Raw genomic sequence first — 56613 nt, 5'->3', positions numbered from 1 at the left:
TCGGACTGAGGCTGCGCTCCGGGGCCGGCGGGTGCTTCGCCCCCACCGGCCCCTGCGCTCCGCCTCAGTCCTCCGTGCGGTGGTGGAGCATGCGCGCCACCTCCGCGATCGTCCCCGACATCGACGGGTAGACGGTCACGGCCTCGGCGACCTGGTCGGTGGTCATCCGGTGGGTCACGGCGAGGGTCAGCGGGAACACCGACTCCGACGCGCGGGGCCCGACGAGCACCGCGCCGAGCACCTGGCCCGAGCCGGGGTGCGCGAAGATCTTGATGAACCCCTCCCGCACGCCCAGCATCTTGGCGCGGGGGTTGCGGGCGATCGGCAGCATGCTCACGGCGTACTGGATGCCCAGGGACTGCAGCCGCGACTCCGAGAGCCCGACGGTGGCGATCTCCGGCGCGGTGAAGATGTTCGCCGAGACGCCGCGCAGCGCGAGCGGCTTGACCGCGTCGCCGAGCGCGTGCGACATCGCGATCCGGCCCTGCGTCGCCGCGACCGACGCGAGCGGCAGCACACCGGTCACGTCACCGGCCGCGTAGATTCCGCGGGCGCTGGTGCGCGAGACCTTGTCGACCTGGATGTGCCCCGACGGCGAGAGCCGGACGCCGGCCTCCTCCAGCCCGAGCCCGGTCGTCGTGGGGATCGAGCCCACCGCGAACAGCACGTGCGAGCCCTCGACCTCGCGGCCGTCGGCCAGCGTCACGACGACGCCGTCCGCCGTCCGGCGGGCGCCCTCGGCGCGCGAGCGCGACAGCACGTGCATGCCGCGGGCCTTGAAGACGTCCTCGAGCAGCTCGGCGGCGTCGGCGTCCTCGCCCGGCAGCACGCGGTCGCGGCTCGAGACGAGCGTGACGTCCGCGCCGAGCGAGGTGTAGGCGCCGGCGAACTCGGCCCCGGTGACCCCCGAGCCGACGACGATGAGCTTCTCGGGCAGCGACGTCAGGTCGTACAGCTGGGTCCATGTGAGGATCCGCTCGCCGTCGGGGCGGGCCGTCGGCAGCTCGCGCGGCGTGGCGCCGGTCGCGACCAGGATCATGTCGGCCTCGAGGGCCTCGTCGGCCACGCCACCGGGGGTCGTGACGAGCACCCGCTGCGGACCGTCGAGGCGCCCCTCGCCGAGCAGGATGCGCACGCCCTCGCGCTCGAGGCGCGAGCGGATGTCCGCGCTCTGCGCCGCGGCGAGCGCCTTGACGCGGGTGTTCACCGCGGCGAGGTCGATGTAGTGCCGCGCCTCCGCGCCCGACGCAGCGAGGTTGTCGGCGCGGATGCCGAGCTCGGGCGCGCGGTCGGCGATGGTGAGCCACTCCGCGGTCGCAATCAGCGTCTTGGACGGCATGACGTCGGTGAGGACGGCCGCGCCGCCGAGCCCGGCACGCTCGACGACGGTCACGTCGGCGCCCAGGCGCCGCGCGACGAGCGCCGCCTCGTACCCGCCGGGCCCACCGCCGACGATGACGACGCGGCTGGCGGGATTCACGGACGCGTCGGGCGCAGGTGTGCTCACAGTGCCCATTGTGCCGTTCCTGTGAGTGCGTGCACGGGCGTTAGCCTCGAGTCATGAGCGACGTCACAGACCTGGACGACCCGACGACCGACCCGTTCGACGTGGCCCGCACCGCGGCGGCCTACCTCGCGGAGGCGACGGGCGTGCCGAAGCACGACGTCGCGCTCGTGCTGGGCTCCGGCTGGGGCGGCGCGGCGGACCTGCTCGGCGAGACGGTCGCCGAGATCCCGAGCACCGACGTCCCCGGGTTCTCGGCCGCGGCGGTCGTCGGGCACAGCGGCATCATCCGCTCCGTGCGCATCGAGGCGACCGGCAAGCACGCGCTCGTGCTCGGCTCGCGCACGCACCTGTACGAGGGCCGGGGCGTGCGCCGCGTCGTGCACGGGGTCCGCACCGCCGCGGCAGCCGGCGCGACGACCGTCGTGCTGACCAACGGCTGCGGCGGCCTGAACCCGGCGTGGGGCCCGGGCACCCCCGTCCTCATCCGCGACCACATCAACCTCACCGCCACCTCCCCGCTGGAGGGTGCGACGTTCGTCGACCTCACCGACCTGTACTCGAGCCGGCTGCGCGCGATCGCGCACGAGGTGGACCCGAGCCTGGGCGAGGGCGTCTACGTGCAGTTCCCCGGGCCGCACTACGAGACCCCCGCCGAGGTGCGCATGGCAGGCGTGCTCGGCGGCGACCTCGTCGGGATGTCGACGACCCTCGAGTCGATCGCCGCGCGGCACGCGGGCCTGGAGGTCCTGGGCGTCTCGCTCGTGACGAACTTCGGCGCCGGGATCAGCGAGACGCCGCTGGCCCACGCCGAGGTGCTCGAGGCCGGCGCGGCGGCCGGGCCGCGGATCAGCGCGCTGCTGGCGGAGGTCATCAAGCGCCTCTGACGACCCGGTCGTCGGGCGGCCGTCGGGCCACTACGTTGGTGGGCATGGACGACGACGCCGGGTCGAGGCAGATCACGTGGTCGGAGCTCGAGGGGCAGGTCAGGGCCTGGGTCGACGACGACCCGGACCACGACACCGCCGACGAGCTGCGTGCCCTCCTGGAGCGCGCGAACCGCGAGCCGGACGGGCTCGAGGAGGGCCACGACCCGGACCCGACGCAGTACCAGGTCCTCAGCCAGCGCCACGCCGCGCGCGAGGAGCTGGCCGACCGGTTCTCCGGCCTGCTGCAGTTCGGCACCGCGGGGCTGCGCGGCCGGCTCGGCGGCGGCCCGCACCGGATGAACCGCGCGGTCGTCATCCGCGCGGCGTCGGGCATCGCCGACTTCCTGCTCGGCGAGCTCGACGGCGTGACTCCCCCGCCCCGCGTGGTCGTCGGGTACGACGCGCGGCACAAGTCCCACGACTTCGCGCTGGACACCGCCGCGGTGCTCACCGCCGTGGGCATCGAGGTGCTGCTGCTGCCGTCGGCGCTGCCGACGCCCGTGCTCGCGTTCGCGGTCCGGCACCTCGCGGCCGACGCCGGGATCATGGTCACCGCGTCGCACAACCCCCCGCAGGACAACGGCTACAAGGTCTACCTGGGCGGGCGGGTCGTGTCCGACTCCGGGCAGGGTGCGCAGATCGTCGCCCCCGTGGACGCAGCGATCGCGCACGAGATCGCCCGGGTCCCGTCGGTCGCGTCCGTGCCCCGCGCGCAGGGCGGCTGGACGCTGCTCGACGGCAGCGTCGTCGACGCCTACGTCGCCACGGCCGTCGCGCCCGCCGACCCGTCGGCCCGCGCCGCCGCCGCGAGGCTGCGCATCGTCCTGACCCCGCTGCACGGGGTCGGCGGTGCCGTCGCGCAGCGGGTGCTCGCCGAGGCCGGTTTCACCGACGTGCTCGTCGTGCCCGAGCAGGCCGACCCCGACGGCGACTTCCCCAGCGTCGCGTTCCCGAACCCCGAGGAGCCGGGTGCGATCGACCTCGCGATCGGCCTCGCCGGCGACGAGGGAGCCGACCTGGTGCTCGCGCTCGACCCGGACGCCGACCGGTGCGCCGCCGCGGTCCAGGACCCGCGCGCACGGTCCTTCCGGGGCCCGGACACCGCCGCGGCCGAGGGCTGGCGGATGCTGCACGGGGACGAGACCGGCGCGCTGCTCGGCGCGACGGTCGCGGGCCGGCTCGCCGCCGACCCCGGCCCTCTCGACCCGACGGCGACGTTCGCGAACTCGATCGTCTCCTCGCGCCTGCTCGCGAGCATCGCCGACGCCGCGGGCGTGCGGCACGCGCAGACGCTCACCGGCTTCAAGTGGATCTCCCGCGTCGACGGGCTCGTCTTCGGCTACGAGGAGGCGCTCGGCTACTGCGTCGACCCGGTGCACGTGCGGGACAAGGACGGCATCACGGCCGCGCTGCTCGTCGCGGGCGAGGCGGCCCGGCTCAAGGCCGAGGGCCGCACGCTGGTCGACGAGCTCGACGACCTGGCCCGTACCCACGGCCTGCACCTGACCGACCAGGTCTCGGCCCGGTTCACCGACCTGGCCCAGATCCCGGCGACCGTGGACCGGCTCCGCTCGGCACCGCCCGCGACCCTCGCGGGCTCGCGCGTGGTGAGCGTCGTCGACCTCGCAGCCGGCACCGACGACGACCGCGGCGGCCTGCCGCCCACCGAGGGGCTGCGGCTCGAGACGCAGGACGGGACGCGCGTCATCGTGCGGCCCAGCGGGACCGAGCCCAAGGTGAAGTGCTACCTCGAGGTCGTGGTCCCGCTGGACACCGCCGCCGACGACCACGCGGTCGTCGCCGCGCGGCACACCGCGCGCGAGCGGCTGGACGCCGTCGCCGCGGACATGCGCGCGGCACTGGGGCTGTAGCAGTTCGTTCCTTCACGATCGCGGGCCCCGGTCACTGACCGGGGCCCCTCGTCGTCCGGGCTACCTCACGACCTTGAGCACGAGCCTCTTGCCCGTGTAGCCGGACTTCGCGACGGACACGCCCTTCTTCCCCGTCGAGGTTCCCTTGGCCACCGTGAACGAGGCCTGCCCCTTCGCGTTCGTGGTGTGCGCCTTGCCGCCGTAGACGACCCTCGCGCCCTTGAGCCGCAGGCCCGCGTCGGCGACCGTCACGGTCACCTTGCCGCCCTTGGCCTTGCGCACGGAGCTCTTGCTCAGCGCCGCGGACAGGCCTGGCTTCACCTGGGTCTGGTAGAGCCCGACGGTGTTCGCGGTGTCAGTGACGTTCGCCGTCACGACGATGTCCGCCGGACCGCGCGAGCCCTCGATCGACGTCTTCCAGATCGTGCCGCTGTGCACCGCCTTGGTCGCCACGACCGCACCGAACCGCTTCGCGTTCGTGCTGGTCCGCACCGCCTTCGCCGTCGCCCTGGCGCCCGAGTACGACGTCGCCCACGAGACCCACAGGCGCCCGCCCGGGGCCGGGCTGGCAGAGATGTCACGCGCGTTCGCCGCCTTCACCTGGGTGTACGTCGAGGCGGACGTCTTCGAGCCGACCTTCCACAGCCGGACCGCCGTGGTCGACGGGTAGCCGATCGCGTAGGCGAGGTAGATGCCGCCGCCGCTGCGCGGCACGAGGGCGAGGCTCTGGTCCGGCACGAGGATCGACGCCGTGCCGGGTGCCTTCACGGCAGTCGACGGTGTCGGCAGGATGCGCTGCGTCCACAGGCCCGTGCTCGCCGTCGAGCTGCCCAGCTGGTACCAGGCGGCCCACACCTCGCCGGTCCGGGCGTCGCGGGCGAGGGTGCCGTAGTAGGCGTTACCGCTGTGCCCGGCGGTCGCGCCGTCGGGCTTCGTCGAGGGGATCACCGCGTCCGCGCCCACGTGGAAGCGAAGCCTGTCGTCGGACGCGGCCGTGAACGCGGAGACCAGCGTTCCCCTGTCGTCGATCACGTCGAGGGCGTACCCGCCGGAGGCGGACCTGCTGAGGCCTCCCGGCGCCAGCGACCAGGCGGCGCCGTCGCCCGAGGTGGCGTAGGCGACCGCGCCGTCGTACTTCTCACCGACGTTCGTGGTCCGGATGCCCTGCAGCGCGACGACGACCTTGCCGTTGCTGCGCGTGAACGCGACCCGCTCGTCGAGGCTCGCCCAGCCCTTGACGACCGTCCGCACCGGGCCGCTGAGCTTGCCGCTCGTCGTGACCTGCCGCGTCAGGACGCTCGGCTTCGACGCACCGTCGGTCGCCCAGCCGACGAGGAGCCGCTTGCCCTGAGCCGCTGGCAGCCTGATCGTCGCCGGCTCCGTGATGATCGACAGCCCTCCCCCGGTCGAGAGCGTGGTCCACCCTCCCCCGGTCGCTGCCTGCGCCGGGGCCGCGAGGCCACCGATCGTCAGCGCGCCGACCACCGCGCCCGTCAGCAGTGCTCCCGCGTTCCGCTTCATCGCCGTCCCCCGTGCCCGTCGTCGAAGGCCCGTGATCGGGCCGTCAACGAACGTAGCGACGAGAGGGACAAACCGGACATCTCAATACCGGGTGATCTGTCAGCGCCCAGCGTTCCGCGGGTGGTTGCGCGCGGTGCGCTCGTTGCCGTGCCGGTACTGCCCGGTGACCCGGGCCATGAGCTGCTGGTCGTCGCCGCTCTCGACGTCGTCGAGGAAGTCGGCCGCCGGGCGTCCGCGCAGGACGGTGGCGCGGCGGCCGTGGTGGGTGATGACGACCTCGTCGCCCGTGACGGTGAAGGCGAAGCCGGAGGGCTGGGCAGCGGTCATGGTCGGGACGCGCCTAGTACCCGGCGTCCGCCTCGAGGCCCGCGAGCACGGCGGCCGTGCCCGACAGCCCGAGGCGGGTCGCGCCGGCCTCGACCATCTCGAGCGCGTCGCCCGCGGTGCGGACGCCGCCCGACGCCTTGATCCCGAGCCGCCCACCGACGGTGTCGGCCATGATCCGCACGGCGTGCACCGAGGCACCGCCCGTCGGGTGGAAGCCGGTCGACGTCTTGACGAAGTCGGCCCCCGCGGCCTCGGCGGCGCGGCAGACCTCGACGATCTCGTGGTCGCTCAGCGCGGCCGACTCGATGATGACCTTGAGCACCTTCGGGGCGGGGACGGCGGCGCGCACGGCGGCGATGTCGGCCTGGACGGCCTCGAAGCGACCCTCCTTGGCGGCGCCCACGTCGATCACCATGTCGACCTCGTCGGCGCCGTCGGCCACGGACTGCGCGGCCTCGGCGGCCTTGACCGACGAGTGGTGCTTGCCGGACGGGAAGCCGCAGACCGTCGCGACCTTCAGGCCGCGCGCGTCCACGGGCAGGAACGACGGCGAGATGCAGACCGAGTAGACGCCCAGGGCGACGCCCTCGGCGATCAGGGCCTCCACGTCGGCGCGGGTGGCCTCCGGCTTGAGCAGGGTGTGGTCGACGAGCTGCGCGAGCGCGGTCGAGTCGAGTGGTTCGTGGCTCATGCGCGGTGCCTTCCTCCCCGGGCCGCGGCGTACGCGGGCCGGATCACGGTGTCGATGAGCGCGGCGCGCTCGTCGTGGTGGGCGAACGAGTGCGACGCGGCGGTGACCGCGACGTCCTCGAGGTCGGCCAGCGTCCAGCCCGCCTCCTGCACGAGCAGCGTGAGCTCGCGGGACAGGGACGTGCCGGACTGCAGCCGGTTGTCGGTGTTGATGGTGACCGCCATGCCCAGCTCCCGCAGGCGGGTCGCGGGGTGTGCCGCGATGCTCGGCGCGCCGCCGGTCTGGACGTTGGACGACGGGCACAGCTCGAGCGGGATGCGCCGGTCGCGCACCCAGTGGGCCAGCAGGCCGAGCGCGTCGGCGTGCACGTCGTCGGCGAGCCGCACGCCGTGCCCGAGCCGGGTCGCGCCGGCCACCTGGACGGCCTCGGCGATCGAGTCGAGCCCCGCGGCCTCGCCCGCGTGCACCGTGGCGGGGAAGCTCGCGAGCCGCAGCGTGTCGAACGCGCTCGCGTGCTTCGAGGGCGGGAAGCCCTCCTCGGGCCCGGCGATGTCGAAGCCGACGACGCCCGCGTCCCGGTTGGCCAGGGCGAGGGCGGCGATCTCGTCGGCCCGGTCGAGGTGACGCATCGCGGACAGGATCGTGCCGACGCGGATCGTGCCCGCCTCGGCGACCCCGTCGGCGAACCCGGCCTGGACCGCGTCGACCACGTCCTGCAGGGACAGCCCACCGAGCAGGTGCTGCTCGGGCGCGTACCGCAGCTCGGCGTAGACCACGCCGTCGGCGGCCAGGTCCAGCACGGCCTCGCGGGCCACGCGGCGCAGCCCGTCCGTGCTCTGCATGACCGCGGTGGTGTGCACGAACGTCTCGAGGTACAGCTCGAGCGTGCCCGCGCTGGCCGCCTCGACGAACCACCGGCCGAGCTCGTCGGCGTCGGTCGTGGGCAGCTCGTGGCCGATCTCGGCGGCGAGCTCCACGATGGTCGCAGGCCGCAGCCCGCCGTCGAGGTGGTCGTGCAGCAGGACCTTGGGCAGCGACGGGATCAGGGCCACCAGGTCCGGTGTGCTCACGCGTCGCCGTCCTCGTCGTCGAGCAGCACTTCGCTGTCCTGGTCCAGCACGTCGGCCTCGTCGGCGGCGCCCTCCAGGTCCGGGCGGGCGAAGCCGGGCTCGTACTGCTCGGGGTCGGGCGGGTCGAGGTCGTCGACCAGCCGGGCGGGCTCGTCGGGCTGCGCGGGCGCGAGGCCCGCGTCCCGCCAGGCGTCGGATCCGGGGACGGTGCTCATGGCTCCTCCTTGGGTCAGGGCGTTCCCATCGTGCTCCGGGGCGGGGCGGGGCGCCAGGCGCCGGCGCCCGTCAGCCGATGCGGTCGATGACCAGCGGACGGTTCGCGACGACGGTTCCCGCGGGGCCGACGACGAGACCACCGGCGAGCGCCTCGCGCGCCCGGCCGAACCGCTCGGGGGTGTCGGTGTGCAGGGTCAGCAGCGGCTGGCCGGCGCGCACGACGTCACCGGGCCGCGCGTGGATCTCGACCCCCGCGCCGGCCTGCACCGGGTCCTCCTTGCGGGCGCGGCCCGCACCGAGGCGCCACGCGGCGATGCCGACGGCGTAGGCGTCGAGCGTGGTGAGCACGCCGTCGGCCTCGGCCAGCACCTGCTCGGTCTCCTTGGCCACCGGCAGCTCCGCGGACGGGTCCCCGCCCTGGGCCGCGATCATGCGGTTCCAGGCGTCCATCGCCCGTCCGTCGCTGAGCGCCGCAGCGACGTCCTCGTCTGGCCGTCCCGCCCCCGCGAGCATCTCGCGGGCCAGCGCGACCGTGAGCTCGACGACGTCCGCCGGTCCGCCTCCCGCCAGCACCTCGACCGACTCGCGGACCTCGAGCGCGTTGCCCGCGGTCAGGCCCAGCGGCACGTCCATGTCGGTGAGCAGCGCGACGGTGTTGACGCCGGCGTCCGTGCCCAGCTCGACCATCGTGCGGGCCAGCTCGGTCGCGCGGGCGAGGTCCTTCATGAAGGCGCCCGAGCCGACCTTGACGTCGAGCACCAGCGCGCCCGTGCCCTCGGCGATCTTCTTGCTCATGATCGAGCTGGCGATGAGCGGGATGGCCTCGACCGTTCCCGTCACGTCGCGCAGGGCGTACAGCTTGCGGTCGGCCGGCGCGAGGCCCGAGCCTGCCTGGCAGATGACTGCGCCCACGTCCTCGAGCTGCGCCATCATCTCGTCGTTGCTCAGCGCGGCCCGCCAGCCCGGGATCGACTCGAGCTTGTCGAGCGTGCCGCCGGTGTGGCCCAGCCCGCGGCCGGACAGCTGCGGCACGGCCACGCCGAACACGGCCACGAGCGGGGCGAGCGGCAGCGTGATCTTGTCGCCGACGCCGCCGGTCGAGTGCTTGTCGGCGGTCGGGCGGCTCAGGTGCGAGAAGGACATGCGCTCGCCCGACGCGATCATCGCCGCGGTCCAGCGCGCGATCTCCGCGCGGTCCATGCCGTTGAGCAGGATCGCCATGGTCAGGGCCGACATCTGCTCCTCGGCGACGCCGCCGTGGGTGTAGGCGTCGATGACCCAGTCGATCTGCGCGTCGGACAGGCGGTGCCCGTCGCGCTTGGCGACGATCACCTCGACAGCATCGAAGCTCATGCGCGTTCCTCCAGGTCGGCCGGCCCGAACGCGTCGGGCAGCACCTCGGTCATGGGTCGGATGCCGCTCACGGTCTCGACGAGCAGGCGGGGGCCGCCGTGCTCGAACAGCAGCTGGCGGCAGCGGCCGCAGGGCATGAGCACGTTGCCGTGCCCGTCGACGCACGTGAACGCCACGAGCCGCCCGCCGCCCTGCACCACGAGGGCGGAGACGAGCGAGCACTCGGCGCACAGCGTCACGCCGTAGGAGGCGTTCTCCACGTTGCAGCCGACGACGACGCTGCCGTCGTCGACCAGCGCGGCCGCGCCCACCGGGAAGTGGGAGTACGGCACGTACGCCTTGTGCATGACGTCCCGCGCGGCTTCCCGCAGGGCGTCCCAGTCGATGTCGGTCACGGCACTCACTTCACGTAGGGGATGCCCTCGGCGGCGGGCGGGCGCACGCGCCCGACGAGCCCGGCGACGGCGAAGATCGTCACGACGTACGGCGTCATGAGCATGATCTGGCTGGGGATGGGTGTGCCGATGATGCCGAGCACCACCTGCAGGTTGTCGGAGAACCCGAACAGCAGGGCGGCCGCGAGGGCACCCACCGGGTTCCACCGGCCCAGGATCATGGCCGCCAGCGCGATGAACCCCTTGCCGCCGGTCATCTCCTTGCCGAACGCCAGGCCTGCGGCGACGGTGAAGAACGCCCCACCGAGCCCGGCCACGGCGCCGCCGAGCAGCGTCGCGCGCACGCGGGTCCGGTTCACCTTGATGCCGACCGTGTCGGCGGCCTTGGGGTGCTCGCCGACCGCCCGCAGGCGCAGGCCCCAGCGGCTGCGGAAGACGAAGATCTGCAGCAGCACCACGACGACGTACATGACGTAGACGAGCACGGTCTGGCGGAACAGCACGGGACCGAGGACGGGGATCTGGCTGAGCAGCGGGATGTCGATCGTCGGCAGCTTGGGCGGCGAGTTGAACGTCGCCGCGTCGGCCTTGAGCACCGTGGAGAACAGGTAGCTCGTGACGCCGACGACGAGCACGTTGAGCACCACGCCGACGATGATCTGGTTCACCACGTAGCGGATCGAGAACAGCACGAGCAGCGCGCTGACGATCATCCCGGCGATCGGCGCCGCGACCAGCCCGACGTACGCCGAGCTGGTGATCGAGGCGACGACCGCGGCCAGGAACGCGCCGGCCAGCAGCTGCCCCTCGATCGCGACGTTGATGATGCCCGAGCGCTCGCACAGCAGGCCGGCGAGCGAGCCGAACACGAGCGGGATCGCGAGGAACAGCGAGCCCTGCAGCAGGCCGGTCAGCGGCAGCGGCGAGGACTTGCCCGCGTCGGCCCACGTGAGGAACGCGAGGACGACCACGACGCCGAAGACGACCGGCAGCCACGCGCCGACCTTGCGACGGTTGCGCGTCGCCTGCCAGGAGATCCCCGCGAGCACCAGGGCGATCACGGACAGCACGATCGCGGTCACCTTGGCGGGGACCGTGATCGGCGCGATCGTGAAGAAGTCCTTGCTGGTGGACAGCACGAACGTCGAGTCCTTGCCGCCCGCGGGCAGCAGCCCGAACAGGACCAGGCTGATGAGGCCGACGACGCCGTAGCCGATCGGCGCCTTCCAGCTGATCGGCGCGAGCGGCTTGGCCTTCTCGGGCGCGGGCGCCGGGGGCGCCACGGTCGTGGCGGTCATGCCGCCACCTCCTTGGTCGACGAGCGGGGCGTTCGGGTGCGGCGGGTGCCGGGGGCGGGCAGGCGGAACACCGCGCGGACCAGCGGCGGGGCCGCGATGAACAGGACCACGAGGGACTGGACGACGAGCACGATGTCGATCGGCGTGCCGGTGCGCGCCTGCATCGCGAACCCGCCGGCGCGCAGCGCGCCGAACAGGAGGCCGGCGAGGAACGTGCCGAACGGCTTGGACCGTCCGAGCAGGGCGACCGTGATCGCGTCGAACCCGAAGCTCGCGGCGACGTCCGCCGTGAGCACCTTGTCCGTGCCCAGCACCTGGGCCGAGCCGGCCAGGCCGGCGAGCGCACCGGCGGTGACCATGACCCAGATGTAGGCCGAGTTCACCGAGATGCCGGCCGTGCGTGCCGCGTGCGGGTTGGAGCCCACCGCGCGCCACTTGAAGCCGACCGTCGACCGACCCATCAGCCACCAGACGAACACGGCGGCGAGGATCGCGACGATGAAGCCCGCGTGCAGCCGGAACTGGTCGCCGAGCAGCAGCGGGTACTGCGCGGACTCGGGGATCGGCGGCGAGATCGGGTTGGAGCTGCCGGGGTTCTGGAACGGCTTGGTCGTCAGCAGGTAAGCGACCAGGTAGACCGCGATGGAGTTGAGCATGATCGTGACGATCACCTCGTGCGCTCCGGTGCGGGCCTTGAGCACGCCCGCGATCCCGGCCCACAGGCCGCCGCCGATGGCCGCGCCGAGCATGCACAGCAGCAGGTGCAGCCCCGGCGGCAGGTCGAACGTGAAGCCGATGAACCCGCCGAACACCGCGCCGAGGATGATCTGGCCCTGGGCACCGATGTTGAACAGCCCCGCACGGAAGCCGATGCCGAGACCGAGGCCCGCGAGGATGAGTGGCGTCGACACGGTCAGGGTCTCGGTCAGCGGCTTGATCTTCTGCGCGAAGGTGTCGGCGGTCGAGTCGAACACCGCACCCTGGAACAGGGCGACGTACGCGCTGGAGACCGCGTGCCACGCCGCCGAGAAGAAGTCGGCGGGCTTGGCGAACAGGTACACCGCGGCGTCCTGCACCTCCTGGTCCGCGGCGGCGATGAGCACGCCGCTGATGACCAGCGCCAGCACGATCGCCAGGGTCGTGACGACCCAGCTGCTGGCCAGGATCTCGCGCATCACGGTCTGGCCGCGGTTCTCCTCGGAGCCGGGGACCGTCGCCACGGGCTCGGCTCCGGTGTCCGCCGGCGGCGGGACCGCGGCGTCGGGCATGGGGGGCGTCGTGGAGCTCACTCGCCGGCCTCCTCGTCGGGCTGGGGGGTGGGAGTGCTCGCGACGGGGGGCGGTGGCGGGGGCGCCGTCTCCTGCTCCGCCTCGAGGTCGGCCTCGCCGAGCAGCGTGTGGTGGGTCGCGGCCTGCGCCTGGGCGTCCTCGAGCGGGACGCCGGCCATCATGAGGCCGAGCACGTCGCGGTCGGTGTCGCCCGGCACGATGCCGACGATGCGCCCGCGGTACATGACCAGGATCCGGTCGGCCAGCGCCAGGACCTCGTCGAGCTCGGTCGAGACGATGATCACCGGGGTCCCGTTGTCGCGCTCCTGCACGATCCGCGAGTGCACGAACTCGATCGACCCGACGTCCAGGCCGCGCGTGGGCTGGGACGCGATGAGCAGGCGCAGGGGCCGGCTCATCTCCCGCGCGAGCACGACCTTCTGCTGGTTGCCGCCCGAGAGCGTGCCGGCCGGCGCGTGCACCGACGGCGTGCGGACGTCGAACTCGACGGTGCGCTGCTCGGCGTTGGCCAGCACCTTCGCGGGGTTCATCGAGACGCCGCGCGCGAAGGGCGGCTGGTCGTGCAGGTCGAGCACCAGGTTCTCCGCGACGGAGAACTCGGCGACGATCCCGTCGATCGTGCGGTCCTCGGGGACGAATCCGACCCCGGCCCGCAGCACGTCGGAGACCGAGCGGCCCACGAGCTCGTGGCCGTCGAGCGTGAAGGAGCCGGCCACCGGCGCCTGCAGGCCGAGCATGACCTCGGTCAGCTCCGTCTGCCCGTTGCCCTGGACACCGGCGATCGCGAGGATCTCGCCGCGCGCGACCTCGAACGAGACCGCGTCGAGCTGCCGGACCCCGGCGGCGTCGATGACGCTGAGATCACTGATCTTCACGGTCGCGTCGCCGGGCTCCGCGGGAGCCTTGGTCACGCCGAGCGACACCGAGCGGCCGACCATGAGCGAGGCCAGCTCGGTCTCCGCGGCGCTCGGCTCGGCGGTGCCGACGACCTTGCCGCGGCGGATGACCGTGATGCGGTCCGCGACGGCGCGGACCTCACGCAGCTTGTGCGTGATGAAGACGATGGACGTGCCCGACTCCTTGAGCTGGCGCATGATCGCGATGAGCTCGTCGGTCTCCTGCGGCGTGAGCACCGCGGTGGGCTCGTCGAGGATGAGGACCTCGGCGTGGCGGGACAGCGCCTTGATGATCTCGACGCGCTGCTGGGCGCCGACCGGGAGGTCCTCGATGAGCGCGTCCGGGTTGACGTCGAACCCGAAGCGGTCGGAGATCTCCTTGACGCGGCGGCGGGCCTCCGCCAGGTCGAGCAGGCCGCCACCCTTGACGGGCTCGTGCCCGAGCGCGACGTTCTCCGCGACGGTGAAGACCGGGACGAGCATGAAGTGCTGGTGCACCATGCCGATGCCCGCGGCCATCGCGTCGCCGGGGCCGACGAACACGCGCGGCTCGTCGTCGACGAGGATCTGTCCCTCGTCGGGGTCGTACAGGCCGTAGAGCACGTTCATCAACGTGCTCTTCCCGGCCCCGTTCTCGCCCAGCAGGGCATGGATCTCGCCGGGTTCGACCACCAGGTCGATGTGGTCGTTCGCCACGAGGGCGCCGAACCGCTTGGTGATGCCGCGCAGCTCGAGCTTCACGAGATCACGCTCCTTCGCGTCGTTGTCAGCACCCTAGCCGCGCAGGTCGCGGCGCGGCGGTGCGAGGTGCGCCCGACGGCCGCGCCGCGGTCTGGGCATGACGGTGGCCCGGGCCGTGAGGCCCGGGCCACCGTCGGTGGATCAGTTCTGACTCGGCGACTCGACCTTCAGGTCACCGGTGATGATCTGCGTCTTGAGCTCCTCGACCTTCGCCTTCACGTCGGCCGGGACCTCGGAGTCGAGGTCGTGGAACGGCGCGATGTCGATGCCCTTGTTCTCGAGCGTGCCGACGTACGGCTCGGACGTGAAGGAGTCCTTCGAGGCCTGGTCGACCGTGTCGAAGACCGACTGGCCGATCTGCTTGATGACGGACGTCAGGATGATGGACTTGTAGTCCGGCGCGGTGTCGTACCAGTCGGCGTCGACGCCGACGATCATGACGTCGCCCGCGTCCTTGGCGGCCGCGGCCGCACCCAGGCCGACGGGGCCGGCGACGGGCATGATCACGTCAGCGCCCTGGTCGATGAAGCCCTTGGCGATGTTCTGGCCCTTGGACTGGTCCTCGAAGTCGCCCGTGAACGAGCCCTTCTGCTTGTCCTTGTCCCAGCCGAGGAGCTTGACCTTCTTGGAGAAGTCCTCGTTGTACTTCTTGACGCCGTCCGAGAAGCCGTCCATGAAGATCGAGACGGACGGCAGCTGGATGCCACCGAAGGTCGCGACCGTGCCGGTCTTGCTCGTGCCCGCGGCGACGTAGCCCGCGAGGAAGGCTGCCTCCTGCGTGTTGAAGAGCAGCGGCTTGCCGTTCTCCAGCGTGACGGGCTTGAAGTCCTTGTCGGAGAACGCGGAGTCGACGAGCGCGAACTCGACGTCCGGGTTGGCCTCGGCGGCCGTCTGGATCGGGTCCTCGAGGAGGAAGCCGACACCGATGATCAGGTTGCACTTGTCGGAGAGCAGCTGCGCGATGTTCGGCGTGAAGTCCGTCGCGGCGGTCGACTCGACCTTGTTCGTCGCGACACCGAGCTCGGCGCCCGCGCGCTCGAGGCCCTCGGCACCCGACTGGTTGAACGACTTGTCCTCGAAGCCACCGGAGTCCGAGACCATGCAGGCCTTGAAGTCGACGGGGGCGGCGCTCGACGCGCCGGCGCCGGGCGTCATGGACGACGAGGGCGATGCCGCGTCGTCGTCGGGGGCACTGCCACAAGCCGCGAGCGCGAGGGCGAGCGCCCCGCTGAGCGCGGCCACGCGGATGATCTTGTTCACGCGACACTCCTGGATTCTCGTCAGCAGACCGGTCCCCGATGATCGTCGGCGTCGCGGTCGGCCTGAGCCGGGTCACGAGCGCGCGCGGACCACCTGTCCGGTGTTGATGGTCGGACTCTAACCAGCACCAGGTCACGCGCATGTTACCGAGGGGTATCGCCGCTGGTTCCGTTACTGACCTGAGACATGTGCCCAGGTGGCGGACGGAATCTCTCGCCTGCTGAGACGGATCTCAGGCCCCGGCCAGCACCGCCGTGCGGGCGAGCAGGAGCGCGCCGGCCTCGATCGCCCGCTCGTCGACCTGCAGGTCACCCTGGTGGATGTCGTAGGTGGTGCCGCCGGGCGTCCGCGTGCCGAGCCGGGCCATCGCGCCGGGCACCTTGGTCAGGTACCAGGCGAAGTCCTCGCCGCCGAGCGACTGCTCGGTGAGCAGCACGGACTCGGCACCCAGCACGTCGCGCGCCGCAGCCTCGAGCAGGCCGGTCGAGCGCTCGTCGTTCTCCACCGGAGGCACGCCGCGGTGGTGCACGATCTCGACCTCGACCTCCAGCGGCGCGAGGACCTGCTCCACCGCGGAGTGGAACACCTCGGACGCCTTCTGCCAGGCGCGCACGTCCAGGCAGCGCAGCGTGCCCTTGACCGTGCCGGTCGACGGGATCGCGTTGTGGGCGACCCCGGCCTGCACCGCGCCCCACGTGAGGTTGACCCCGGAGCGCGGGTCGAGCCGGCGGCCGAGGATCGCGGGCACCTGGGTGATCACCTGGCCGAGCGCGAACACCACGTCGCCCGTCAGGTGCGGGCGCGAGGTGTGCCCGCCCGGGCCCGTGACGGTGACCTGGACCTCGTCGCTCGCCGACGTGATCGGGCCGATGCGCGTGCCGACCTGGCCGACGTCGACCTTCGGGTCGCAGTGCACGCCGAAGATCCGCGCGACGCCGTCGAGGCCGCCCTGGGCGATCACGTCGAGCGATCCGCCGGGCTGGACCTCCTCGGCGGGCTGGAAGATCAGGCGGACGCCCGTCGCCAGCTCGCCCGCCGCGGCGAGCTCGGCCAGCGCGAGGCCGGCACCGAGGACGACCGTCGTGTGCACGTCGTGGCCGCACGCGTGCGCGATCCCCCGGTTCGTCGAGGACCACGGCAACCCGCACGTGTCGTTGAGGGGCAACGCGTCGATGTCCGCGCGCAGGCCGATCCGGCGCGTGCCGACCGGGCCGATGTCGCACAGCACGCCCGAGCCGGGCAGCAGCCGCGGCTCGAGGCCCGCCAGGCGCAGGCGGTCGGCGACGACGCGGGACGTGCGCTCCTCGGTGCGGGCCAGCTCCGGGTGGGCGTGGATGTCGCGGCGGATCTCGACCAGCTCGTCGCGCAGGGACGCGAGCAGGGCGGTCAGCCGCGCGGCGCCCGCCGTCGTCGGCGCGGGGCGCAGCTCGTCGAGCGCGGGGTGCGACGCACCGGGCATGGGCTCGGCGGGCAGGGCGGGGTCGGACGGCTGCGGGGACACAGGCTGGGCGGACACGTCTTCGAGGCTATCGCCGCCGCGGCGCGGAGACCCGCGCCGCCCACCATCCGACCCCTGGCCCGACTGACGAGCCCGAGGTAGCCGCACTTGTGACAGGAGTGCACGCGTGGGACGCCGATCAGCCCCAGGAGGCGACTCTGGTCACAAGTGCGGCTAGGTCGGGCCAGCTCGGCGGGCCCGGCGGGCGGGCGCGGCGGGTGGGCGGCCAGGTGCCGGCGCGCTCAGAGCAGGTCGTCGCGGCCGGCCGCGCGCCAGGCGTCGACCGCCGACTTCACGTCCTGCGCGTGCGCGCGGGTCGTGACGAGCACCGCGTCCGGGGTGTCGACCACCACGGCGTCCGGGATGCCGACCACGCTGACGGTCCGCCCGGAGCCGGGCACGACGAACGAGCCGTCGGCCCCGATCCGCAGCACGTCGGCCTCCGCCCCGAGCGTCACGCCGTCCGGGCCGGACGGCAGCAGCGGGGCGAGCGAGGCGAAGTCGCCGACGTCGTCCCAGTCGAAGTCGCCCGGCACGACGGCCACGCCACCGGCGGCGGCGACGGGCTCGGCGATCGCGTGGTCGATCGCGATCTTCGTCAGCCCTGGCCAGACAGCCTCGAGCACCTCCGCACGGGAGGGACCGTCCCACGCGGCCGCGATCGTCTGCAGACCGGCCGCGAGCGCGGGGAGCTGCGTCGCGAGGTGGTCCAGGAGGACGCGGGCCCGCACGATGAACATGCCGGCGTTCCACCGGTACTCCCCCGTGGCCAGGTAGCCGGCAGCGGTCGCGGCGTCGGGCTTCTCCGTGAACCCGACGACGTGCAGCGCCGACGGTGCTCCGTCGACGCCGAGCGGCCCGTCCGAGCGGATGTAGCCGAACGCGGTCGACGGGCCGGTCGCGTGGATGCCGATCGTCACGACGAAGCCTGCCCGTGCGGCCGCGACCCCCTCGCGGACAGCCGTCTCGAACGCCTCGGTTCCCTCGATCACGTGGTCGGCGGCGAACGAGCCGAGCACGACGTCGTCGCCGTGCCGCTCCAGGAGAACGGCAGCGGCGAGGCCGATGGCCGCCATCGAGTCGCGCGGGGAGGGCTCGGCCAGCAGCCGCCCGAGACCGTCGTCGAGCCCGGGCACCTGCTCCGCGACGTCCGTCGCGTGCCGCACGCCGGTGACCACGAGAACCCCGTCCGGGCCGGCGAGCGGGACCAGCCGGTCGACCGTCCCCTGCAGGAGGGTGCGGCCCGAGCCGGTCAGGTCGAGCAGGAACTTCGGGTGCCCGGCGCGCGACAGCGGCCACAGGCGGGTGCCGGCTCCGCCCGCGGGGACGACGGCGTGGAACCCGGGGATCGGCGAGGACATGCGGGCCAGGCTAGCGACCCCGGCGCGAGCGCCACCGGGACTCCGCGGGCGAATGCCTGCGACCCGCCGCGCGAGGGCCCCGACGGGCGGTACCAGGAGGTTCCATCTCGGAGTGTGGACTTCCTCACAGCGCGGGACCAAAGGCCCATGCGGAGCGGGCGGGCGGAGAAGGTGTCGATACAGTGAGCGGGACAGACACGTGCACCGACGAGGCCGTCGGGGCGTGTGGCTCTACCCCTCACTCGCCAGGAGGCCCCCCAAGTGCCCGCAGCGCCCCCCGCGCCGCCGCGCAAAGCGTCGGTCGGAACCCTCTATCGAGGCCGCGAAGGCATGTGGTCGTGGGTCGCGCACCGCGTGACCGGCGTCGCGATCTTCTTCTTCCTCCTCGTGCACGTGCTCGACACCTCGCTCGTGCGCATCTCCCCGGAGTCGTACAACGACGTGATCGGGACCTACAAGAACCCGATCATGGGGCTCGGTGAGGCCGGCCTCGTCGCCGCCATCGTGTTCCACGCGTTCAACGGCATCCGGATCATCCTGGTCGACTTCTGGGCCAAGGGCCCGAAGTACCAGCGCGTGATGCTGTGGGTCGTGCTCGGCCTGTTCGTCGTGACGATGGCGGGCTTCCTGCCCCGCCACCTGATGCACGTCTTCGGAGGCGAGTGATGACCACCATCGCCGACCCCAAGGCCCCGCGCCCTCCGCGCGCCAAGCCGAGCCGCCTGAGCACGCGCGGCAACACCGAGCTGTACGGCTGGGTGTTCATGCGCGCGTCCGGCGTGATCCTGCTGGTGCTGATCTTCGGCCACCTCTTCGTCAACCTCGTCACGGGCGAGGGCGTGAAGGCGATCGACTTCGCGTTCGTCGCCGGCAAGTGGTCCTCGCCGTTCTGGCAGGTCTGGGACCTGCTGATGCTCTGGCTCGCGATGATCCACGGCACCAACGGCGTGCGCACGATCGTCAACGACTACGCGGAGCGTCCCGGCACGCGCCTGGTGCTCAAGGGCCTGCTCTACCTCGCCTTCGTGATCACCGTCGTGCTCGGCACCCTCGTGATCTTCACGTTCGACCCGTGCCCCTCGGGCTCCGCGGCCGACCTGCTGCCGTCGTTCTGCACGGCTTCCTAAGGACTAAGGACAACGATGCAGATCCACCAGTACGACGTCGTCATCGTCGGCGCGGGCGGCGCCGGGATGCGCGCGGCTCTCGAGTCGTCGACCCGCGTCCGCACGGCCGTCATCTCCAAGCTGTACCCCACCCGGTCCCACACCGGCGCGGCTCAGGGCGGCATGTGCGCCGCCCTGGCCAACGTCGAGGAGGACAACTGGGAGTGGCACACCTTCGACACCGTCAAGGGCGGTGACTACCTGGTCGACCAGGACGCCGCCGAGGTCATGGCCAAGGAGGCCATCGACGCGGTGCTGGACCTGGAGAAGATGGGCCTGCCGTTCAACCGCACGCCCGAGGGCCGCATCGACCAGCGCCGGTTCGGCGGTCACACGCGCAACCACGGCGAGGCCGCCGTGCGCCGGTCCTGCTACGCCGCGGACCGCACCGGCCACATGATCCTGCAGACGCTCTACCAGCAGTGCGTGAAGAACGAGGTGGAGTTCTACAACGAGTTCTACGTCCTCGACCTGCTCGTCGACCACGACCTCGCCGCGGGCCACGTGCCCGAGGGCGAGGAGGTCACGGTCAGCGGCGTCGTCGCGTACGAGCTCGCGACCGGCGAGATCCACGTGTTCCGCGCCAAGTCCGTGGTCCTGGCCACCGGCGGCGCGGGCAAGATCTTCAAGACGACGTCCAACGCGCACACCCTCACGGGTGACGGCATGGCGCTGGCGTACCGCCGCGGCATCCCGCTGGAGGACATGGAGTTCTTCCAGTTCCACCCGACCGGCCTGGCCGGCCTGGGCATCCTGCTGTCCGAGGCCGCCCGCGGCGAGGGCGCGATCCTGCGCAACTCGGAGGGCGAGCGCTTCATGGAGCGCTACGCCCCGACGATCAAGGACCTGGCCCCGCGCGACATCGTCGCCCGGTCGATGGCCAACGAGGTCCGCGAGGGCCGCGGCGCGGGACCCAACAAGGACTACGTCCTGCTGGACCTCACGCACCTCGAGCCGGCGCACATCGACGCCAAGCTCCCGGACATCACCGAGTTCGCGCGCACGTACCTGGGCGTCGAGCCGTACACCGAGCCGGTGCCCGTCTACCCGACCGCGCACTACGCGATGGGCGGTGTCCCGACGAACATCGAGGCGCAGGTCCTGCGCAACGAGACCGACATCATCCGCGGCCTGTTCGCGGCCGGTGAGGTGGCGTGCGTGAGCGTGCACGGCTCCAACCGCCTGGGCACCAACTCGCTGCTCGACATCAACGTGTTCGGCAAGCGCGCCGGCATCTCGGCAGCCGCCTACGCGGTCGGCGCCGAGTTCATCGAGCTCCCGGAGGACCCCTCCGCGAGCGTCGAGGCCGGCCTCGAGGTCATCCGGACCCGTCCGGACGGCGAGCGCGTGGCGGACATCCGCAAGGCGCTGCAGGAGTCGATGGACCTCAACGCGCAGGTGTTCCGCACCAAGGAGTCGCTGACGCAGGCGCTCGACGACATCAAGGAGCTGCGCACGCGGTACCTGTCGGTCTCGGTGCAGGACAAGAGCCGCACGTTCAACACCGACCTCCTCGAGGCCGTCGAGCTCGGCTTCCTCATCGACATCGCCGAGACCGTCGTCGTCGGCGCCCTCAACCGCGAGGAGTCGCGCGGCGGGCACTTCCGGGAGGACTTCCCCACCCGGGACGACGAGGGCTTCATGAAGCACACGATGGCGTACCGCCGCCCCCTGCACGTCGAGGGCGCGGACGACGCGAGCGTCGACGGCGACCACGACGGCCGCTTCGCCTACACCGAGGTCTTCGACGACTACCAGCTGGTGCTGGGGTCGAAGCCCGTCACGATGACCCGCTACCAGCCGATGGAGCGTAAGTACTGATGACTGCCGTTCTCGACGCCCCCGCAGAGGTCGGCGCCATCCCGTCCTTCACCGTGACGCTGCGCGTGATGCGCTACCTCCCGGCCGATGAAGGAACGACCCCCGTCGCGCACTGGGACGAGTTCCAGGTCCTGTGCCACGGCACCGACCGGGTGCTCGACGCCCTGCACAAGGTCAAGTGGGAGCAGGACGGCTCGCTGACGTTCCGCCGCTCGTGCGCGCACGGCGTGTGCGGCTCCGACGCGATGCGGATCAACGGCCGCAACCGCCTGGCGTGCAAGACGCTGCTCAAGGACCTCGACCCGTCCAAGCCGATCACCGTCGAGCCCATCAAGGGCCTGCCGGTGATCAAGGACCTCGTGGTCGACATGGAGCCGTTCTTCGCCAGCTACCGCGAGATCATGCCGTTCCTCATCACGACGGGGAACGAGCCGACCAAGGAGCGCCTGCAGTCCGCCGAGCAGCGCGAGCGGTTCGACGACACCACCAAGTGCATCCTGTGCGCCGCGTGCACCTCGTCGTGCCCCGTGTTCTGGACCGACGGTCAGTACTTCGGCCCCGCCGCGATCGTCAACGCGCACCGGTTCATCTTCGACAGCCGCGACGAGGGTGGCGCGCAGCGCCTCGAGATCCTCAACGACAAGGAGGGCGTGTGGCGCTGCCGCACGACCTTCAACTGCACCGAGGCCTGCCCGCGCGGCATCGAGGTCACCAAGGCGATCCAGGAGGTCAAGCGCGCGATGATCACCCGCGCGTTCTGAGCTTCTCGACGAGGGCCCCGGGGATACCTCCGGGGCCTTTGTCGTACCCGGCACCTAGGGTGCGTGGCATGGCCGAGCGCGCGGTGCTGCCCCTGATCCTGTCCGGGTACGACGACGCCTGGGAGCGCCTCGACGCGCGCCTCGCGGGCCTGTCCGACGACGAGTACCTGTGGGAGCCGGTCGCCGGCGCCTGGTCCGTCCGTGCGGCCGACGAGGGATGGCGGGCGGACTGGCAGGACCCGGAGCCCGACCCCGCGCCGGTCACGACGATCGCGTGGCGGATGTGGCACCTCGGCAGCGACTGCCTCGCGGACTACCTGCGGGCCTCGGACGTGCCGCGTCCCGTCGCGGTGACCGGGCGCGACTGGCACGGCACGGCCGCCCCGGCGCTAGCCGACCTGCGCGCGGCGGCCGCGGCGTTCCGCGCGACGATGGCCGCCCTCGGCGAGGACGGGATCTGGGCGCCGATGGGCCCCGCGTGGGGGCCGTTCGGCGAGGAGCCGTGGGCGGCGCTCGTGGTGCACGCGACCGACGAGCTCGCCCACCACGGCGCCGAGATCGCCCTGCTGCGCGACCTGTACCCGTGGCGCGCGTGAACGACGCGCCCGACGAGGTGGCGCTGCCCGGCGGGAACGTCGGGGGCGCCGTGCTCGTCGGCGACACCGTGCGCCGGCCCACCGGGCCATGGACACCGGCGGTGCACGAGCTGCTCGACTTCCTCGCGGCCGCGGAGCTGGCGAAGATCCCCCGCGCGCTCGGCATCGACGAGCGGGGACGGGAGATCCTCACGTACCTCCCCGGCGAGGTCGTGCCGATCGGTGAGCGAGCCCTGACCGACGCCCAGCTCGCCTCGGCCGCGGCATGGCTGCGCGAGTACCACCGTGCCGTCGCCGGCTTCCCGCGCAGCAGCCGCCGCTGGCGGTTCGTCGAGCGCGCACTCGCTCCCGGCGAGATCGTCTGCCACCACGACACCGCGATGTACAACATGGCGTTCGACGGCGACGAGCTGGCGGGCGTCTTCGACTGGGACGTCGCGGGCCCGGGCATCCCGCTCGACGACGTCGCGATCCTGGCGTGGAACTCCCCGCTGCTGTTCCCCGACGGGGATCCGGCGGAGGCGGGCCGCGGGCTGCGCGTCATCGCCGACGGCTACGGCGGGCTCGACCCGGTCGCGATCCTCGACCACGTGTCCGCGCGCATGACTGCCGCCTCCGATCGCATCGAAGCCGGCCAGCGCGCGGGCGACGCGGGGATGCTGCGGCTGGGCGAGATCGGCGAGCCGGCGAACACGCGTGCCCGGTTGGCGGTCCTCGCCACCCGCCGCGACGCGATCGCCGCCGCGCTGACCTGACCGATCAGTCCTTCGGCGGCGCGGGCGGGTCGGCGACCCACGCGGCCGCGAGCAGCACGATGCGCGAGATGAGGTTGACCCAGATGAGCAGGGTGACGATCACGGCGGCACTCGTGAACAGCGGGTTCTTGCCCACGCTGCCCGCGACCACGGACGTCCCCAGGAACCGCACGATGCCGATGCCGACGCCCGCGATGAGGGCGCCCCACAGCAGGTCTCGCCTCGGCGGGTGCTCACCGGCCAGCACGCGGACGATGAGCACGAACGTCCCCGCGTCGATGACCAGCGCCACGAGCATGCCCGCCACCTGCAGGATGACGCCGGTGCCGTCCGTCCACCCCACCGCCTCCAGCACCCACTTCGTGACCGATCCGACGCCGGTCGTGATCAGCGCCGACAGCAGGACCGCGAACGCGAGCCCGGCCAGCCCGCCGAGCTGCGCGAGCTTCTGGCCGACCGCGCTGCCGCCGCCCTCCTCCGCGAACATGGCCCGCACGCCCGTGCGGAGCGCGGCCGTCGCCGACAGCGCGGACAGCAGCAGGACGACGACGGCGATGACGCCCGCGAACGTCAGGCTGCCGGACAGCTGCAGGGTGTCCGGGTCGATGCCACCGGCGTCCGGGTCCCCGGACGTGTTGATCAGGCCCGGCAGCGAGTCGTTCACCGCGTCGAGAACCTTGTCCCGCAGCTCCTCGTTGTTGCCGAGCACGGCCATGAAGATCGTGTACCCGATGGTCAGCCCGGCGAACACGGCGAACAGCGCCGCGTAGGCGATCCCTCCGGTCAGCACCCCGCCACCACGCGCACCGAAGCGTGCGTTGGCGCGCGCGGGCCTCGTCGCCTGCCACCACGCGAGCAGCGCCTTGACGCGCCCCATGAACGATGTCGCCGGCGGGCCGGACGAGTCGTCCACGGGCGCCTGCTGGTGCGCCCGGCCGGCGCCGACGGGTTCGCTCATGAGCCGACCCTAGGCGTGGCGCAGCGCCTCGGCATCCGCTCCGACGCCGGTCAGCGCGTGCGAGCGCACGACCCGCCACACCCCGTCGTCGGCGTGCTCGTAGCAGTCGAAGGAGTCGACGCGGAACGACGCGTCGAACGCGGTCAGCTCGTCGATCGCGTCGTCGAGCGCGGCGTCCTCGAGCTCGTGGGCGACGGTCACGTGCGGGTGGTAGTGGAACCGGAGCTCCTGCTCGAGCGGACCCGTCCGCGCGTCGAGCTCGAGCAGCTCGCACGCGGAGATGCCGTCGGCGACCTGCACGAACGCGACCTGCGAGACGGGCCGGAACGTGCCGGTGCCGCGCAGGCGGACCGTGAACGGCGCGTGCCGGGCGGCCACCGCGTCCAGGTGCGCCGCCACGGCCGGCTGGTCCGCGGGCGAGACCGCGGTGGGGCCGATGATCGTGATGTGCGGGGGGATGAACGCCGCCATCGGGTCGCCGAACCGCGCCCGCGCGGACTGCAGGGCCGAGCCGTGCGGCTCGGGGACCGTGATCGCGATCCCGAGGAGCGACTGGTCGCCGGATCGCTCCGGCAGCCTCATGCGCCGACCCGCACGCGGGGTCGGCGCGCCAGGAGGCCCGTCCGCTCGTACAGCCGGTCGAGGGTGACCGCGGCGATGTCGCGCGCCTTGTCGGCACCGACCGCGAGGATCTCGTCGAGCGTGCCGGGGTCCTCGAGGTACCCGCGCACGCGCTCCTGGTACGGCGTCACCCAGTCGACGACGACGCCCGCCAGCTCGACCTTGAGGTCACCGTAGCCGCGGCCCTCGAACGAGGCCTCGAGCTCCGGGATCGAGCGGCCGGTCAGCGCCGAGTAGATGGTCAGCAGGTTGGAGATGCCCGCCTTGTTGACCGGGTCGAAGCGGATCTCACGCTCGGTGTCGGTCACCGCGGACCGGATCCGCTTGGCGATGACCTTCGGGTCGTCGAGCAGCTCGATGAGCCCGTTCGGCGAGGCCGCCGACTTGCTCATCTTGGCCGTCGGGTCCTGCAGGTCGTAGATCTTGGCCGTCGACTTCACGATGTGCGGCTCGGGGACGACGACCGTGCCGGCGCCGAAGCGGGTGTTCAGCCGCTGCGCGAGGTCACGCGTGAGCTCGAGGTGCTGACGCTGGTCCTCGCCCACGGGAACCAGGTTGGTGTCGTAGAGCAGGATGTCCGCCGCCATGAGCACCGGGTACGTGAACAGCCCGACAGTGGTGCCCTCCGACCCCTGCTTGCCGGACTTGTCCTTGAACTGGGTCATGCGACCCGCCTCGCCGAACCCCGTGTGGCAGGACAGCAGCCAGGCCAGCTCGGCGTGCTCGGGGACGTGCGACTGCACGAACAGCAGGCTGCGCTCGGGGTCGACCCCGGCGGCGAGGTACTGCGCCGCGGTCCGGCGGGTGCGGTCCCGCAGCACGGCCGGGTCGGGCGAGACGGTCAGCGCATGGAGGTCGACGACGCAGTAGATCGCCTCGTTGCCCTCCTGCAGCGCCACCCACTGCGTCAGCGCGCCGAGGTAGTTGCCGAGCTGGAGGGAGTCCGACGTGGGCTGCATCCCGGAGAAGATGCGCGACGAGGAGGGGCTCAAAGCCATTCGACCATTCTGTCAGGGAGGAGAGGTACGGAACGATTCAGGTGCCCGACGAGCCTCAGGTGGCCTCGTCGTCGAACGGCGCCGCACCGCTGACGGGAGCGGCGACCGCGGCGACCCGCCCGGCGGCCGGGACCTGGCGCGCGTCCGGCTCGAGCAGCGCGTCGCGCACGATCCGCCGTGGGTCGTAGCGACGCGGGTCCAGCGTGGTCCAGTCGAGGTCGATGGCGTCGTCGCCCATCTCGGTGTCGATCCGGCCCTTGGCGTCCTTCATCCAGATGCGTGCCTTGCGCACCAGCGCACCCAGCTGCTCGGCGTAGCCGGGCAGTCGCTGGGGGCCGATGACGATGGCCGCGACGAGCAGGAGTACGAGGAACTCCCCGCCGTTGATGTCGAACAACACCGGCTCAGGCTACCCCTCGCAGGGTCAGTCGCCGGCCTCTTCGAGGGTCACCCGGACGGTGCGCTGGGCGTCGCCGGTGCGCACCGAGAGCTCGATGACGTCGCCGGGCTCGTGCGCGCGGATCGCGACGATGAGCTCGTCCGGATCCGTGACCGGCCGGCCGTCGATCGCCAGGATGACGTCGCCCGCGCGGATGCCTGCGCGATCCGCGGGACCGTCCGCCGTCACCGGGCCGGTGCCGTTCTGGCCCTCGGTCGCGACCTTGACGCCCTCGCCCACGTAGGACTGGTCCAGCAGGACGCCGACGATCGGGTAGGTGGCGTGCCCGGTCTCGATGAGCTGCTCGGCCGTGCGCCGCGCCTGATTCGACGGGATCGCGAACCCGAGCCCGATGCTGCCCGCCACGCTGCCCGTGCCGCCCGGGGGCTGCGCGATCGCGGAGTTGATGCCGATCACCTCGCCCGCGGCGTCGACCAGCGGTCCCCCGGAGTTGCCCGGGTTGATGGCGGCGTCGGTCTGGATCGCGTTGATGAAGGCCGTGTCGCTCGCGTCGCCCGCGGACACCGGCCGGTTGAGCGCGCTGATGATGCCCGTGGTGACGGTGCCGGCCAGGCCGAGCGGCGCACCGATCGCGACGACCGGGTCGCCGACGGCCACGTCGGAGGAGTCGCCGAGGACGAGGGGCTCGAGGCCCTTCTCGTCGACCTTGATGACCGCAAGGTCGTAGTCGGAGGTGGCGCCGACGACGCGCGCGGCGCGCTCGTGCCCGTCCGAGAAGGTGACCGTGAGGGCGTCGTCGCCGGCCGCCCCCGCGACGACGTGGTTGTTCGTCAGCAGGTAGCCGTCCTCGCGCAGCACGAATCCCGAGCCGGTGGACGTGCCGTCGGTCCCGATCGCCTGGATCGAGACGACGCTCGGCAGGACCGTCCTGGCGATGCCCGCGACCGAGTCGGGGGCACGCGCCGGCGTCGTGGCGCCCGCGTCGTCGGTGTGCGCCGGCAGGTCCGCGGAGTCGAGGTGGTCGTCGTGCGTGAGGTTCGCGCCCAGGACGCCGCCGAGCAGGCCCGCGAGCATCGCGAGGACGAGCATCGGCACGACCCAGACGACCGACAGCGCCGGCCGTCGCTTGCGGACGCGGACGACCTTCATCGGTGTGCCGGCGGGCGGCGCCCCGGGCGGCCACGACTGCTGGGTCGCGTCCGCCGGCGGCCCGAACGGGGTGCCGTCGTAGCCGCGCACGGGCTGCGCGGTGTGCGGGCTCTGGGCGGGTGGCGCGACTGCCTGCTGGCCGGCGAGCGACCACGGACCCGGCTGCGACGGCTGGGCCTGGGCCTGCGGGGGCTGCTGGGTGGCCGGCCACTGCGGGTGCGTCGCGCCATGGTGTGCCGCCGGCTGCTGCTCGGCGGCGGCCGGCGGGACGGGCGCCGCCTGCGGCGAGGGAGACGGCTGCGGCAGGGGCTGGGTGTCCGCGGGGTCGGGCGCCGCGGGGCTCGCCGGGATCGGCCGGGAGCCGCTGGGCGACGCGAACAGGGGCGGCGTCGGCTCCGGCTGGGTGCCGGGCCGCTCGTCGGGCGTCGTCATGGCTGGTCGAACACTCCTGTCACGGTGGACCATCCGCGCGAGATGCGCGCCGGCACGCCGTCGTCGAACGCCCCGCCCGGGAAGCCTGCCACGAGTTCGGTCGCGCCGTCGGACTGCTGCGCCGCGACGACCTGCACGACGGTGCCGCCCGACTGCCACACCACGTGCCACGGCTCGCGTGAGAGCACGGCGACCGCACGCCCCTCGAGGGTGACCTGCTCGGCACCCACGAGGCGCTCGGAGTCGAGCCGGCCCGGCTGCTCGGTCACGACGACCGGCCCGTTCGGGCTCGCGACGTCGACCTCGAGCGCGCCGCCGTCCGTGTACCGCACGTCGGTGACGTCCCAGCCCGCGGGCAGCTCGGCGGGGAACGGCCACCCGTTGCGCGCGAGCCAGCTCTCGGGCTCGTCGGCCGCGTCCGCCTCGCTCGCCGCGTCACGGGCGCCGTCGGAAACCGGCTGAGCCGTGGCGTGCCCGAGGAGCTCCAGGTCGGCGCTCAGCTGTCCCTCGGGGGCCATCGCGGGCCGCTCGCCGAGGACGAAGAGCATCACCGCGACGGCACCCATTCCGGCGACCGAGCCGACGACCAGGCGGGAGGTCACGCGCCGCATGGGCACCTCGCCGCACAGCGCCGCCCCCGTCCGGGAGTCCCAGGCGCGCCGCGCGCGCCCTCGGTGCAGGCCGTACGACGCGACGTCGTGGCTCGTGCGGCGCGGCGGGGGCGCGAACGGGTCGGCCGACCGCGGCGCGACGGGCGGGGGCTGCATGGGCCCGAGCGAGAGCAGGCGCGCCGCGAAGTCGGCGTCGGGCGAGACGTCGCCGCACGCCGAGGCGAGCGCGGTGCGTGCGGCGCGCGCGGCGGAGAGCTCCGCCGCGCACTCCGGGCAGGTGGCTACGTGGGCGAGCGCACGCTCGGTCGCCGCGGGCGCGAGCTGCCCGTCGACCAGGGCGCTGATGCGCGACCCGAGGTGGCTCACGCCCAGACCTCGTCGGCGGCCTGCTCGGAGGTGGCGGCCGTGGCCGCCTTGGAAGCGGGCGCTGCTGGGGCCGCTGGAGCACGGTGCTCGAGCGACACGCGCAGCCGCGCGCGTGCGCGGTGGATGCGCGATCGGACCGTGCCCAGCTTGATGCCGAGCGTCACCGCGATCTCCTCGTAGGACAGGCCCTCGATGTCGCACAGCACGACGGCCGCGCGGTACTCCGGCGGGAGCTCGTCGAGCGCGTGCTGGATGTCGTGGTCCAGGTTGCCGTGCTCGAACGCGCGCTCGGGGGCGGCGAGCTGGTCCACGGACGGGTAGCGGTCCGCCTCCTCGCCCATCGCGTCCATCCGGATGCGCTGGCGGCGGCGTGCCTGGTCCAGGAACAGGTTGGTGGTGATGCGGTGCATCCAGCCCTCGAACGTGCCGGGCTGGAACGTGTGCAGCGAGCGGAAGACGCGGACGAAGGTCTCCTGCGTCAGGTCCTCGGCGTCGTGGCGGTTGCCGGTGAGCCGGTAGGCGAGCCGGTAGACGCGGGCAGAGTGCTCTCGCACGATCTGCTCCCACGACGGCGGCTGCCAGGCGGGCTGCGCGGTGGACGGCACGGAACTCCTCGGGTGGTACGGGACCGACCACCAGTGTCCCAGGTGCTGACCTGATGCGTCGCATCCGGTGCAACGCCGCGCACGCGCGAGAAGTTCCGCGTCCGTCGGACGGGCACCCGCCGGGACTACGCTTGGCGCGCCCAGGTGGGCAGATCGACACGAGCACGGGAGGTCGCCATCTCGAGCGACAAGGCCAGCAGCTGGGTCTACTGCGAGGAGTTCGTCCCCGAGGACGACGTCCTGCTGCGCGCCCGCGAGCGCGCCGGCCAGCTGGGCTGCACCCCCGTCACCGCCGGGACGGGCGCCGCGCTGTCGGTGCTCGCCGCGACCGCCGGTGCACGCGCGGTGGTCGAGGTCGGCACGGGCGCCGGCGTCTCGTCGCTCTACCTCCTGCGCGGCATGCCCGAGGACGGCGTCCTGACGACGATCGACCTCGAGGTCGAGCACCAGCGCGCCGCCAAGGACGCCTTCACGGAGGCCGGCCTGCGCCCCGCGCGCACCCGGACCATCTCCGGCCGCGCGCTCGACGTCCTGCCCCGCCTGACCGACGGCGTGTACGACCTCGTCTTCGTCGACGCCGACAAGGAGAGCGCGGCCGCCTACGTCGAGCAGGCCGTGCGCCTGCTCCGCCCCGGCGGCGTGCTGGCCGTGTCCGGCGCCCTGTGGCACGACCGGGTCGCCGACCCCGCCCGGCGCGACGAGACGACGACCGCCGTCCGCGAGCTCGGCCGCACGGTCCGGGCCGACGAGCGCCTCCTGCCCGCCCTGCTGCCCACGGGCGACGGGCTGCTGGTCGCCGTCAAGCGCTGAGGTCAGTCCGGCTCGGTGGCCATCGTCGCCAGCGCGGACCGTTCCCGGATCTCGCGCACGGCGGCCTCGTCGTCCCCGAGCCGCGCGACGACCTCGTCGAGGAACTCGCCGGCACGATGGGGCGCCCGGTCGAGCACCGTCGACATCACCTGCCACGACGCCAGTGCGTCCCCGTCGGGCTTGCCCCGCGCACGCCGCCGGGACAGCTCGGCGACCCCGTCGAGCAGGTCGTCACCCGGACCCTGCGGGTCGGTCAGGCGGCTGGCCGCCATCGCGTCCAGCGCCGCCTCCTCGTCGTCCCAGCCGGCCTGGTGCGCGAGCACCAACGCATGCAGCCCCGGGTCGCCGAGCGCGGCGGCGGCGCGCATCTCGCTCGCGTAGACCACGCCACTGGCCCTGCTGAGCGCGTCACGCACCCGGCCGACAGCGCGGGGGTCTCGCCGCAGCGCCAGGCCCAGGAGCGCCTCCGAGCGCGCCTCGCGGCTGGCGTCGTCCAGTCGTTCCGCAAGGGCGTCGCGCAACTCAGGCGTGTCGACCTCCGCCCACTGCGTCCCGAGCGCGAAGCAGGCCCAGTCGCGGACGGCGATGTCCGGGTCCTCCGTGAGCGCGATCGCGGTCCTGAGCATCCTCGGTGTGGGTGGCTCGCCACGCGAGAGGCGGGGCAGGTTCTGGGCGAGGTGCAGCCGCACCTCCGCGTCGTCGCTCGTCACCAGGTCGAGGATCGCGTCGACGTCGCCCGGCGCGGCATGGTCGAGCGCGTCCTCGAACGCGAGGTTGTCCCAGTCGGGAGCGAGGAACAGGCTGACGAGGTCCACCCCGCCAGTATCCGGGACACCGCAGCTTTTTTGTCCGGACCCCCACCCCGTGGTTGAAGGGTTCGTCGCAGCGAACGCGTCGCTGGCGTGCACGAGTGCTGCGACGAACTCTGCAACCACGCACGCGGGGCGCGAGCGCCCACCACGCACGCGGTGACCGAGCGCCGCCCTCCACGCGCGGGGCAGGAGCCGCGCCTCAGCGCAGGTCGGCCAGGTAGCGCAGGAGCAACCGCGCACCGAAGCCGGTGGCACCCTCGGTGACCTCGTGCTTGTCGGAGGTGGAGCGCGCCGGGCCGGCGATGTCGAGGTGTGCCCACGCGCGCTGCCCGACGAAGTGCCGCAGGAACAGCGCCGCCGTGATCGAGCCGCCCCCGATGTGCTTGTCGCGCGGCACGTGCCGCAGGTCCGCGACGTCGGAGCGGACGGCCTCCTCGTACTCGTCGACCAGCGGCATCCGCCAGGCGAGCTCGCCGGAGGCCTCGCCGGCCGCCGCGAGCGCGCCGACGAGCCGCTCGTCCGTGCCGTAGAGCGCGGCGTGCTTCTTGCCGAGGCCGACGCTCGCGGCCCCCGTGAGGGTGGCGACGTCGATCAGCACGTCCGGGGCGAGCTCGGCGTCCGCCCACGCGAGCGCGTCGGCGAGCACGATGCGTCCCTCGGCGTCGGTGTTCGCGATCTCGACGGTCGCGCCACCGAACAGCCGCAGGACGTCACCCGGCCGGTAGGACGCGGCCCCGAAGTGGTTCTCCGCCAGCGGCATCACGGCCGTGACCCTGTGCGGGACACCAGCCTCGGCGGCGCCGAGCACAGCGGCGAGAGCGACCGCCGCGCCGGTCATGTCGGTCTTCATCGGCACCATCGCCTCGCGCGGCTTGATGCTCAGGCCGCCCGTGTCGAAGGTGATGCCCTTGCCGACGAGCACGACGTGCTTGCCCGGGCTCGCGCCGACGGGTGCGTACGTCACCGTGACGAGCCGAGGCGTCGAGGCGGAGCCGGCGCCCACGGCCAGGATGCCGCCGAAGCCCTGAGCCGTCAGCTCACGCGGGCCGCGGACCTGGACGGCGAGGTCTGCGCGTCCGGCGAGGCGCTTGGCCTGCTCCGTGAACCACGCCGGCGTCTTGGTGCTCGACGGCGTCGTCGCCAGGTCGCGCACGAGCCAGGTGGCGTGCGCCGACGTGCGGGCAGCGGCGACCGCGGCGCTCGCACGCGTGCCGTCGCGGCCCAGCAGGACCAGCTCGGCGGCGTCCTTGGGCTTGGTGCTCGCCGCGGTCGGCGGTGCGTACGCCGCCAGCAGGTAGCCCTCGACGAACGCGCGGGCGGCCTCGGCCGACTGCGAGGCGGACTGACGGGGCTGCACGCCAGCCGTCGTCAGGACGCGCGTGAGGCCACGGGTCGCGCGCGCCAGTGCGGCGCCCGCGCGGCGCAGGTCGGTGGGGGTGTGCTGCCCGACTCCCAGCAGCACGATGCGCGCCGGCAGCGCCGCCCACGGCAGCGAGACCGCCGAGCCGACGGCGCGCGGCAGCTGCAGGACGTAGGACTCCCCCGCAGCACCCGTCAGGCCGATCCGGTCGGCGATCTCGGCCAGGTCGATCCCGTAGCGGACGGCAGCCTGCGCGGCGCCCTCGCCGGGCTGCGCCCCGTGGTCGCCCTCGACCCCGGGCAGCAGTGGGATGGCGACGGCGTCGAGCGTGCCGTCGGTCAGCTCCGTGCTGTCGTCGAGCGTGCCGCCCGAGAGCGTCACGTCCGGCGGGGTCCGGCCGATGGGCGTCCGGGGAGCTCTCCCCGGACGTGCCCCGCCGTCCGCGCGTGCCATCCGACTCGTCAGGAGACGACGGAGGTGAGTGCCTCGCCCAGCTCGGCGGCCTCGGTCGCGTTGAGCTCGACCACCAGCCGTCCACCGCCCTCGAGCGGGACGCGCATCACGATCCCACGCCCCTCCTTGGTCACCTCGAGCGGTCCGTCACCGGTCCTCGGCTTCATCGCGGCCATGCGGGGCATCTCCTTCGCCTCGTGCGTCCAGAGCGGGCCGTCTGGAGCGCGTTCTCACGCGCACCACCTGCGGCCCTGCTGCCGGTTGTCCGTCGACCATCCTAGTTCACAGGACGGACACGACACTTCGCGTCCCGCGCACGATCACGGCGGCCACCCGGTCGGCCCAGCCAGGCGCCACATGTCCCACACCCAGACGACCTGCAGGTAGAGCATCGCGACCACCACGAGCCCGAACCACACGCGGCGCGCCCGCGCGGGCCGCGTGACGACGCCGGCGGTGACCGCGGCGAGCGGGAACGCGAGGAGCAGGAAGCGCGCCAGGCTGCTGCTCGGCTCGACGGCGCCGGCGATGTAGAGCAGGTACGCGGCCGGCCACACGTGCAGCTCGTTGCCGAGCCGCCACGCGGCGGGGACGACGAGGACGGCCGCGATCAGCGCGAAGGAGCCGAGCAGCACCCACGGCGCCAGGTCGCCGAACCAGAACCGCGAGACGTAGCCCCACGACTCGAACGGCACGACCTCGCGCACGCCACGCCAGGTGGACTGCGTCTGGAGGTAGGCGTCGGGCTCCCCGGTGACCCAGCCGCAGATCAGGGGCCACGCGACCCCGGAGACCCCGGCCGCGACGGCGAGCGCACCGAGCGCGCCGACGTCCCGCCCGGTGAGCCGGTCGGTACCGGCCCGGCTCGCGCGCCAGCGCACCAGCGCGTGCACCACGATCACGACCGCCATCGGCAGCGCGACGGCCCGCGTGAAGCCGAGCGCGAGGACCACGACGGCCATCTCCAAGTAGTGCCGGCGCACCAGCAGGAGCAACGCGGTCGCGATGAGCAGGAGCGCGAGCGACTCGGTGTAGCCGATCTGCAGCACGACGGCCGTCGGGAACACGCTCACCAGCGCGACCGTCGCGAGCGGCAGCCCCGGCCGGGCCGCGACGGCCCGCGGCGCGCCGACGACGACGAGCCGGTGGATGACGACCATCGCGACCGCTCCGAGCAGCAGCGCGAGCACCGGCGCGACGACGAAGAACTCCTGGCCCGTGAACGTCATCAGCAGCCGGACGAGCATCGGGAAGAGCGGGAAGAACGCCCAGACGTTCTGCTGGACCAGGCCGTCCTCGCCGCGCGGCAGCGTGGAGGGGTACCCGTTCTCGGCGACCTGGCGGTACCAGTCGGCGTCCCAGAACTTCCCGACGAACTCCAGGTAGGAAGGCTGGGCACCGCTCCAGTAGTTCGCCTCCTGGTGCTGGACGGTCGCGATCAGGACGACGGCGCTGAACAGGCGTGCGACGGCGTAGACCGCGAGCGCCTGCGCCCACCACGGCCAGGCGCGGGGGTCCCAGGCGGGCAGGACGCGCGCGGGCGCGTCGTCGGCCGGTGTCGTCCCGGTGGCCGTCGCGTCCGCCGCGTGGGATTCCTCGGGCTCGACGGGTGTCGTCGGGCTCGTCGGCTGCTCGCTCATGCCAGCCCCCGCACCGCGCGCGCCGGCGACCGATCGCCACGGATCGCCGCCACCATGTCGAGCGTGCGTCGCGTCGAGCGCACGTCGTGCACGCGGAACACGCGCGCGCCGAGCCACGCCGCGACCGACGTCGCGGCGAGGGTGCCCTCGAGCCGGTCGTCGGGCGGGAGGTCGAGCGTCTCGCCCACGAAGTCCTTGCGTGACAGCGCCATGAGGACAGGATGGCCGAGAGCGACGAGTGCCTGCGTGCGCCGCACGAGGTGCAGGGAGTGCCAGGTGTTCTTGCCGAAGTCGTGGGTCGGGTCGACGAGCACGCTCGCGGGGTCGATGCCGAGCGCGACGGCCCGCGCGGCGCCCGCCGAGACGGTCGCCACCACGTCGTCGACGACCCCGTCCAACGGGTCCGCGCCGTCGCTCGGGTACGTCACGCGGAACGGGTCGGTGCGCGGCTCCGCGCCACCCGTGTGCGAGCAGACGATGCCCAGGCCGCGCTCGGCCGCGACCTCGACCAGCCCGGGGTCGTGGCCCGCCCACGTGTCGTTGATGAGGTCGGCCCCCTCGTCGGCCGCCGCCCGGGCGACCTCCGAGCGCCAGGTGTCCACGCTGACCAGCAGCCCCGGGTGCCGCGCACGCACGCGGGCCACGAGCGGGACCACGCGGGCGATCTCCTCCTCGACCGTCACGACGGGGCCCCGTCCGGCTCGCACGCCGCCGAGGTCGACGATGTCCGCGCCCTCGTCGGCCGCGCGCGCGACGGCCTCGTCGGCCGCGGCGTCGTCCGCGTACCGCGCCGCGGCGTAGAACGAGTCCGGGGTGCGGTTGACCACGGCCATGACCACCGGGTGGTCGGGCCCGAAGGTCAGGTCACGCAGGCGCAGGGGCGCGCCCGGCGCGGGGACTGCCGGGGTCACGACTCCTGCTGAGCGGCCTGCTGGGCGGCGGCGGTCTCGCGCACGGCGCGCAGCTCGGCCGCGCGGAGCTCGGCGCCCCGCTCGACGACGATCGCGACGGCCTCCTCGGCGGTGTCGACGACCTGGAGCAGGTCGACGTCAGCCTCCGAGACCAGCCCGCGCTCCAGGACCGCCCCGCGGACCCAGTCGAGCAGCCCGCGCCAGTAGTCGCTCCCGATGAGCACGATGGGGAACTGGATGACCTTGTGGGTCTGCACCAGGGTCAGCGCCTCGAAGAGCTCGTCGAAGGTGCCGAACCCGCCGGGCATGACGACGAAGCCCTCGGAGTACTTGACGAACATCGTCTTGCGGGCGAAGAAGTAGCGGAAGTTCACGCCGAGGTCGACGTAGTCGTTCATCCCCTGCTCGAACGGGAGCTCGATGCCGAGCCCGACCGAGACCCCGCCGGCCTCCTTGGCGCCGCGGTTCGCGGCCTCCATGATCCCGGGGCCACCGCCGGTGATGACCGCGTAGCCGGCCTCGACCAGCCCGCGCGCGACCTCGACGGCCGCCGCGTAGTCCGGGTGGTCAGGCTTGGTGCGGGCCGAGCCGAACACGCTCACCGCCCGCCCGACCTCGGCGAGCGCGCCGAATCCCTCGACGAACTCGGACTGGATGCGCATGACCCGCCACGGGTCGCCGTGCAGCCAGTCCGCGCCGTCGTCGCCGCTCAGCAGGCGCTGGTCGGAGGTGGTGGCCGGGATCTGCCCGCCGCGCAGCAGGACCGGGCCCTTGCGATAGCCGTGCCCGGGGGCCGGCTGACCGTCGTCGCTCATGGCCCCGACTCTAGGTGCCTTCGCGGCAGTCAGGCGGTCAGCCAGGCGTGCTGCGCCCGGTAGGCCAGGTGGATCTGGTCCACCGGACACCTCTCGTCCACCTTGTGGGCGAGCAGCGGGTCGCCGGGGCCGAAGTTCACCGCGGGCACGCCGAGCGCGGAGAAGCGGGCGACGTCCGTCCAGCCGAACTTCGGTGCGGGCGCTCCCCCGGTGACGCCCAGCACCGCGGCGGCGAACTCCTGCGCCGCCGGGTCGTCGAGGCCCGGGCGCGCACCGGGCGCCGCGTCGGTGATGACCACGTCGTAGCCGTCGAACAGCTCGCGGACGTGGTCCGCGGCCTGCTCCGGCGACGCCGACGGGGCGAAGCGGTAGTTGACCGTCACGACGCACGCGTCGGGGATCACGTTGGTGGCGGTCCCGCCCGAGACGAGGACCGCGTTGAGGCTCTCGCGGTAGTCCAGCCCGTCGACCGGGACGGTCCGGGGCTCGTAGGCCTCGAGGCGGCGCAGCACCTCGCCCGCGGCGTGGATCGCGTTGACGCCCATCCAGGCGCGTGCCGAGTGGGCCGCGACGCCCGTCAGCCGGACCTCGGCGCGCAGGGTGCCGTTGCAGCCGCCCTCCAGCCCGCCGTTCGTCGGCTCGCCCAGCACCGCGAAGTTTGCGGCCAGCCAGTCCGGGTGGTTCGCGACGAGCCGGCCGAGGCCGTTGAGGTCCGCGGCGACCTCCTCGTGGTCGTAGAACACCCACGTGACGTCCCTCGTCGGGGCGTCGAGCGCGGCCGCGAGCGCGAGCTGCACCGCGACACCCGCCTTCATGTCCACGGTTCCTCGGCCCCACAGGACGCCGTCGACGAGCCTCGTCGGCAGGTTGTCGGCGATCGGGACCGTGTCGAGGTGACCCGCGATCACGACGCGCGAGGGCAGCCCGAGCGACGTCCGCGCGACGACCGCGTCACCGTCGCGCAGCACCTCGAGGTGCGCGTGCTCCCGCAGCGCCGCCTCGACGGCATCGGCGATCGCACCCTCGTCCCCGCTCTCGGAGCGGATGTCGCACAGCGCCCGCGTCAGCTCGATCAGGTCCCCGCCCAGCTCCAGTCGACTCACGCCCCGACCCTAGCGGCCCGCTCCGCACGCCCTCCGCCCCCGCGCGCCCGAGCGTCGCCCGCCGAGAACGACCCTCGGGCGCGAGATCGACCCCCCGGGACGGTCGATCTCGCACCTGCGGGTCGTTCTCGGCCCGTCGTCGCGCCCGCGGCGGGCGGAAGTGTCCGGTACCCGGGGTGGGACGGTGCCGGACGCGATCGTCCCGGGGCGGGGCTGTCGCCTAGGGTTGCGCCCATGACTTCACGTCCCGCCTGGGGGTTCGGCCTGTCGACGGTCACCCTCGACGGCGTCACCCTGGATACCTGGTACCCGGCCCCCGCACTCGGCACCCCGGACGACGACGCCGTCGCCCCCGCCGAGCTCGCCGCGGCCGAGCGGACCGACGGCGCGCGGGGCGTCCGCGTGGTCGTCGTGCGCACGGTCATCGACCTCGACGCGCCGCCGACCGAGACCGCCGACGCCTACCTGCGCCTGCACCTGCTCTCCCACCGCCTCGTCGCGCCGCACGGGCAGAACCTCGACGGCCTGTTTGCGGTGCTGCCGAACGTGGTGTGGACCGACCGCGGCCCGTGTGCCGTCGAGGGCTTCGAGGGCACGCGCCTGCGGCTGCGCACCGCGACCGGCGTCGCGCCGACCGTGCACGGCATCGACAAGTTCCCCCGCATGGTCGACTACGTGCTCCCCACCGGCGTGCGGATCGCCGACGCCGACCGGGTGCGCCTGGGCGCGCACCTCGCGGCGGGCACGACCGTCATGCACGAGGGCTTTGTCAACTACAACGCCGGCACGCTCGGCACGTCGATGGTCGAGGGCCGCATCTCCGCGGGCGTCGTCGTCGGCGACGGGTCCGACATCGGCGGCGGCGCCTCGATCATGGGCACGCTGTCCGGCGGCGGGCGGCTCGTGGTCTCGGTCGGCGCGCGCTCGCTGCTCGGTGCGAACGCCGGCCTCGGCATCCCGCTCGGCGACGACTGCGTCATCGAGGCCGGGCTCTACGTCACCGCCGGCACCAAGGTGACGCTGATCGGGTTCGGGGACGACGAGGGTCGGGTCGTCAAGGCACGCGAGCTCGCCGGCGCCGACGGCGTGCTGTTCCGCCGCAACTCCCTGACGGGCGGGGTCGAGGCCGTGGCCCGCACGGGCGCGGGCGTCGAGCTCAACAGCGCTCTGCACGCCAACTGAGCGTGGCCCGACGCCCCCGGCGCCGGCGCCGGAGCGCGCTGCGCGCGTTCGTCGCCGTCGCGATCGTCCTCGTGCTGCTGCTCGGCACGGTCGTGGGCGTCGTGGCCGTGCTCAACAGCCAGAGCCCGCCGCGCCCGCAGACCGAGGTCTGCTTCGCCGGCGAGGGCTCGGACCAGGTCGCACTGTCCCCGACCCAGGCGAAGAACGCTGCCCTGATCAGCGCGGTCACGATCCGCCGCGGCCTGCCCGCGCGCGCCGCGACGATCGGCCTCGCGACCGCGATGCAGGAGTCGCGGCTGGTCAACATCGACTACGGGGACCGCGACTCGATCGGCCTGTTCCAGCAGCGCCCGTCGCAGGGCTGGGGCACGGTCGAGGAGATCATGGACCCGGTGTACTCGACGGGGAAGTTCTTCGACCACCTCGTGAAGGTCGACGGCTACGAGGACCTGCCGATCACCGAGGCGGCGCAGGCCGTGCAGCGCTCGGGCTTCCCCGACGCGTACGCCCAGCACGAGCCCCGCGCCCGCGCCTTCGCCTCGGCGCTGACCGGCTACTCCGAGGCCTCGCTGCGCTGCGAGCTGCACGACGCCGAGCCCGGCACCGGTGACCCCGATGCGGTCGTCGCGCGCGTGAAGCGCGACTTCGGCAAGGTCCCGACGAAGGTCGCCGCACCCGCCGACGGGGCGACGACGGTCACCATCGATGCCGGCGCGCTGGGCGACGACGACGCCCGGATGGCCTGGGCCGTCGCGCAGTGGGCCGTCGCGACCGCCGCCGAGCTCGGCACGACGTCGGTCGAGGTCGCCGACCAGCGCTGGGACCGCGACTCGACCGACTGGTCGCCGGGGACGACCGACCTCCCAGTCGGAACGGTCAGGCTCGCATTGGTGGGCGACTAGTTCCGCTGGCTCGAGAAGTCCGCCGCGTAGGACCCCAGAGGAATGAACAGCAGCGTCGGGAACCACCACATCCCGTCCGCAGTCACCCCGAGCGCACCCACCGCCAGGAGTACAGCGAACTTCACGCGCCAACTGCCGACGTACCCGAGCCGCCGCGGCGCTTGCGGGGCGAGCCAGACTCCCCAGATCCCGATGATCGCAGCCGGTAGCAACACCGCCAGCACCCACGACGTCTGCGTCGTCCCACCCAGCACCCAGCCGACGAACGTCGCAGACGCCAGCACGAGCGCGTCAGCGAAGTGGCCGCCGAAGCGGGCTACCAGACCGATGTCCTCGACCCCGGTCGGCGCGGGGTCAGCGTCCATCAGCGGGCGTCGATGCCCACGTAGTCGCGCTCGGTCGCGCCCGTGTAGATCTGCCGCGGGCGGCCGATCTTCGTCTGCGGGTCGAGCATCATCTCGCGCCACTGGGCGATCCAGCCGGGCATCCGGCCGAGCGCGAACAGCGGCGTGAACATCGACGGGTCGAAGCCCATGGCCTTGTAGATCAGGCCGGTGTAGAAGTCGACGTTCGGGTAGAGCTTGCGTGAGACGAAGTAGTCGTCGGACAGCGCGATCTCCTCGAGGCCCATCGCGAGGTCGAGCAGCTCGTCGTCCTTGCCGAGAGCCTGCAGCACGGCGTGCGCGCTCTCCTTGACGATGGCTGCGCGCGGGTCGTAGTTCTTGTAGACCCGGTGCCCGAAGCCCATGAGCCGGACGCCGTCCTCCTTGTTCTTGACCCGCGTCATGAACTCGGTGGCGTCACCACCGTTGGCCTGGATCTCGCTGAGCATCTTGAGCACGGCCTCGTTGGCGCCGCCGTGCAGCGGGCCGGAGAGCGCGTTGATGCCGGCCGCGACCGACGCGTAGAGGTTGGCGTGCGACGAGCCGACGATGCGGACGGTCGACGTCGAGCAGTTCTGCTCGTGGTCGGCGTGCAGGATCAGGAGCTGGTCGAGCGCCTTGACCACCACCGGGTCGGGCTCGTACTGCTGGTAGGGCACCGCGAAGGTCATGCGCAGGAAGTCCTCGACGTACCCGCGGCTGTAGTCCGGGTAGAGCAGCGGCTCGCCCTTGGACGTGCGGTGCACGTAGGACGTGATCGTCCGCGTCTTCGCCAGGATCAGGACCGTGGCGAGCTCAACCGTCTCGGGGTCGAACGGGTCCAGCGACTCGGGGTAGAACGTGGACAACGCGTTGATGGCCGACGACATGATGGCCATCGGGTGCCCGCCGCGCGGGAACGTGCCCATGAAGGTACGGAAGTCCTCGTGGACCAGCGTGTGCCGGTTGACGCGCTCCTCGAAGGCGGCCAGCTCGTCGGCCGTCGGCAGCTCGCCGTTGATGAGCAGGTAGGCGACCTCGAGGAACGTGGCCTTGCCGGCCAGCTGCTCGATCGGGTAGCCGCGGTAGCGCAGGATGCCCTGGTCGCCGTCGATGTACGTGACCTGGGACTCGCACGAGGCGGTGTTCATGAAGCCCGGGTCCACGGTGACGAGGCCTGTGTCGCGCAGCAGGGTGGACACGACGACGCCGTCGTTGCCCTCCGTGGCCGGCACCACCGGCAGGTCTCGCGAGGTTCCGTCGACGACCAGCTCGACCGTGGTGCTGACTGTCGTATCGGTTCCGGTCATGCGTTACCTCCCAGGTGACCCGGGCGGGTCTGGTGCGCTGCGCCCGGGGTCGAATCGCGTAGCCGCGACCGATCGGGTCGCGTGTGCCGACCCACCGTTGGACGTCGTCGGCCGACGCCTGACGCTACCTGCGCGTGCGGCCGGATGCCCAATCTCCGGCAGGACGCCCCGGACGTGATCCGCGTCACATCAGGCGCCGCACAGGCGTGCCGCGGCCTCGGCGATGCGCTCGTCGGTGGCCGTCAGCGCGATCCGCACGTGGTCGCGGTCGCCGTAGAACGCGCCCGGTGCGGCCAGGATGCCGAGGCTCGCCAGGTCGCCGACCGTCGTCCACGAGTCCTGCCCACCGGCCTCCGGTCGCGTCCACAGGTACAGCCCCGCGGCCGACGAGTCCACGACGTAGCCGGCGCTCTCGAGGGCGGCGCGCAGGACGGTCCGACGACGGCGGTACCGCTCGCGCTGCTCCGCGACGTGCTCGTCGTCGTCGAGCGCCACGGCCATCGCGGCCTGGACCGGCGCGGGCACGATCATCCCGGCGTGCTTGCGGACCTCGAGCAGGCGCGCCACGAGGGCCGGGTCGCCCGCGACGAACGCCGCGCGGTAGCCCGCGAGGTTGGACTGCTTGGACAGCGAGTAGACGCTCAGCAGGCCGGTGTGGTCGCGACCCGTGACCTGGGGGTCGAGGATGCTGGGCACCCCCGACGTGGCCCACGGCTCGGCCCAGGCGAGCTCGGCGTAGCACTCGTCGGACGCGACGACCACGGGCCTGCCCTCACGCTCCGCCGCGGCGCGGGCCGCCTCCACGACGGCACGCAGCTGCTCGACCGAGAGCACCGAGCCGTCGGGGTTGCCGGGCGAGTTCAGCCAGACGAGGCGCACTCCCCCGCCCGCGAGCCGGGCCACCGGGTCGTCGGTCGGCTCCGGCGTCGCGCCCGCCAGCCGCGCGCCGACGTCATACGTGGGGTAGGCCGCCCGCGGGTGCAGGACGACGTCGCCCGCGCCCAGCCCGAGCAGCGCGGGCAGGAACGCGACGAGCTCCTTGGAGCCGACCGTGGGCAGCACGGCGTCCGGCTCGAGCGCGCGCACACCGCGCCGACGGGCGAACCAGCGCACCACGGCCTCGCGCAGCTCGAGCGTGCCGTGCGTCGTCGGGTACCCGTGTGCGTCGGACGCCTCCGCCAGCGCCTCGCGCAGCAGCGCGGGCGTGGGGTCGACCGGCGCGCCGACCGACAGGTCGACGATGCCACCGGGGTGCTCGCGGGCACGCTGGGCGTACGGCACGAGCGTGTCCCACGGGAAGTCCGGCAGCGCGCCGGTCAGCAGGCCCATCGGGCGCGCGTCAGTCTTCGTGCACGCGCAGCGGCAGGGTCGCGATGATCGGGTGGTCCTTGGGGATCTCGCCCATCTTCGCGGCACCGCCCGGGGAGCCCAGGTCGTCGAAGAACTCGACGTTGGCCTTGTAGTACTGGGTCCACTGCTCGGGGACGTCGTCCTCGTAGTAGATGGCCTCGACCGGGCAGACCGGCTCGCAGGCGCCGCAGTCCACGCACTCGTCGGGGTGGATGTACAGCGACCGCTTGCCCTCGTAGATGCAGTCCACGGGACATTCCTCGATGCACGCCTTGTCCTTGACGTCGACACAGGGTTCGGCGATCACATACGTCACTGTCGGTCCTCCACTAGCCGGGTGTCCCTAGTATTCCGCACATGCACCACCACGCCATGCGCTGTCCATGCCCGCGCGCCACGTGATGCCCGCCACGTGGCGCGATCTGCCCGTCGGGAGCCGCGTCGTGGTGCGCCGTCGGCGCGACGACGACCCCGCGCCCGACGAGCCTCCGTTCACCGACGTCCTGGGCGAGCTGCTCGCCGTCGACGACTCCGGGGTCCTGATCCGCACCCGCCGCGGCGAGGTGCGGGTGCCGGCCGCAGACATCGTGCTGGCCAAGCCGGTCCCGCCCGCGCCGCCGCGCCGCGGCACCCGCTGAGCGCCGCAGCCGGCTACTTCTCCTCGTCCTTGGAGTCCGGCGGCTCGCCGCAGACGACCTTGTTCTGCGGCTTGTAGCGCCAGGAGTTCGACTCGGTCTTCTTCAGCACGTCGTCGAGGAACGTCTTGCGCGTGACCGTCACCGAGAAGCCGGGGTTGCCGGCGAGCGCGGGCTCGCAGGTGGCCGACTGGGAGTAGACGGTCGTCGGCGCCACGACGCCCGAGCGCGGGCTCGTCGTCGTCGTGACGGTCCAGTACTTCGTGCCCCACAGACGCACGTACGCACGCCCGTCCTCGACCCAGCCCTGCACGAGCACGCCGTTGGGGGTGTTGTTCTTCCACTTCATGTCGAGCACGCCGGTGAAGATCGTCGCCTCGCGGCCCTCCGGGTACCGCGCGAACCACTCGCTGTGCGGCGTGTGCTCGACGTCCTCCATGCCGGCGAAGAACGCGGCGTTGTAGGTCGTCGTCGACACCTGCGAGAGGCCGCCACCGATGGCCTGCACGTGCTCGCCGCTGACGATCGCACCCGCGTCGATGAACCCGTGCTTGGCGTCCACCGGCCCGAGCGCCTCGGTGAGGCTGAACGTCTCGCCGGGGCGGATGAGCGTGCCCGTGATGTGCGACAGGCCCGTCTTGATGTTCTGCGTCCGCTTGGGCTCGGTGGTCAGCGGCGTCGAGAACTCCGAGACGATCTCCTTGATCCCGAGCTTCTTCAGCTCCGCGGTGGAGTCCTTCGGGTCAGACTCGACGAGCTTGACCTCGGCGTTGCGCTCGGCGGCGACCGCCGCGGTCGCGACCGACGTCGCCAGGGCGTCGGGGTCGATCGTCGTGCCGGGCTTGCCCGGGACGAGCTTCGGCTTGTCGTCCTTGAACGTGAACGTGGCGTCCGAGGCCTCGGTGAGCAGGTCGGGCAGCTGGTCGAGGACGTCCTTGGACAGCTTCTCGCCGTCCATCTGGAGCACCAGGTCGCCGTCGACCGGGACCATCGAGGACGCCGAGGCGACCTCGGCGGGCGTGAGCACCGCGAGCTGGTCGTCGACCGTCACCGAGACCGGGCCCGAGACCGCCTTCTCCGCGACGGCCAGCGCCGCATCGGTCTCCGCCTGCGTGATGTCCGGCTCGACCGGCTCGGTCGGCAGCTCCAGGGGCCGGGCGCCGGTGAGCCACTGGTCCGCGACGACCTGCTCGGCGCCCTCGGTGTCGAGCGTCCAGCCCTCGGTCGCCTGCGTCGCCTGCGCGGTGCCGTCGACGAAGACGACCGACCCGTCGACGGGCGCCTCGGAGAGCGCGCCCTCGAGGCCGTCGACGGACTGCGCGAGCGCCTTGTCGTCGACCGCGGTGACGGGCTCCGCCTCGCCCACGCCGACGACGTGCTGCCAGAGGCGACGAGGCTCGAGCAGGTTCACTCCCGTGAGCTGGTCGACCGTCGCCTGGGCGTCGAACGTCAGCCCGGCGTCCTTCGGGTCGATGCTCGCCGTCACGTCGTTCGCGACGACGTCGATCGGCTCCGACGTGGCGTCGTGCAGCTCGTCGTCCAGGCGCGTGACCGCCTCGTCCGACGCGAGCCCCCCGATGTCCACGCCGGCGACGCTCGCACCGCGCGGGACGCGGTCCGCGAGCGCGTACGAGGCCGCGACGTAGCCGCCGACGAGCACGACGACGATCGCCAGGATCACCGCCAACCGCTTGGGCCAGCGTCGCTTGCCACCGTCCGACTCGAACACGTCCAGCGGGGACTCCTTGCGAGGGGTGGGCGGGACCGGGCCGGCGGTGACCCGCACGGGTGAGGCCGCGGCGGGCGCGGCCGATCCGGCAGCGGCGGGCGTGCCTGCCGCGGTGGCTGCGGTGGCGGCGGTCGCCGCAGCCACGGCCGGTGCTGCTGCGGTTGCTGGGGTCGGCGTCGTCGCGGTCGGCGTCGTCGCGATCGGGACGGCGGCCGCGCGCGCAGCCGCTCCCGGGGACTGCGTCGCCGCGCCTGCGGCGGGACTCGCCACCCCAGCGGCGGCAGCAGCCGCGGCGGCTCCTCCGGCAGCAGCTGCCGGAGCGGGCCGGGTCGAGGTCCGGACGGGGGCGGCCCCGCGGTCCGCCTCGGTGGCGGCAGCGGCGGCGGCCGGCGCGATGAGCTGGGTGTCGTCGGCGCGCGAGGGGGTCGTCGGCTCCGCCTCGTCGACGGGCGCGATGACGGCCGTCTCCGCCGTGGGAGCACCCGGGTCGTCCGCCGCGGCGCCCTCGGCCTGGGACTGCTCTGCCTGGGACTGCTCGGCATCGCTCTGCTCGGCATCGCCCTGCTCGGCATCACCCTGCTCGGCCGCCTCAGCACTCGCCGTGGCTGCCTCGGGCGAGTCGGCGACGCTTGGCGCGGCCGCCTCGGCTGCGGGCTCGTCGATCGAGGACTCCGCCTCGTCGGTGCGTCCCGGCTGCTCCTCGGTGCCGCCGGTCGGCGCGTCGTCGGCGCCGGTCGCGACCGCGGGCGTCAGCTCCGTGGGCGCTTCGCGTCCGGCCGACGCGTCGTTCGCAGCCTGATCGGGCTCGGTGGGGGTGACGGGCGTGGCGTCGGTCGCCGCATCCGGCGCCTCGTCGTCCGGCGCCGCGTCGTCGCCGGGCACCGCAGCCTCGTCGGGAGAGGCCTCGTCGACCGCAGCCTCGTCGGCAGAGGCCTCGTCGGCAGAAGCAGCGGACTCAGCCGCAGCCGCGCGCTCGTCCGCGTCCGGGGGCCGCACGGTCGACGCGCCCAGCACGCTCCCGCCGCCCCACACGGGCCAGACCTCGTCTGCAGGCGCGTCCGGCGCCGGGGCGTCCTCGGTCGGCTCCACGCCGTCCCGGTCGGTTCCGTCGCTCATCTGCTCCCCCACGATTGCCTGCGCCACCTGCGCCCGCGCGATTCTACGTGGCGGATCTGGGCGTCCCCGCAGGACGGCGGGTGTGGCGTCAGCCGCGGACCTCGTGGAGTCGTCCGCGCAGGTGGACCAGGCCGCCCGCGCCGGGTGCACCCTGCTCCGCCGCCAGGACGGTGCCGACGACGATGTCGTGGTCGCCCGCCGGGTGCACGGCGGCGGTCCGGCAGTCGAACCACGCGGCCGCGCCGTCGATCCAGGCGGCACCCGACACCGGCGCGGCACGGTGCGGGACACGCTCGAGCTGGCCCACGGCCGGGCGTCCGGGCGAGGAGAGCCAGTCCGCGGTCGGGCCCTGCGCGTCGGACAGGACGCTCACGGCCCAGGTGTCGACGTCGTCGAGCGCCTCGCGCACGCGCGCGTCGGCGTGCACGCAGAACATGAGCAGCGGCGGGTCGAGCGACACCGACGCGACGGCCGACGCCGTCATCGCGTGCTGCGTGCCGCGCCAGCGCAGGACGACCACCGCGACGCCCGCGGGCAGGCGCGAGACGGTCGCCCGGTAGTGGTCGCTGTCCACCGTCACGGTCGCGGCTCGTCCGTGACGGGTCCGTCGAGGACGGGGCTCGCGAGCGCCGGGTCCTGGAGCCCGGGCCACTGCGGCCCCGAGTCGGCGGGCACGACGGGCGGGTCGACGAACCAGCGCTGCGGCAGCACGCCCGCGACGACGAGCACGGCGATCGACCCCAGCACCCACACCCACCCGAGCCCCGCCCACTGCACGCCCGGACCGGCCGCGGGCACGAGCACGTCGCCCCCCGGTCCCGTCTGCGAGAGCACCTGCACCGAGACGAGCACGCCGATCGCGAGCCCGAGCAGGGCGAGCAGCCCGCTCCACGCGCGCACGAGCACGCCGACGGCCAGCACGAGGGCCAGCGCGAGGACCACGCCCCACGGCGGGATGCTGCGGTGCATGACGGTGCCGAACGCACCGAGGACGAGCCCGAGGACGAGGGCGAGCACGGCCTTGACGACCGTCGAGAGGGAGAGGTGCCGCACGCGCGCCAGGCTACCCGCCGCACCCGTGCGCTCAGCGCCGACGGATCCCCGCGGGCCAGTCGAGCGCCGGGCCGGGAACGGCCACGCGGTACCCCTCGTCGGGCAGCACGGGCGCGAGGACCGCGTTGCTCAGCGCGTACTGCGCGAGGGCGGCCGTCGAGCCGAGCGGCGCGACGGCCTGGACCTGGGTGGCGTGGGCGCGGAGCGCCGCGAGCACGCGGTCGACGACGGGAGCGACGTGGACGACCAGGTCGAGGTCCTCGTCGGGCACCGCGACCGACGGCAGCGGCTCGTCCGGGTCGGGGACGACGAGGCCGTCGACCGGCTCGAGCGCAGCGAGACCCGCCCGCAGCGCCGACGAGCCCTGCGCCGCCCACAGCACCACGGCGTCGATGCCGGCGAGCTCGATCGCGCGGCGCGTCACCTCGTGCGCGCGGACGTGGTCCGGGTGCCCGTACCCGCCCGCGGGCTCGTACGTGACGACGACCGCTGGCCGGCGGTCGCGCAGCACGGCCGCGAGCCGGCCGGCGGCCTCGTCGAGCGGGATCCCGACGAACGCGCGCGGCGGGACGGCCTCGGCAGCGCCCGCCCGGCCCGTGGACAGCCACGCCATGCCCGAGTCCTCGTAGCGGTCGCCGCCACCGTCGAGGTACACGTGGTCCTCGACACCCAGCGCCGCCAGCGCGGCGGCGAGCTCCGTCGTGCGGTGCGCGGCGAGCGCGGGCCCGTCCCCCTCGAGGTGGGCGAGCTCGTCACCGATCACCTCGCCCCGCTCCCCGCGCGTGCAGGTCACCACCGTGACGGGCAGACCGGCTGCGGCCCAGGTCGCCAGGAGGGCGCCCGTCGCGAGCGTCTCGTCGTCCGGGTGCGCGTGCACCGCGAGGAGCCCGCCAACGACGGAGCCCACCGCCCCGGCAGGGGTGGTGGGCTCCGTCGTCGCGGGCATGGCGCGGAAGGTCAGGACTTCTTGTTGCGTGCCGTGATGCGGGCGCGCTCGGACTGGTCGAGCACCACCTTGCGGATGCGGACGATCTCCGGGGTCACCTCGACGCACTCGTCCTCGCGGGCGAACTCCAGCGACTCCTCGAGCGTCAGCTTGCGGGGAGGGGTGAGGTTCTCGAACGTGTCGCTGCTGGCAGCGCGCATGTTCGTGAGCTTCTTCTCCTTGGTGATGTTGACGTCCATGTCCTCGTTGCGCGCGTTCTCGCCGACGATCTGGCCCTCGTAGACCTCCTGCGTCGGGTCGACGAAGAACGAGCCGCGCTCCTGCAGGTTGATCATGGCGAACGGCGTGACGACACCGTTGCGGTCCGCGACGAGCGAGCCGTTGATGCGCGTCTCGATGGCGCCGGCCCAGGGCTCGTAGCCCTCGGCGATCGACGAGGCGATGCCGGTGCCGCGCGTGTCGGTGAGGAACCGCGTGCGGAAGCCGATGAGGCCACGCGCGGGGACGAGGAACTCCATGCGGACCCAGCCGGTGCCGTGGTTCGACATGGTCTCCATGCGGCCCTTGCGCTGCGCGAGCAGCTGCGTGACCGAGCCGAGGTACTCCTCGGGGACGTCGATCGTCATGCGCTCGACGGGCTCGTGCACCTTGCCGTCGACCTTGCGCGTGACGACCTGCGGCTTGCCGACCGTGAGCTCGAAGCCCTCGCGGCGCATCTGCTCGACGAGGATGGCCAGCGCCAGCTCGCCACGGCCCTGCACCTCCCACGCGTCGGGACGCTCGGTGGGCAGGACGCGGAGCGAGACGTTGCCGACGAGCTCCTTGTCGAGACGGTCCTTGACCTGGCGGGCCGTGACCTTGTGTCCCTTGCCGCCCTTGCCGGCCAGCGGCGAGGTGTTGATGCCGATGGTCATGGAGATGGCCGGGTCGTCGACCGTGATGAGCGGCAGCGGACGCGGGTCGTCGGGGTCCGTGAGGGTCTCGCCGATGGTGATGTTCTCGATGCCCGCGACGGCCACGATGTCGCCGGGGCCGGCCGACTCGGTGGTGACGCGCTCGAGACCCTTGGTCTCCAGCAGCTCGGTGATCTTGACGTTCTGCATCGTGCCGTCGGCGCGCGCCCAGGCCACGGTCTGGCCCTTGCGGAGGTTGCCGTTGAAGATGCGCAGCAGCGCCAGGCGGCCGAGGAACGGCGAGGCGTCCAGGTTGGTGACGTGCGCCTGCAGCGGGTGGCCCTCGGTGTACGTGGGCGCCGGGATCTTCTCGAGGATCATCTTGAACAGCGGCTCGAGGGTCTCGGAGTCGGGCAGGCCGCCGTTCTCCGGGAGGTTGACCGACGCGCGGCCGGCCTTGGCGGCGGCGTACACGACGGGGACGTCGAGGATCGCGTCGAGGTCCAGGTCCGGGACCTCGTCGTGCAGGTCGGACGCGAGGCCAAGCAGCAGGTCGGTCGCCTCGTGCACGACCTCCTCGATGCGGGCGTCGGGACGGTCGACCTTGTTGACCACGAGGATCACGGGGAGCTTGGCGACGAGCGCCTTGCGCAGGACGAAGCGCGTCTGGGGCAGCGGGCCCTCGGACGCGTCGACGAGCAGGACGACGCCGTCGACCATCGACAGGCCGCGCTCGACCTCGCCACCGAAGTCGGCGTGGCCGGGGGTGTCGATGACGTTGATCGTGATGCCGTCGGGCTGGCCGTTCTCCGCGGCCGCGGGACCGGAGTAGTGCACCGCGGTGTTCTTCGCGAGGATCGTGATGCCCTTCTCGCGCTCGAGGTCACCGGAGTCCATCGCGCGGTCCTCGACGTGAGCGTGGGCACCGAACGCGCCGGCCTGCCAGAGCATCGCGTCGACGAGGGTCGTCTTGCCGTGGTCGACGTGCGCCACGATGGCGACGTTGCGCACGTCGGCGCGAACGCTGGTCGGCGCTGTGATCGCGTCGGTAGGCATGCGGAACTCATCTCAGCAGAAGGTGGGAGCGCGCCGCGTCGTGGGGCGCCGGTCGATTCTACCGGCTGCGGGCGCGCAGGCATACGTGAGTCGCCCCACGTGTCAAGAGGGGGCGCAGAAGCGGTCGGCCCCAGGATACCCCCGGGGCCGACCGTCGATCAGAAGCCGCGACCGGGCTCGCGCTCGTGCTCGGCCTCGGTGATGTCGTGCGCCTCGAGCCGCGCGGCCTCGTCGGCCTGGGCCTGCTCGTCCGCGGACAGCTGCGCGCGCTGCGCGTCGAGCAGCGCGTCGCGCGCCTCGCGGCGGGCTCGCTGCGCCTCGGGGTCCGGCACCGGCACGGCCGCGAGCAGCCGCTGGGTGTAGGCGTCCTGCGGGTGGTTGACGACCTGCGCGGTCTTGCCGACCTCGACGAGCTTGCCGTTGTGCATGACCGCGATGCGGTCGGACAGCATCTCGACGACGGCCAGGTCGTGGCTGATGAACAGGCACGCGAAGCCGTGCTCGCGCTGCAGCTCCTGGAACAGCTCCAGCACGGTCGCCTGCACGGAGACGTCGAGCGCGGAGGTCGGCTCGTCGGCCACGAGCAGCTTGGGCTCGAGCGCGAGCGAGCGGGCGATACCCACGCGCTGGCGCTGACCGCCGGAGAGCTCGTGCGGGTAGCGGTTGCGCATCGCGCGCGGCAGCTGGACCTGGTCGAGCAGCTTCTCGACCGCGCTGGAGGCCGCCTTGCCCTTGATGCCGCGGTGCAGCAGCAGCGGCTCGGCGATGGACTCGCCGATCGGCAGGCGCGGGTTCAGCGAGGAGCCCGGGTCCTGGAAGACGATGCCGACCTCGGTGCGCAGCGGCTTGAGGTCCCGGTTGGTCGCCCCCACCATGTTCTGCCCGACGATCTTGAGCTCGCCGCTCGTGACGGGCAGGAGCCCGACGACGGCGCGTCCGATGGTCGTCTTGCCCGAGCCGGACTCGCCCACCAGGCCGACGACCTCGCCGGCGTGCAGCGTCAGGTCGACGCCGTCCACCGCGCGGAAGGCCGGGGTGCGGCGACGACCCGGGTACTCGATGACCATGTTCTTGGCCTCGAGCACGACGACGCGGTCGTCGGGCGCCTCCTTCGCGAGGTCCGGTCCACCCTTCTCCTCGACCTGCAGCGCCTCGGCGCTGCGGCCCAGGTGCGGCACGGACTCGAGCAGCTTGATGGTGTACGGGTGCTGCGGCCGGGCGAAGATGTCCGCCGCCGCGCCCTGCTCGACGACGAGCCCGTCCTTCATGACGATGATCTTGTCCGCCATGTCCGCGACGACGCCCATGTCGTGCGTGATCAGCACGATGCCCGAGTCGATGCGGCTGCGCAGGTCACGCATGAGCTTGAGGATCTCGGCCTGGACCGTGACGTCGAGGGCCGTGGTCGGCTCGTCGGCGATGAGCAGCTTCGGGTCGCACGCGAGCGCCTGGGCGATCATCGCGCGCTGACGCTGGCCGCCGGAGAGCTGGTGCGGGTAGAAGTCGACGCGCTTGGTCGGGTCCGGCAGCTCGACGAGCGTGAGCAGCTCGATGGCGCGCGCGCGCGCCTCGGTCGGGCCCATCTCGAAGTGCGTGCGCAGCGTCTCGATGATCTGGAAGCCGATCGTGAAGACCGGGTTCAGGGCCGTCATCGGCTCCTGGAAGATCATCGCGACCTCGCGGCCGCGGATGCGGCGCAGGCGGTGCGAGGGCATGCCGATGAGCTCGCGGTCGCCCAGCTTGGCCGAGCCGTTCGCCCGGCCGTTCGGCGGGAGCAGGCCCATGAGCGCCATGGACGACTGGGTCTTGCCGGAGCCGGACTCGCCGACGATCGCCAGGACCTCGCCGGGACGGACGGTGTACGAGACGCCGCTCGCGGCCGGGTACCAGGTGCCGTCGACGAAGAAGTCCACGCCGAGGCCGTTCACCTCCAGCACGGGTGCGGTGGTGTCGGCGGGGAGCGGTGCTGCTGCTGTGTCGATGGCCACGTCAGCATCCTTCCTGCGGGTGCGGGACGGGCCCGATCGGGCCGGTCACCTGCTGCGGTTCTGGGAGCATGGGCGCGTGAGCCCCACACATGTCTTCTCGTCGAGGTACGGCCGTTGGCTGACGATCGCTGCGGCGGTGGCCGCCGTTGTGGCGGTCGTCGCGGTGGCGACGCACGACGGCCTCGGCGCCGGGCTGCGGCTCGCTGCACCCGCGGCCCTCGTCGTGCTCGTCGTCTGGGCCATGTACTGGCGCCCCCGGGTGGAGGTCAGCGACGGCCTGGTCGAGGTGCGCAACGTCTGGCGCACCGTGCTGCTGCCCTGGCCGACGTTCCGTGGCAGCACGCTCAAGCTCTCGCTCGTGCTGCACACGACCGATGGGGACGTGCCCGTGTGGGCCGCGCCTCGCTCGAGCTCCGCAGCACGGCGCCTGCGCCGGACCCGCGACGACGACGCCGTGGACAAGCCGCCCGCCAAGGACGGCACCGTCCACCGGCAGGGCACCGCGGAGGCGCTCGTCGAGGAGATCGAGCGACGCCAGGGCGCCCTGACCGCGGCCCGCTTCCTGCCGGCCACGGCCGAGGGGGTGCGCGTCCAGCGCCGGACGCACACCCGCACGGTCGCGGGCGTCGTCGTGCTGGCCGTGGCGACGGCCGCCGTGCTGCTGCTCGGCTGACCCGCGGGTGATCACGGACGACCCTGCGTGTCCTGCGTCTGCATCGGGATGACGCCCGCCGGCCGCCGCGAGACGGCATCCGCACGCGACATCTTCCGATCGGACGGGATCCGCTTCTGCCGCGGGTCGAACGCGTCCCGCAGGCCGTCGCCGATGAAGTTGATCGTCAGCGCGATGATGACGATGAACAGGCCCGGCCACCAGAACAGCCACGGGCGCGTCGAGAACGCCTGCTGGTACTGCGAGATGAGCGCACCGAGCGAGATCTCGGGCTCGCGGATGCCGAACCCGAGGAACGACAGCGCGGTCTCGAGCAGGATGGCCGAGCTCATGAGCAGCGTCGTGCTCACGATGATCGTGCCGATCGCGTTCGGCAGGATGTGCTTGAAGATGATGCGCGGGCTGCTCGCACCGGCCACGCGGGCCGCGTCGACGAACTCTCGCTCGCGCAGCGCGAGGAACTCGCCGCGCACCAGGCGGGCGAGGCTCGTCCACAGGAGCAGACCCATCGACGCCGCGAAGACCGCGGCGCTGACGCCACCGGTGATCTTGCCGACGACAGCGCCGATCACGAGCACGGGAACGGTGATGAACAGGTCCGTGAGGCGCATGAGGATCGAGTCCAGGCGGCCGCGGTAGAACCCCGCGAGGGCCCCCACGAGGATGCCCAGGATGCACGACACGAGGCCGATGATGAACATGACCTTGAGCGAGGTCTGCACGCCGAGCATCACGCGGGCGAACATGTCGCGGCCGAGCTCGTCCTGGCCGAACGGGTGGTCGCCGATCGCGAAGCCGGGCCCGCCGAGGAAGCTCGGCAGGTGCATCGTCGGGGCACCGCCGGCCTCGACGACCGCCAGGTTCGTCTCGCGCCCGTTGTACTGCCACCAGCCGGGGACCGGCCCGAAGCCGACCGACGTGAAGGCGAGCAGCGCGGTGAGGATCAGGAACAGGAGACCGAGCATGGCCCCCTTGTGGCGCACGAAGCGCTTGCGGACGATCTGGCCCTGGGACAGGCCGACGACGTCCTTGAGCTCGATGGCATTCTCCGTCGAGCTCGACGCGGCGGTCGGGTCCTCGGGCGCCTGCGGGTTCTGGGGGGTCGAGGTGCTCATGCGTCCAACCGGATTCTCGGGTCGATCACGGCGTAGATGATGTCCGCCACGATGTTGGCGATGATGGCCAGGCCGGCCGTGATCAGCAGGTAAGCCATCACGGGGTCGACCTGGGCCTCTTCGAGGGACTTCACGAACAGCTGGCCCATGCCGGGCCGCGAGAACACGGCCTCGGTGATGACGGCACCGCCGATGAGGGTGATGACGTCGATCGGGACGATGGTCGCGAGCGGGATGAGCGTGTTCCGGAAGCCGTGGCGGACCACGACCTCCCGCTCCGGCAGGCCCTTGGCGCGAGCCGTGCGGATGTAGTCCTGGCTCATCACCTCGAGCATGCTCGAGCGCGAGTAGCGCGTGTACGCGGCGAACGCGATGAGGACCAGGGTCGCCGTCGGCAGCACCAGGTGGGTGAAGGAGTCGAGCACCGTCACCCAGTAGTTGCCGCCGAGGCCGGGGGTCCGGTCGCCGAACGTCGGGATGGGCCGTCCGCCGAGCGCCTTGGAGTACGGCGGCCAGACCTGCATGACCTTGTCGACGAAGATCAGCGCGGCCATCACGAACGCGACCGCGGCGCTGGTCCGGGCCGACACGCCCCAGTCGGGCCCGCCGTACAGGCGGCCGATGAGGAAGCCGACGCCGATCGCGACGACGGCCAGCAGGAGGATCAGCCAGCTCGCGCCGTTGCCGGACGGGCCGAAGATGTCCATCTTGAAGACGGTCTGCATCGGGAAGTACGCGATGAAGCCCACCGCGACGGTCGTCAGCGAGGCCCACAGGGCCCGGCGGTTGTGCAGACCGGCGAACACGGCGGCGAAGGCGAACGCGGTGCCCGCGCCCATCACCAGCAGCAGGATCGGGCCGATCTTGGGCTCGAGCCACCAGTCGGTCAGCTGCAGGTAGGCGAACATCCCGAACGTCGCGGCCGCGGCGATGCCGAAGACCTGCCATCGTCGGGCGGCGCTGCCCCCGATGGCCAGGCTCCAGAGCAGGCCCGCGATCAGCGCGACGCCGATCAGCGTGGGCCACGCGATCCACGGGTCGCGCAGGAAGTTGTTGAAGCCGATCGCGGCCCACTGCTTGAGGAGCACGGCGACCCAGAAGGAGGGGAGCGAGTACAGCAGGAACGACAGGAAGATGATCACGTAGTCGAACGCGCTGTACTGCCGCAGAGCGGACACGATGCCGACGACGACGCCGACGACGAGCGACAGGAACGTCGCGGCCGTGACCAGCTGGAGCGTGGAGCCGATCGCGTGGGCGACCAGGTCGCTCACCGACTCGCCGGTCTTCCAGGCGATACCGAAGTCGCCGTGCAGCACACCGCCGCACCACTGGAGGAACCGGACCACGACGTTCGTGTTCAGGTCGAGGAGCTCGATGCGTGCCGCGATGAGCTGTTGCTTGTTGGGGGCCGTGCTCTCGCGCAGGTCCGCCAGCGGGTCGATCGCGATGTCGACCAGCACGTACATCAGGAACAGCGACACGAAGAGCGTCAGGAGCCCCGCCACAAGGCGGCGCGTGAGGAAGTTCAGCACAGGTGGGTTACCTCGCTAGTGGAAGCACCGTGGTCGTCAGGGATCGTATCCCTCTCGCGACCCCGGGCCGTTGTGAGAGACCGGCCGGGCACGCCCGAGGGCGTCGGGGAGTAATTCTCCCCGACGCCCTGGGGTGCTGCTGACCGGTGGGTGGCCGCCCGGTCCTGTGGGGCGGGCGGCCATCCGGGGATCAGTTGGCTGCAGCCTCGCCGGCGGTCCACTCCCAGAAGCCGTAGAAGATCGTCGGAGCGATCGTGAGCTTCGAGACGTTGCCGATCTTGGCCGGGTTCCAGGCGGTGACGCCGGGGAACTGGAAGAGCGTGACACCGAACGCGTCCTTGACGAGCTCGGACTCGACCTTGCCCAGGATCTCGCCCTGCTTGGCCACGTCGGTCTCGGTCTGGAGCTGGTCGAACAGGCCGTCAACGGTCTTGTTCGAGTAGCCGTAGAAGTTGTTCGCGGCCTTGGTGCGGTAGTTGGCGTCCGACTCCGTCACAGCGGTGGACGTCGACTGCCAGCCGAAGAGCGCGGCGTCGTAGAACTTCGTCGCGTTCGAGAGGTCCGTGCCCCAGTCGGTCTGGACCTTGTAGGGCTCGACCGAGAAGCCGGCCTGCTCGGCCGAGGCCTTGATGAGCTGGTACTCGTTCTGGCGGCGCGTGTTCTCCGGGTCGAAGAGCAGGCGGACCTTGGGCTTGGTCGCGCCGGCGTCCTTGAGCAGCGTCTTGGCGCCGTCGATGTCGACCGTGTCGAACGCCGCACCCTGGCCGTTGGCGGCCGTGATCGCGTCGTAGTTCGGCGAGCCGGGAACCACCGTGTAGGAGTTACGGATGGCGGCCGACGAGTCGAGCGGCTTGACCAGCTTGTCGACGATCTCCTGGCGCGGGATGGTCTTGAGGAAGGCCTCGCGGACCTTGTGCGCCTTCTCGGCGTCGCCGCCGTACGTCTTGGGGTCGAACGGTCCACCGTTGGTGAACTGCAGGTCGACGTGCTCGTAGGTGCCCTCGGGGCCCGACTCGACCTTCATGCCGTCGATCGCCTTGACGGCGGTCAGGACGTCGGCCGTGGCCTGCGGGTTGATGAGGTCGACCTCACCGTTCTGCAGCGCCTGGACCTGGCCCATCGGGTCGCCGTTGTAGCGGACCGTCACCTTGTTGAAGACGGCCTTGTGGTCGCCCTTGTAGTCAGGGTTGGCGGTCAGGGTGATGTACTGGTCCTTCACGAAGTCCGTGATGGTGTACGCACCGCTGGTGACGAGCAGGTTCTTGTCCGCGGCGGCGGGCATCTGCGCGAAGTTGAAGTCCGTCGACCAGACCTTGGCGATCTTCGACAGGTCGGCCGTCGTGTTGTTCGTGATCGCGTCGATGAGCTTCGTCGTCGCGGCAGCGGCGTCCGTCTCGCCGAGCGC

General features: G+C 72.7%; 54 protein-coding genes (1 of these 54 cut by a window edge). 13 read left to right on the top strand and 41 right to left on the bottom strand.

The window, feature by feature from the left end; genetic code table 11:
- Positions 1-64: 64 nt before the first annotated feature.
- Positions 65-1516, bottom strand: coding sequence for an NAD(P)H-quinone dehydrogenase (locus EDF34_RS16390; protein ID WP_123372580.1), 1452 nt, complete (start codon positions 1514-1516; stop codon positions 65-67).
- A 44-nt stretch (positions 1517-1560) separates the two neighbouring features.
- Here EDF34_RS16390 and EDF34_RS16385 point away from each other — a divergent pair, with 44 nt between their 5' ends.
- Positions 1561-2391 (top strand): purine-nucleoside phosphorylase, encoded by an 831-nt coding sequence (locus tag EDF34_RS16385; protein WP_123372579.1) that lies wholly within the window; start codon positions 1561-1563, stop codon positions 2389-2391.
- Between the two features lie 44 nt (positions 2392-2435).
- Complete coding sequence (locus tag EDF34_RS16380) at positions 2436-4304, top strand: phospho-sugar mutase (protein ID WP_123372668.1); 1869 nt, start codon at positions 2436-2438, stop codon at positions 4302-4304.
- Positions 4305-4364: 60 nt separating this feature from the next.
- Here EDF34_RS16380 and EDF34_RS16375 read toward each other — a convergent pair whose 3' ends face one another.
- From EDF34_RS16375 to EDF34_RS16315, 13 genes are all read right to left on the bottom strand, one after another.
- Complete coding sequence (locus tag EDF34_RS16375; RefSeq protein ID WP_123372578.1) at positions 4365-5825, bottom strand: hypothetical protein; 1461 nt, start codon at positions 5823-5825, stop codon at positions 4365-4367.
- A gap of 99 nt (positions 5826-5924) precedes the next feature.
- The gene (locus EDF34_RS16370) at positions 5925-6152 is read right to left on the bottom strand and encodes a hypothetical protein (RefSeq protein WP_123372577.1); all 228 of its coding nucleotides are present in this window, start codon (positions 6150-6152) and stop codon (positions 5925-5927) included.
- Between the two features lie 13 nt (positions 6153-6165).
- Positions 6166-6843, bottom strand: a complete 678-nt coding sequence (gene deoC, locus EDF34_RS16365; RefSeq protein ID WP_123372576.1) for a deoxyribose-phosphate aldolase — start codon at positions 6841-6843, stop codon at positions 6166-6168.
- Positions 6840-7913: an adenosine deaminase gene (locus EDF34_RS16360; RefSeq protein WP_233575440.1), complete on the bottom strand. Its 1074-nt coding sequence runs from the start codon at positions 7911-7913 to the stop codon at positions 6840-6842. The genes deoC and EDF34_RS16360 overlap by 4 nt, the downstream gene beginning before the upstream one ends.
- On the bottom strand, positions 7910-8128 hold the full coding sequence (locus EDF34_RS16355; protein ID WP_123372575.1) for a hypothetical protein: 219 nt from the start codon (positions 8126-8128) through the stop codon (positions 7910-7912). The genes EDF34_RS16360 and EDF34_RS16355 overlap by 4 nt, the downstream gene beginning before the upstream one ends.
- Before the next feature lie 70 nt (positions 8129-8198).
- Positions 8199-9482: a thymidine phosphorylase gene (locus EDF34_RS16350; protein ID WP_123372574.1), complete on the bottom strand. Its 1284-nt coding sequence runs from the start codon at positions 9480-9482 to the stop codon at positions 8199-8201.
- Entirely contained in the window at positions 9479-9877 is a 399-nt protein-coding gene (locus tag EDF34_RS16345; protein ID WP_123372573.1) for a cytidine deaminase, read from the bottom strand. The genes EDF34_RS16350 and EDF34_RS16345 overlap by 4 nt, the downstream gene beginning before the upstream one ends.
- A 5-nt stretch (positions 9878-9882) precedes the next feature.
- On the bottom strand, positions 9883-11175 hold the full coding sequence (locus tag EDF34_RS16340) for an ABC transporter permease (protein ID WP_123372572.1): 1293 nt from the start codon (positions 11173-11175) through the stop codon (positions 9883-9885).
- Positions 11172-12443 (bottom strand): ABC transporter permease, encoded by a 1272-nt coding sequence (locus tag EDF34_RS16335; RefSeq protein WP_123372571.1) that lies wholly within the window; start codon positions 12441-12443, stop codon positions 11172-11174. Before EDF34_RS16335 ends, EDF34_RS16340 begins: the two co-directional genes overlap by 4 nt.
- A 17-nt stretch (positions 12444-12460) precedes the next feature.
- A complete protein-coding gene (locus EDF34_RS16330) occupies positions 12461-14101 on the bottom strand; it encodes an ABC transporter ATP-binding protein (protein WP_123372570.1) in 1641 nt (546 codons plus the stop codon).
- Positions 14102-14242: 141 nt separating this feature from the next.
- Positions 14243-15361 carry a BMP family protein gene (locus EDF34_RS16325; protein ID WP_123372569.1) on the bottom strand — a complete coding sequence of 373 codons (1119 nt, stop codon included), beginning with the start codon at positions 15359-15361 and terminating at the stop codon, positions 14243-14245.
- A 232-nt stretch (positions 15362-15593) separates the two neighbouring features.
- A complete protein-coding gene (locus tag EDF34_RS16320; protein ID WP_123372666.1) occupies positions 15594-16820 on the bottom strand; it encodes an amidohydrolase in 1227 nt (408 codons plus the stop codon).
- A 281-nt stretch (positions 16821-17101) separates the two neighbouring features.
- Complete coding sequence (locus EDF34_RS16315) at positions 17102-18220, bottom strand: mannose-1-phosphate guanylyltransferase (RefSeq protein WP_123372568.1); 1119 nt, start codon at positions 18218-18220, stop codon at positions 17102-17104.
- Between the two features lie 261 nt (positions 18221-18481).
- Here EDF34_RS16315 and sdhC point away from each other — a divergent pair, with 261 nt between their 5' ends.
- The 6 genes from sdhC (at position 18482) to EDF34_RS16285 (ending at position 23319) form a co-directional block, all read left to right on the top strand.
- Positions 18482-18886: a succinate dehydrogenase, cytochrome b556 subunit gene (gene sdhC / locus EDF34_RS16310; protein ID WP_123372567.1), complete on the top strand. Its 405-nt coding sequence runs from the start codon at positions 18482-18484 to the stop codon at positions 18884-18886.
- Positions 18886-19347: a succinate dehydrogenase, hydrophobic membrane anchor protein gene (gene sdhD, locus EDF34_RS16305; protein WP_123372566.1), complete on the top strand. Its 462-nt coding sequence runs from the start codon at positions 18886-18888 to the stop codon at positions 19345-19347. Before sdhC ends, sdhD begins: the two co-directional genes overlap by 1 nt.
- Before the next feature lie 15 nt (positions 19348-19362).
- Entirely contained in the window at positions 19363-21207 is a 1845-nt protein-coding gene (sdhA, locus tag EDF34_RS16300; protein WP_123372565.1) for a succinate dehydrogenase flavoprotein subunit, read from the top strand.
- Positions 21207-21968, top strand: a complete 762-nt coding sequence (locus EDF34_RS16295) for a succinate dehydrogenase iron-sulfur subunit (RefSeq protein WP_123372564.1) — start codon at positions 21207-21209, stop codon at positions 21966-21968. Before sdhA ends, EDF34_RS16295 begins: the two co-directional genes overlap by 1 nt.
- 68 nt (positions 21969-22036) lie before the next feature.
- Complete coding sequence (locus tag EDF34_RS16290) at positions 22037-22564, top strand: DinB family protein (RefSeq protein ID WP_123372563.1); 528 nt, start codon at positions 22037-22039, stop codon at positions 22562-22564.
- Positions 22561-23319 (top strand): aminoglycoside phosphotransferase family protein, encoded by a 759-nt coding sequence (locus EDF34_RS16285; RefSeq protein ID WP_233575438.1) that lies wholly within the window; start codon positions 22561-22563, stop codon positions 23317-23319. Before EDF34_RS16290 ends, EDF34_RS16285 begins: the two co-directional genes overlap by 4 nt.
- 4 nt (positions 23320-23323) lie before the next feature.
- Here EDF34_RS16285 and EDF34_RS16280 read toward each other — a convergent pair whose 3' ends face one another.
- From EDF34_RS16280 to sigE, 7 genes are read right to left on the bottom strand one after another with little or no spacing between them, the layout of a single operon-like run.
- The gene (locus EDF34_RS16280; protein WP_123372561.1) at positions 23324-24277 is read right to left on the bottom strand and encodes a YihY/virulence factor BrkB family protein; all 954 of its coding nucleotides are present in this window, start codon (positions 24275-24277) and stop codon (positions 23324-23326) included.
- Positions 24278-24286: 9 nt separating this feature from the next.
- Positions 24287-24859: a 2'-5' RNA ligase family protein gene (locus EDF34_RS16275; protein WP_123372560.1), complete on the bottom strand. Its 573-nt coding sequence runs from the start codon at positions 24857-24859 to the stop codon at positions 24287-24289.
- A complete protein-coding gene (trpS, locus tag EDF34_RS16270) occupies positions 24856-25896 on the bottom strand; it encodes a tryptophan--tRNA ligase (RefSeq protein ID WP_123372559.1) in 1041 nt (346 codons plus the stop codon). The genes EDF34_RS16275 and trpS overlap by 4 nt, the downstream gene beginning before the upstream one ends.
- 55 nt (positions 25897-25951) lie before the next feature.
- On the bottom strand, positions 25952-26296 hold the full coding sequence (locus EDF34_RS16265; RefSeq protein WP_233575437.1) for a Sec-independent protein translocase TatB: 345 nt from the start codon (positions 26294-26296) through the stop codon (positions 25952-25954).
- A gap of 24 nt (positions 26297-26320) precedes the next feature.
- A complete protein-coding gene (locus EDF34_RS16260) occupies positions 26321-27877 on the bottom strand; it encodes a S1C family serine protease (protein WP_123372558.1) in 1557 nt (518 codons plus the stop codon).
- Positions 27874-28854: a zf-HC2 domain-containing protein gene (locus EDF34_RS16255; RefSeq protein ID WP_123372557.1), complete on the bottom strand. Its 981-nt coding sequence runs from the start codon at positions 28852-28854 to the stop codon at positions 27874-27876. The genes EDF34_RS16260 and EDF34_RS16255 overlap by 4 nt, the downstream gene beginning before the upstream one ends.
- Positions 28851-29459: an RNA polymerase sigma factor SigE gene (sigE, locus tag EDF34_RS16250; protein WP_123372556.1), complete on the bottom strand. Its 609-nt coding sequence runs from the start codon at positions 29457-29459 to the stop codon at positions 28851-28853. The genes EDF34_RS16255 and sigE overlap by 4 nt, the downstream gene beginning before the upstream one ends.
- Before the next feature lie 177 nt (positions 29460-29636).
- Here sigE and EDF34_RS16245 point away from each other — a divergent pair, with 177 nt between their 5' ends.
- The gene (locus tag EDF34_RS16245; RefSeq protein ID WP_123372664.1) at positions 29637-30269 is read left to right on the top strand and encodes an O-methyltransferase; all 633 of its coding nucleotides are present in this window, start codon (positions 29637-29639) and stop codon (positions 30267-30269) included.
- 2 nt (positions 30270-30271) lie between these two features.
- Here the strand turns inward: EDF34_RS16245 and EDF34_RS16240 are convergent, their stop codons facing one another.
- The 7 genes from EDF34_RS16240 to dapE form a co-directional block, all read right to left on the bottom strand.
- Positions 30272-31084 (bottom strand): HEAT repeat domain-containing protein, encoded by an 813-nt coding sequence (locus EDF34_RS16240; protein WP_123372555.1) that lies wholly within the window; start codon positions 31082-31084, stop codon positions 30272-30274.
- A gap of 196 nt (positions 31085-31280) precedes the next feature.
- A complete protein-coding gene (locus EDF34_RS16235) occupies positions 31281-32822 on the bottom strand; it encodes a M17 family metallopeptidase (protein WP_233575436.1) in 1542 nt (513 codons plus the stop codon).
- An 80-nt stretch (positions 32823-32902) separates the two neighbouring features.
- Positions 32903-33070 carry a DUF3117 domain-containing protein gene (locus tag EDF34_RS16230; RefSeq protein ID WP_013772033.1) on the bottom strand — a complete coding sequence of 56 codons (168 nt, stop codon included), beginning with the start codon at positions 33068-33070 and terminating at the stop codon, positions 32903-32905.
- Positions 33071-33214: 144 nt separating this feature from the next.
- A complete protein-coding gene (locus EDF34_RS16225; RefSeq protein WP_233575435.1) occupies positions 33215-34534 on the bottom strand; it encodes a hypothetical protein in 1320 nt (439 codons plus the stop codon).
- The gene (gene folP / locus EDF34_RS16220; protein ID WP_199737949.1) at positions 34531-35445 is read right to left on the bottom strand and encodes a dihydropteroate synthase; all 915 of its coding nucleotides are present in this window, start codon (positions 35443-35445) and stop codon (positions 34531-34533) included. Before folP ends, EDF34_RS16225 begins: the two co-directional genes overlap by 4 nt.
- Complete coding sequence (locus EDF34_RS16215; RefSeq protein ID WP_123372553.1) at positions 35442-36260, bottom strand: TIGR00730 family Rossman fold protein; 819 nt, start codon at positions 36258-36260, stop codon at positions 35442-35444. Before EDF34_RS16215 ends, folP begins: the two co-directional genes overlap by 4 nt.
- 29 nt (positions 36261-36289) lie before the next feature.
- Positions 36290-37363 (bottom strand): succinyl-diaminopimelate desuccinylase, encoded by a 1074-nt coding sequence (dapE, locus tag EDF34_RS16210; RefSeq protein WP_123372552.1) that lies wholly within the window; start codon positions 37361-37363, stop codon positions 36290-36292.
- A gap of 234 nt (positions 37364-37597) precedes the next feature.
- Here dapE and dapD point away from each other — a divergent pair, with 234 nt between their 5' ends.
- Both dapD and EDF34_RS16200 read left to right on the top strand, forming a co-directional pair.
- Positions 37598-38545 carry a 2,3,4,5-tetrahydropyridine-2,6-dicarboxylate N-succinyltransferase gene (dapD, locus tag EDF34_RS16205; RefSeq protein ID WP_123372551.1) on the top strand — a complete coding sequence of 316 codons (948 nt, stop codon included), beginning with the start codon at positions 37598-37600 and terminating at the stop codon, positions 38543-38545.
- Positions 38546-38547: 2 nt separating this feature from the next.
- Entirely contained in the window at positions 38548-39447 is a 900-nt protein-coding gene (locus tag EDF34_RS16200) for a hypothetical protein (protein WP_123372550.1), read from the top strand.
- Here EDF34_RS16200 and EDF34_RS16195 read toward each other — a convergent pair.
- From EDF34_RS16195 to fdxA, 4 genes are all read right to left on the bottom strand, one after another.
- Positions 39444-39812, bottom strand: a complete 369-nt coding sequence (locus tag EDF34_RS16195) for a DUF2568 domain-containing protein (RefSeq protein WP_123372549.1) — start codon at positions 39810-39812, stop codon at positions 39444-39446. The genes EDF34_RS16200 and EDF34_RS16195 overlap by 4 nt on opposite strands.
- Positions 39812-41119 (bottom strand): citrate synthase, encoded by a 1308-nt coding sequence (locus EDF34_RS16190; RefSeq protein WP_123372548.1) that lies wholly within the window; start codon positions 41117-41119, stop codon positions 39812-39814. Before EDF34_RS16190 ends, EDF34_RS16195 begins: the two co-directional genes overlap by 1 nt.
- 189 nt (positions 41120-41308) lie before the next feature.
- Positions 41309-42448, bottom strand: a complete 1140-nt coding sequence (gene dapC / locus EDF34_RS16185; protein ID WP_148076666.1) for a succinyldiaminopimelate transaminase — start codon at positions 42446-42448, stop codon at positions 41309-41311.
- 10 nt (positions 42449-42458) lie between these two features.
- Positions 42459-42785 carry a ferredoxin gene (gene fdxA / locus EDF34_RS16180; RefSeq protein WP_118765578.1) on the bottom strand — a complete coding sequence of 109 codons (327 nt, stop codon included), beginning with the start codon at positions 42783-42785 and terminating at the stop codon, positions 42459-42461.
- A gap of 67 nt (positions 42786-42852) precedes the next feature.
- Here fdxA and EDF34_RS16175 point away from each other — a divergent pair, with 67 nt between their 5' ends.
- Positions 42853-43107 carry a hypothetical protein gene (locus EDF34_RS16175; RefSeq protein WP_233575434.1) on the top strand — a complete coding sequence of 85 codons (255 nt, stop codon included), beginning with the start codon at positions 42853-42855 and terminating at the stop codon, positions 43105-43107.
- Positions 43108-43120: 13 nt separating this feature from the next.
- Here the strand turns inward: EDF34_RS16175 and EDF34_RS16170 are convergent, their stop codons facing one another.
- The 6 genes from EDF34_RS16170 to EDF34_RS16145 form a co-directional block, all read right to left on the bottom strand.
- Positions 43121-45949, bottom strand: a complete 2829-nt coding sequence (locus EDF34_RS16170; protein ID WP_123372546.1) for a VanW family protein — start codon at positions 45947-45949, stop codon at positions 43121-43123.
- A gap of 88 nt (positions 45950-46037) precedes the next feature.
- Positions 46038-46529, bottom strand: a complete 492-nt coding sequence (locus EDF34_RS16165) for a flavin reductase family protein (protein WP_123372545.1) — start codon at positions 46527-46529, stop codon at positions 46038-46040.
- On the bottom strand, positions 46526-47002 hold the full coding sequence (locus tag EDF34_RS16160) for a hypothetical protein (protein WP_123372544.1): 477 nt from the start codon (positions 47000-47002) through the stop codon (positions 46526-46528). Before EDF34_RS16160 ends, EDF34_RS16165 begins: the two co-directional genes overlap by 4 nt.
- Positions 47003-47033: 31 nt before the next feature.
- Positions 47034-47948, bottom strand: a complete 915-nt coding sequence (mshB, locus tag EDF34_RS16155) for an N-acetyl-1-D-myo-inositol-2-amino-2-deoxy-alpha-D-glucopyranoside deacetylase (RefSeq protein ID WP_123372543.1) — start codon at positions 47946-47948, stop codon at positions 47034-47036.
- 11 nt (positions 47949-47959) lie between these two features.
- Positions 47960-49897 (bottom strand): translational GTPase TypA, encoded by a 1938-nt coding sequence (gene typA, locus EDF34_RS16150; protein WP_123372542.1) that lies wholly within the window; start codon positions 49895-49897, stop codon positions 47960-47962.
- Between the two features lie 158 nt (positions 49898-50055).
- Positions 50056-51885 (bottom strand): ABC transporter ATP-binding protein, encoded by a 1830-nt coding sequence (locus EDF34_RS16145; protein ID WP_123372541.1) that lies wholly within the window; start codon positions 51883-51885, stop codon positions 50056-50058.
- A 76-nt stretch (positions 51886-51961) separates the two neighbouring features.
- Here EDF34_RS16145 and EDF34_RS16140 point away from each other — a divergent pair, with 76 nt between their 5' ends.
- On the top strand, positions 51962-52558 hold the full coding sequence (locus EDF34_RS16140) for a PH domain-containing protein (RefSeq protein ID WP_158615108.1): 597 nt from the start codon (positions 51962-51964) through the stop codon (positions 52556-52558).
- An 11-nt stretch (positions 52559-52569) separates the two neighbouring features.
- Here the strand turns inward: EDF34_RS16140 and EDF34_RS16135 are convergent, their stop codons facing one another.
- The 3 genes from EDF34_RS16135 to EDF34_RS16125 form a co-directional block, all read right to left on the bottom strand.
- Positions 52570-53673 carry an ABC transporter permease gene (locus EDF34_RS16135; RefSeq protein WP_123372540.1) on the bottom strand — a complete coding sequence of 368 codons (1104 nt, stop codon included), beginning with the start codon at positions 53671-53673 and terminating at the stop codon, positions 52570-52572.
- Complete coding sequence (locus EDF34_RS16130; RefSeq protein WP_123372539.1) at positions 53670-55208, bottom strand: ABC transporter permease; 1539 nt, start codon at positions 55206-55208, stop codon at positions 53670-53672. The genes EDF34_RS16135 and EDF34_RS16130 overlap by 4 nt, the downstream gene beginning before the upstream one ends.
- A gap of 190 nt (positions 55209-55398) precedes the next feature.
- Positions 55399-56613, bottom strand: partial view of an ABC transporter family substrate-binding protein gene (locus EDF34_RS16125; protein ID WP_123372538.1) — the 3' portion only. Its footprint extends 651 nt past the window's final position; the window shows 1215 of its 1866 coding nt (coding positions 652-1866); its start codon lies beyond the right edge, outside the window — the gene reads right to left on this strand; the stop codon is at positions 55399-55401.

The organism is Cellulomonas sp. PhB150 (assembly GCF_003755175.1).
In the GTDB taxonomy this organism is placed as follows: Bacteria; Actinomycetota; Actinomycetes; order Actinomycetales; family Cellulomonadaceae; genus Cellulomonas.
Note: the sequence above shows the minus strand (reverse complement) of the source record. Positions and strands in the feature narration are given on the sequence as shown.

Bases quoted from the DNA above. Each gene is read 5' to 3' on its own strand.
- EDF34_RS16390 (WP_123372580.1), bottom strand. From the start codon at position 1,516: ATGGGCACTGTGAGCACACCTGCGCCCGACGCGTCCGTGAATCCCGCC.
- EDF34_RS16385 (WP_123372579.1), top strand. From the start codon at position 1,561: ATGAGCGACGTCACAGACCTGGACGACCCGACGACCGACCCGTTCGAC.
- EDF34_RS16380 (WP_123372668.1), top strand. From the start codon at position 2,436: ATGGACGACGACGCCGGGTCGAGGCAGATCACGTGGTCGGAGCTCGAG.
- EDF34_RS16375 (WP_123372578.1), bottom strand. From the start codon at position 5,825: ATGAAGCGGAACGCGGGAGCACTGCTGACGGGCGCGGTGGTCGGCGCG.
- EDF34_RS16370 (WP_123372577.1), bottom strand. From the start codon at position 6,152: ATGACCGCTGCCCAGCCCTCCGGCTTCGCCTTCACCGTCACGGGCGAC.
- deoC (WP_123372576.1), bottom strand. From the start codon at position 6,843: ATGAGCCACGAACCACTCGACTCGACCGCGCTCGCGCAGCTCGTCGAC.
- EDF34_RS16355 (WP_123372575.1), bottom strand. From the start codon at position 8,128: ATGAGCACCGTCCCCGGATCCGACGCCTGGCGGGACGCGGGCCTCGCG.
- EDF34_RS16350 (WP_123372574.1), bottom strand. From the start codon at position 9,482: ATGAGCTTCGATGCTGTCGAGGTGATCGTCGCCAAGCGCGACGGGCAC.
- EDF34_RS16340 (WP_123372572.1), bottom strand. From the start codon at position 11,175: ATGACCGCCACGACCGTGGCGCCCCCGGCGCCCGCGCCCGAGAAGGCC.
- EDF34_RS16335 (WP_123372571.1), bottom strand. From the start codon at position 12,443: ATGCCCGACGCCGCGGTCCCGCCGCCGGCGGACACCGGAGCCGAGCCC.
- EDF34_RS16320 (WP_123372666.1), bottom strand. From the start codon at position 16,820: ATGCCCGGTGCGTCGCACCCCGCGCTCGACGAGCTGCGCCCCGCGCCG.
- EDF34_RS16315 (WP_123372568.1), bottom strand. From the start codon at position 18,220: ATGTCCTCGCCGATCCCCGGGTTCCACGCCGTCGTCCCCGCGGGCGGA.
- sdhD (WP_123372566.1), top strand. From the start codon at position 18,886: ATGACCACCATCGCCGACCCCAAGGCCCCGCGCCCTCCGCGCGCCAAG.
- sdhA (WP_123372565.1), top strand. From the start codon at position 19,363: ATGCAGATCCACCAGTACGACGTCGTCATCGTCGGCGCGGGCGGCGCC.
- EDF34_RS16295 (WP_123372564.1), top strand. From the start codon at position 21,207: ATGACTGCCGTTCTCGACGCCCCCGCAGAGGTCGGCGCCATCCCGTCC.
- EDF34_RS16290 (WP_123372563.1), top strand. From the start codon at position 22,037: ATGGCCGAGCGCGCGGTGCTGCCCCTGATCCTGTCCGGGTACGACGAC.
- EDF34_RS16280 (WP_123372561.1), bottom strand. From the start codon at position 24,277: ATGAGCGAACCCGTCGGCGCCGGCCGGGCGCACCAGCAGGCGCCCGTG.
- EDF34_RS16275 (WP_123372560.1), bottom strand. From the start codon at position 24,859: ATGAGGCTGCCGGAGCGATCCGGCGACCAGTCGCTCCTCGGGATCGCG.
- trpS (WP_123372559.1), bottom strand. From the start codon at position 25,896: ATGGCTTTGAGCCCCTCCTCGTCGCGCATCTTCTCCGGGATGCAGCCC.
- EDF34_RS16260 (WP_123372558.1), bottom strand. From the start codon at position 27,877: ATGACGACGCCCGACGAGCGGCCCGGCACCCAGCCGGAGCCGACGCCG.
- EDF34_RS16230 (WP_013772033.1), bottom strand. From the start codon at position 33,070: ATGGCCGCGATGAAGCCGAGGACCGGTGACGGACCGCTCGAGGTGACC.
- EDF34_RS16225 (WP_233575435.1), bottom strand. From the start codon at position 34,534: ATGAGCGAGCAGCCGACGAGCCCGACGACACCCGTCGAGCCCGAGGAA.
- EDF34_RS16215 (WP_123372553.1), bottom strand. From the start codon at position 36,260: ATGAGCGACGACGGTCAGCCGGCCCCCGGGCACGGCTATCGCAAGGGC.
- dapD (WP_123372551.1), top strand. From the start codon at position 37,598: ATGACTTCACGTCCCGCCTGGGGGTTCGGCCTGTCGACGGTCACCCTC.
- EDF34_RS16195 (WP_123372549.1), bottom strand. From the start codon at position 39,812: ATGGACGCTGACCCCGCGCCGACCGGGGTCGAGGACATCGGTCTGGTA.
- EDF34_RS16190 (WP_123372548.1), bottom strand. From the start codon at position 41,119: ATGACCGGAACCGATACGACAGTCAGCACCACGGTCGAGCTGGTCGTC.
- dapC (WP_148076666.1), bottom strand. From the start codon at position 42,448: ATGGGCCTGCTGACCGGCGCGCTGCCGGACTTCCCGTGGGACACGCTC.
- EDF34_RS16175 (WP_233575434.1), top strand. From the start codon at position 42,853: ATGCCCGCGCGCCACGTGATGCCCGCCACGTGGCGCGATCTGCCCGTC.
- EDF34_RS16170 (WP_123372546.1), bottom strand. From the start codon at position 45,949: ATGAGCGACGGAACCGACCGGGACGGCGTGGAGCCGACCGAGGACGCC.
- mshB (WP_123372543.1), bottom strand. From the start codon at position 47,948: ATGCCCGCGACGACGGAGCCCACCACCCCTGCCGGGGCGGTGGGCTCC.
- typA (WP_123372542.1), bottom strand. From the start codon at position 49,897: ATGCCTACCGACGCGATCACAGCGCCGACCAGCGTTCGCGCCGACGTG.
- EDF34_RS16135 (WP_123372540.1), bottom strand. From the start codon at position 53,673: ATGAGCACCTCGACCCCCCAGAACCCGCAGGCGCCCGAGGACCCGACC.